This window comes from Streptomyces sp. T39, from assembly GCF_008042045.1.
Lineage (GTDB): Bacteria > Actinomycetota > Actinomycetes > Streptomycetales > Streptomycetaceae > Streptomyces.
In genome coordinates, this window is the sequence record NZ_RDBP01000012.1 from 2,479,471 (window position 1) to 2,535,676 (window position 56,206).

A 56,206-nucleotide genomic window follows, 5' to 3' on the forward strand; every position below is an offset into this window, starting at 1 on the left:
CGTTCTCCGCGGAGACGCAGATGCCGTCGCCCTGGAGCTCGATCTGGTGCAGGTGGGAGCCCTCCTCGGCGAGGAAGACCTGGCCCCGGCCGCCCCGCAGGCCCCGCAGCCCGCACCGGGGTTCGGCGCACCCGCGGCCCCGCAGGCGCCTGCGTCCCATGCGCCCGCGCCCGCTCCTGCGCCGGGTCCGCAGATCCATGCCGCGCCCACGATGGCCGCCCCGCTGGCGCCGCCCGCGCCGTCCCCCTACGGACAGCCGCCGCAGCCGCCGCAGTTCGGTCAGGTCCCGGGCCAGCCGCCCGGCCAGATCCCGGGTCAGACCCCGCCGCACGGCGCGCCGTACGGCCAGCCGCCGCAGGCCCCCTACGGTCAGCAGCCCCCGGCGCCCTACGGCCAGCAGCCCTCCGGCATGCCTCCGGGCGGGATGCCGCAGGGCGTCCCCCAGGGCGCACCGCAGGCCGGCGCCGGACTCCAGGCGGCCCTCCAGGCGTACCGCGAGACGCCCACCGGCCAGCGGTGGACGCCGCAGAACCAGCAGCTCATGCGGGTCGACCTGACCATGGGCGGTTCGGGCGTGCTGGCCCGTCAGGGCAGCATGGTGATGTACCAGGGCAAGGTCGAATTCGGCTACAAGGGCGCCGGCTTCGCGGGCCGTATCGTCGGCAACGCCACGGGCCAGGAGATGCAGCTGATGCGCTGCACCGGCCGGGGCCAGGTCTTCCTCGCCGAGGAGGGCTCCCACCTGCACCAGATCGAGCTCCAGGGCGACGGCATCTGCGTCTCCGCGGAGAACGTCCTGGCCTTCGACGAGTCGCTCCAGTACGAGGTCCGGCGCATCGAGGGCCACGGCATCCCCGGCGGCGCGCTGTTCACGATGCTGTTCCACGGCACCGGCACCGTCGTCGTCAAGACCCACGGTGTGCCCGTGGTCCTGCCCGTCACGCCCACCACCTTCGCCGACTGCAACGCTGTCGTCGCCTGGTCGGCTGCCTCGCAGGTCATCCTCTCCAGCCAGGTCAGGCTGCGCCGCAACGCGTACCCCGGCCACAGCGGCGAGACCGTGAACCTCCAGTTCCGGGGCGCTCCCGGCAACTTCATCGTCGTCCAGCCCTACGAGGTCTGAGGGAGCCCGAAGAATGAACCAGCAACTCGCGGGCTACGCCCCGACCCCCGTGGCCGCCCGTATGGAGAACCACGGCCGCACCATGCTGAAGGTCGCCATGGCCACCGGCCAGGACCTCTACGCGCGCACCGGTTCGATGGTCGCCTACGAGGGCTTCGTGCAGTACGAGCCCAACCCGCCGGCCGTCCGCCAGGTCGCCTCCCAGTGGGTCACCGGCGAGGGCGCGCCCATCATGAAGTGCTCCGGCGACGGTCTGCTCTACCTCGCCGACTACGGCGCCGACGTCGTCGTCATCAACCTCGACAACGACTCCCTCTCGGTGAACGGCACCAACCTCCTCGCCTTCGACGCCCATCTCCAGTGGGGCGTCGAGAAGGTCAAGGGTCTGGCCAAGTTCGCCGGCCAGGGCCTGTGGAACGTCGAGATCGCCGGTACCGGCTGGGTCGCCCTGACCTCGCGCGGCACCCCGATCGTCGTCGACTGCGGCCGCGGCGAGGACGAGACCTACGTCGACCCGGACGCCCTCGTGGCCTGGTCCCCGAACCTCAAGGTGAAGGGCAAGCGCAGCTTCAAGGCCTCCTCCCTGATCGGGCGGGGCAGCGGAGAGGCGTACCAGATGGCCTTCTCCGGCCAGGGCATCGTCGTCGTACAGCCGAGCGAGGACAGCACCGACCGCCTGCGCGTCCGGGGCTGAGGGGGAGCGGGAACAGATCATGCAGAGTTCGCTTTTCAGCCACGGGGAACAGCAGTCCCAGGAGCGGTACGTCGTCCAGAACCCGCAGCTGCTGCGGGTGGCGCTCACCGGCCATGACGACGTCCTCGCCCGCAAGGGCGCGATGGTGGCGTACCAGGGGCTGATCGACTTCGACGGCGAGTACCGGACGAGCAGCCAGCGCCGGGCCCGCGCCAACACCGGCGAGGGCCTCGACCTGATGCGCTGCTCGGGCCAGGGCACCGTCTACTTCGCCAACCTCGCGCAGTACGTCCATGTCGTCGACGTGGACCAGGAGGGCATGACGGTCGACAGCGCCTACGTCCTGGCGCTCGACTCCGCGCTGCACACCGAGGTCATCGCGGTGGACAGCCAGTACGGCATCTCGGGCTCCGGCAAGTACCAGCTCAACATCTCCGGCCGGGGCAAGGTCGCGCTGATGACCTCGGGCCAGCCGCTGATGATGCACGTCACCCCGGACAAATACGTCAACGTCGACTCGGACGCGATCGTCGCCTGGTCCTCGGGCCTGCGGGTGCAGATGCAGGCGCAGACCCATTCCTCGAACGTGCGCCGCCGCCGCGGCAGCACCGGAGAGGGCTGGGAGCTGAGCTTCCTCGGACAGGGCTTCGCACTGGTGCAGCCCAGCGAGGTCATGCCGCCGCAGCACGCCGACCTCGGCCAGGGCGCCCGCGCCCAGTTCGGTGTCGGCCAGCACGGCGCCCACGCCCAGAACCAGAACAACGCCTGGAACTGACGGCCCGACCAACGGTCCGGCAGCATGCACAGGGGCGGTCGCCCGGCGACCGCCCCTGCCGCATGTTCCCGGGGCGGACCACGTCCGCCCCCCGGGTCACAGCGCTGCCCGTGTCCGTTCCAGCAGCCGCACGACGGACGCGTCGGCCACGCCCGGCACCTCGTCCCAGGCGAACCAGCGCAGGTCGAGGGACTCCTCGCTGATGGCCTCCACGGCACCGGCGGGCGCCAGCGCCGCGTACTGCACGTCCAGGTGCCGGTGGCAGGGCGGCGGAATGGGGTGGCGGTCCAGGGTGACGGGACCGCCCGGCAGCAGCGTCAGGCCCGCGATGCCCGACTCCTCCGTCGCCTCGCGCAGCGCGGCGGCGGCGAGCGAGCGGTCCCCCGGTTCGCAGTGGCCGCCCATCTGGAGCCACATGCCGAGCTTCCTGTGCAGCGTCAGCAGCACCTTCCCGCGCTCCGGGTCGACGACCAGCGCGCTGGCCGTCAGGTGCCCCGCGCCACAGGACTTCCACATGCCGTCCGGGTGCGCGGCGAGGTGGTCGAGATAGGCGTCCCGCAGCGTGCTCTGCTCGTCATCGCGGCCCCGGTACTCCTTCAGCACCAGGACCGCGTCGTCGTGGAGACTCACCGGCCTGCGTCGCCCTTGCCCTCGTCCTCGCCGCCGGGGCGGTCCTTCCCTTCGCCGCCGCCGCCGTCCGCGGTGTCCTCGGCGGACGCGCCGCCGTCCGCGGCCGGAGCGTCCTTGGGCGCCGCCGCCTCGCCGAGCATCTTGTCGAGCTCCGAGAAGTCGAGCTGCTCGCGGTGCACGAAACCGTCGGGGTCGTCGAGATCGGTCGCCGTCGGCAGCATGTCGGGGTGCTCCCACAGGGCGTCCCGGCCGTCGACACCGCGCGCGTCCGTGAGCGAGGCCCACAGCCGCGAGGCGTCCCGGAGCCGGCGCGGGCGCAGCTGCAGACCGATCAGGGTCGCGAACGTCTGCTCCGCGGGGCCGCCGGACGCCCGGCGCCTGCGCAGGGTCTCCCGCAGCGCGCCCGCCGAGGTGAGGCGGTTCGACGCGGCGGCGTGGACCACGGCGTCGACCCAGCCCTCGACCAGCGCGAGAGCCGTCTCCAGACGGGCCAGGGCAGCCTTCTGCTCCGGCGTGTCCTCCGGCTGGAACATGCCCTGCTGAAGGGCTTCCTGCAGCTGCTCGGGGTGGGTCGGGTCGAACTGGCCGACCACGTCCTCCAGCTTGGAGGTGTCGACCTTGATGCCCCGCGCGTATCCCTCGACGGCGCCGAAGAGGTGGGAGCGCAGCCACGGCACATGGGCGAAGAGCCGCTGGTGGGCTGCCTCGCGCAGGGCGAGGTAGAGACGAACCTCCTCCTTGGGCACCCCCAGGTCCTTGCCGAGCGCCTCGACGTTCAGCGGGAGGAGGGCCGCCTTGCCGGCCGGGCCGAGCGGCAGGCCGATGTCGGTCGAGCCGACCACCTCGCCCGCCAGCACGCCCACGGCCTGGCCGATCTGCTGGCCGAACATCGCGCCGCCCATGGAGCGCATCATCCCGAGCAGCGGGCCCGCCATGGCCTGCATCTCCTCGGGCAGCACGTCGCCCATGGCGACGCCGACCCGCTCGGCGACCGGGTCGACCAACTGCTGCCACGCGGGCAGGGTCGCCTCGACCCACTCCGCGCGGCTCCAGGCCARGGCGGTGCTCGCGCCCGACGGGAGCGAGGTCACCCCGTCCAGCCACAGGTCGGCCAGGCGCACGGCCTCCTCGACCGCGGTGCGGTCGACGGGGGAGACGCTGCTGTCCTTGGTGCCGTCGGCCGTGCCCTGGGCCACGGTCTGGCGGGCGATCTGCTTGGCCATGTCCCAGTTCACCGGGCCGCCCTCGTAGCTCAGCATCTGGCCGAGCTGCTGGAAGGCGGCGCCCAGGTCGTTCGGGTTCAGCGACCCGAACATGGCGGCGAAGGGGTTGTCCCCGCCCTCGCCGCCGAAACCGAAGCCGAACGGGTTGGCCGGGGACCCGCCGGAGCCCTGGCCACCTCCGCCGGGATTCCTCTTCTTGCCCTCGTCGCCGTTCTCCGGCTCCTCCGGCGGAAGGCCGAATCCGAATGGGGTGTCACTCACGGGTTTCCTCGGCTCGTAGGGCCGTCGGCTGACTGCCGACGGCGACTGCCCGACAACACCACCCAGCCTAAGCGGCCGGGCGGCCGTCGGCTGAGGACATCGAGGCGGCTTGCGGCCTCGGTGCCCCGCCCGCAGGCGGCCTGCGGCAGGATGGGCGTCACCTGGTGCGTATGCGTCATGCGCTTGCGTACTGAAGACAACCGCTGGAGACGCCTGGTGAGTTCCCCAGATCCGCAGGTTCGCGCAGCGCGAAACCACTCGACCCCGCCCGGGGGCCGCGGCCCCGTGGTCGCCGTCACAGGCGCCGCCACGGGCGTCGGCGACCTGCTCACACGCCGGCTCGCCGCGTCGGACGAGGTCAGGCAGGTGCTCGCGATCGACGAGCGCAGGGGCGAGGTTCCCGAGGCGCACTGGCACGTCCTGGACGTGCGCGACCCGGCCATCGCCGAGAAGCTGCGCGGCGCCGACGTCGTCGTCCATCTCGCGCTCGACCTGGACCTGGAGTCGGACGCCGCGGCGCGCACCGCCTACAACGTCCGCGGCACGCAGACGGTCCTGACCGCGGCCGCCGCGGCCGGTGTGCACCGGGTCGTCCTGTGCACGTCGGCCATGGTCTACGGGGCGCTGGCCGACAACGACGTCCCGCTGTCCGAGGACGCCGAGCTCAAGGCCACCGCCGAGGCGACCGGGGTCGGCGACCTGCTGGAGATCGAGCGCCTGGCGCGCCGGGCGCCCCGCGCCCACCCGGGCCTGAACGTCACGGTGGTCCGGCCCGCCGTACTGGTCGGCGGCACGGACACCGCGCTGACCAGGTACTTCGAGTCGCCCCGGCTGCTGGTGGTCGCCGGCTCCCGGCCCACCTGGCAGTTCTGCCACGTCGACGACCTGGTGACGGCGCTGGAGTACGCGGCGCTGGAGAAGGTCGAGGGCGAGTTGGCGGTCGGCTGCGACGGCTGGCTGGAGCAGGAGGAGGTCGAGGAGCTCAGCGGGATCCGGCGGATGGAGCTGCCCTCAGCCGTCGCCCTCGGAGCCGCGGCCCGGCTGCACCGGATCGGCCTCACCCCGTCACCGGCCGGGGACCTCGCGTACACGATGCACCCCTGGGTGGTGAGCGTGAGCCGGCTGCACGACGCGGGCTGGCGCCCGCAGTGGACGAACGAGGAGGTGCTCGCCGCGCTGCTGGAGGAGGTCGAGGGCCGGCACACGGTCGCGGGCCGCCGGCTGGGCCGCAAGGACGCCACGGCCGCCGGTGCGGCGGGCGCGACCGTCGCCCTGCTGGGCACGGCCGCGCTGGTCCGGCGTGCCCGCAAAGCGCGCCGCAGGATCTGAGGGACGGGCGCGGCCCCGCGCGGGGCCGCGCCGCTGTAGGAGAGTCCAAGGCGTCGGACGGCGAACCGTCGGACGGTCCATTGGGCGACGCCCCCGGCGTACGGCACGATGGGGCCATGGCACGCACGTACGACCACCCCGGTGAGCAGGCGGCGCAGGACCCGGTGCGGCTGATCGCGATCCGCGACACGCCGCTCTCCGTCGACGAGGTCTTCGCCGCGGTCGGCGACGACGCGGCGGGCGGCACCGCGCTCTTCGTCGGCACCGTCCGCGACCACGACGGCGGCGCGGACGTCGCCGACCTCGGCTACTCCTGTCATCCGAGCGCGGAAGCCGTCATGCGCGCCATCGCCGAGAAGGTGGCGGCGGAGTACCCCGTCCGGGCGCTCGCCGCCGTCCACCGTGTGGGTGACCTCGCGGTCGGGGACCTGGCCGTGGTGGTCGCCGTGTCGTGCCCCCACCGGGGCGAGGCGTTCGAGGCGTGCCGGAAGCTGATCGACGACCTCAAGCACGAGGCCCCCATCTGGAAGCACCAGCGCTTCTCCGACGGTTCCGAGGAGTGGGTCGGCGCGTAGCGCCCCCGGGCCGCCGGCCCGCCGCTGACGGCGCGTCCGCCCGTTCGGGCGGATCGTCGCCGCCGAAACCCGCCCGGACCCCTTCCGCCCCGATTTGCGTAACCCCACCCCTGCCGTGAGCGTTGTTCTCGCAGATGACTAATCTGCTGATCACTCAGTCGCTTTCGCTCATGGGGTAGGGAGGTCGCGATGGCAGTTCTGGCCTGGTTGCTGATTCCGCTGTTCGCTGCTGTCGGTGCTGCGATATGGGCGAGCTGGGCGTCGCGCAACCGCACCAGCGGGGACGTCGCCGAGCTCGCGGGATACGCGCGTTTCCGCGACGCCATGGAGAAGGCGGCCTCCGGTACGGACGCCGTGCGGAACTGACCCGCCGGCCCCGCCGGCGGACGGCCCCGGACGGACCGGCCCCGGCAGTGCTCGCACAGGCTCGTCCCGTACTGTCGTTCCATGCCACGCCGCACCGCGACGATGCTCGCCTCCACCCTCGTCTTCATCGCGCTGCTGTGCGCGGGTGTGTTCTTCAAGGTCCCCTACGCGGAGATGTCCCCGGGTCCCACGGTGAACACCCTGGGCGCCGCCGACGGCGAGCCGGTGCTGCAGATCTCCGGCCGCAGGACGTACCCCGCCACCGGTCACCTCAACATGACGACCGTCAGGGTGACCGGCGCGGACTACCGGATGAACCTCTTCGAGGCGATGTACGGCTGGCTGGCCCACGACAACGTGGTCGTCCCGCACGACACCCTCTACCCGGACGGCAAGACCGAGGAGGAGTCCACCCAGGAGAACGCCGAGGAGTTCAGCCAGTCCCAGGAGAGCGCCAAGGTCGCCGCCCTGCGCGAGCTGGACATCCCGGTGAAGTCCCGTGTGGTCGTCGCCACCGTCGTCAAGGACTCGCCCGCCGAGGGCACCCTGCACGCGGGCGACGTGATCCGTGCCGTGGACGGCACCCCGATCGAGAAGCCGGGCGACGTGGCCGACCTGGTGGTGAAGCACAAGCCGGGGGAGAAGGTCGTCTTCACCATCGTCCCGGCCCCCGACGCCGCCGCCGCCGAGAAGGCGGGCAAGGAGCCGGAGGGCACCGAGGAGGTCACCGTCACCACGGTGAAGGCCCCGGACGACGGCCGCGCGATCGTGGGCATCGCGGCGGGCACGGACCACACCTTCCCGTTCACGATCGACATCCACCTCGCCGACGTCGGCGGCCCGAGTGCCGGTCTGATGTTCGCCCTGGGCATCGTCGACAAGCTGACCCCCGGGAACCTGACGGGCGGGAAGTTCGTCGCGGGCACCGGGACCATCGACGACGCCGGCAAGGTCGGTCCGATCGGCGGCATCGAGATGAAGCTCGTCGGCGCGCGGAACGCGGGAGCCGAGTACTTCCTCACTCCCGGCGACAACTGCGCCACGGCGGCGTCCGACATCCCCGACGGGCTGAAGCTGGTCAAGGTCGAGACGATCGACGACGCCACCGACTCGCTGGAGAAGATCCGCGCGGGCAGGACGGCGGGCCTGCCGAGCTGCTCGACGGGCTGACCCCCCGCACCCTCCGCCCGGCACCGCCCGGACACGCACGAGGCGCCCCCGGACCACCGTCCGCGGGCGCCTCGGCGCGTCACGCTCCCGGACCACCGTCCCGGAGCGTGACGCGTCCTGTCCGTCAGTCCTCGAACGTCGCCGCCAGCGCCTCGGCGAGACCGGGGACGAGCCCCGCCCCCGTGAGCACCTCCGTCGGCGAGTCCTTCTCGCGCAGGCGCAGCGCCGACTCCCGGCTGCCGTCCCGCAGCACCGCCACCGTCATCCGGACCTCCTGGCGGTCCGGGTGCGAGGCGACCCAGTCGGCCAGCGCCGCGTCGTCCAGGCCCTGGGGAACGGACTGCTCCGCGGACGAGGGGAGCATCAGGCGCTCCACGGTGAGCGCGCACCCGGCCACCGCCTCGGGCCAGGCGACCGTGCCGAGGAACTCGTCCAGGGCGGTGCCCGCGGGGATCTCGTCCTGCTCGATCGGCGTCAGGGCCGCCGCGGAGTCGCCCTCGTCGAGGCCGAGCTGGGCGGCGAGGGAGGGCTCCTGGGTACGCAGCCGAGCGGTGTCGACCAGGGCGAAGAGACGGGCGGGCTGGTCCCAGCCGATGCCCGAGGCGTACTCGTCGATCTCGAGCACGGCGCGGGTGAGCGGGCTCGCGGCCATGGGCGCCGGGGGCGGCTGGTTGTCGGGGGTCGGTGCTGAAGCGTTGGACATGGCCAATATCCTGCCTCCTTCCTGCCCCGCTGCGGGAACTAGGTAAAGCCTCGGTAAGTTGCATGAGTGGGGCTCTACGATCGCGGGGCCCGTTCCACACGACCGCGAACTTCGAGGTGCGCACGTTGGCTTTCCAGATGCCGGACCGCGGCGGAGGCCCGACCGGGCCACGGATCAGAGTGGGCCGGCCGTCCCGGCGTGTCCGCACCCTGCTCATGACACTGGGCGTCCTGGCCGCGCTGGCCATGGTGTTCGTCATGTTCGCCGGGTTCTGGACGGACTGGCTGTGGTACCGCTCGGTCAGGTACTCCTCCGTCTTCACGACCACCCTGTGGACCAAGATCGGACTGTTCGCCGTCTTCGGCCTGCTCATGGCAGCGGCCGTCGGGCTGAACATCTGGCTGGCGCACCGGCTGCGGCCGCCGCTCAGCGCGATGTCGCTGGAGCAGCAGAGCCTCGACCGGTACCGCATGGGCATCGCCCCGTACAAGAAGTGGGTCCTCCTCGGGGTCACCGCGCTCGTCGGGCTGATCGCCGGTGCCTCCGCGACCAGCCAGTGGCGCACCTGGCTCATGTGGGTCAACGGCGTGCCCTTCGGCGAGAAGGACCCGCAGTTCGGCATGGACGTGGCGTTCTACGCCTTCGACCTGCCGTGGTACCGCTTCCTGCTCGGCTTCGGTTTCGCGGCCGTGGTGCTCTCCCTCATCGCCGCCGCGGTGACCCACTACCTGTACGGCGGGCTGCGCATCACCAGCCCCGGCGCGCGGGCCACCGGTGCCGCGACCGGCCATCTGTCGGTGCTGCTCGGCATCTTCGTGGCGCTCAAGGCCGTCGCGTACTGGCTCGACCGGTACGGGCTCGCCGTGAAGTCCAGTGACTTCAAGGCGACCAGCAACTGGACGGGTCTGCGGTACGTCGACGCCAACGCCTACCTGCCGGCGAAGACGATCCTCTTCTGCATCGCCATCATCTGCGCGGTGCTGTTCTTCGCCACGCTGTGGCGCCGCACCTGGCAGCTGCCGGTGATCGGTTTCGGCCTGATGGTCCTGTCGGCCATCCTGATCGGCGGCCTGTACCCGGCCATCGTCCAGAAGTTCCAGGTCCAGCCCAACGAGCAGGCCAAGGAAGCGCAGTACATCCAGAAGAACATCGAGGCCACCCGCAAGGCGTACGGCATCGACGGGGTCAAGCCGACCGACTACACGGGCCGGGGCGAGATCAAGGACGCCGAGTCGCAGCGTGCCCAGGCGGACGCGGCCGCGAGCTACCGGATCAACGACCCCAACATCGTCTCGCCCACGTTCCAGCAGCTGGAGCAGGAGCGGAAGTACTACCAGTTCCCCGCGACGCTGGACGTCGACCGGTACAACGGCCAGGACACCGTCATCGGTCTGCGTGAGCTGAACCTCCAGGGCGTCGACAAGCGCAACTGGATCAACGACCACTTCACCTACACCCACGGGTACGGTGCGGTCGCGGCCAAGGGCACGGAGACGGCCAAGGGCACCTCGGGCGCCCCGGAGTTCACCGAGTCCGGCCTGCCGTCGAAGGGCAGCCTCGGCGACTACGAGCAGCGGATCTACTACGGCGAGAAGACCACGCAGTACTCGATCGTCGGCGGGCCCCAGAAGGAGCTCGACTACGAGAAGGACGGCGGCGGCCAGGTCACCACGAGCTACGAGGGCAAGGGCGGCATCGACCTCTCCAGCCCGCTCAACCGCGCCGCCTACGCGGTCTCCTTCAGCGAGCCGCAGATCCTCTACTCGGGAGCCATCGGCGAGGGCTCGCAGATCCTCTACAACCGCACGCCCAAGGAGCGCGTCGAGGCGGTGGCCCCCTGGCTGACGATCGACGGCGACGCCTATCCGGCGGTCGTGGGCAAGCGGATCCAGTGGGTCATCGACGCCTACACGACCACCAACGGCTACCCGTACGCCTCGCGGACCACGCTCGGCGACACCACCGCGGACTCGCTGACCGACCGGCAGCGCGCGGTCGTCGCCCAGCAGAACCAGGTCAACTACATCCGGAATTCGGTGAAGGCCACCGTCGACGCCTACGACGGCACCGTCACCCTCTACGAGTGGGACGAGAACGACCCGGTCCTGAAGACCTGGAAGAAGGCCTTCCCCGGCACGGTCAAGGACAAGGGCGACATCCCGGCCGAGCTGAAGGCCCATCTGCGGTACCCGCAGGACATGTTCAAGGTCCAGCGCGAGCTGTTGAGCCTCTACCACGTCACCGAGCCCGCGCCGTTCTACAACGCGAGTGACGCCTGGCAGGTCCCGAACGACCCGACCAAGTCGGACAACAACGCGGTCCCGCCGTACTACCTGTCGATGAAACTGCCCGGCCAGACCGAGCAGCAGTTCTCGCTGACGACGACGTTCACCCCCAGTGGACGGCCGAACCTGCGGGCCTTCATGGCGGTCGACGCGGACGCCAACAGCAAGGACTACGGCAAGATCAGACTGATGCGGGTCACCGACGACAAGGTCGACGGACCCGAACAGATCCAGAGCCGGCTCAACCGCCACGACCCGATCGCCAACTTCGTCCGGGACCTCAAGGGCGCCGACTCGACGATCAAGTACGGCAACCTGCTGACCGTCCCGCTGGACAGCGGTTTCCTGTACGTCGAGCCCATCTACGCCCAGGGCCGCGGCTCGGAGTACCCGCTGTTGAGCAAGGTGGCGGTGGTCTACGGCCAGAAGATCGGCTTCGCCAACGATCTCGGCGGCGCGCTCTCCCAGGTGTTCGGTGAGGCGGGCGCCGACGAGGGCACCACACCGCCCGCCGATCCCGACGAGCCGCCGGCGGATCCCGACGAGCCGCCCGTCACCGGCGACGCGGCCCTGAAGGACGCCATCGCCGACGCGCAGAAGGCCTACGCGGACGGCGAGGAGGCCATCAAGAAGGGCGACTGGACGGCCTACGGCAAGGCCCAGGACGACCTCCAGGACGCGCTGCAGCGGGCCGCCGACGCCGAGGCCGGGCTGAAGGAAGAGGCACCGCAGACCGAGTGAGCCCGCACCCGGGCCGTCTCCGGGCCGCGCACGCCGCCCCGGAGACGAACCCGGGGTGGACGGACCCCCTCCCGCACCGTGATACTGTGAGATCACAACGACGCGGGGTGGAGCAGCTCGGTAGCTCGCTGGGCTCATAACCCAGAGGTCGCAGGTTCAAATCCTGTCCCCGCTACTGAAAAGAAGAGGGCCCGGATCCTTGAAGGATCCGGGCCCTCTTCGTGCTGTGCCGGTGCGGCGGCCCGACTCCTTCGAGGGCAAGGTGTCCCGAAGTGCGTGCCGGACGACGCGAGTTGGCGCCGACCGTGTTTGACTTGTCTCTCTGTGGGCATGTCGACAAAACGCTGAAGTGACCTCACTGGCTGCGGTATACCAGGTGTACGCGGGTTGCGGGTGGTGCGACGATGGAATTTATGGGGGACAGGGCAACTCTGTTGGAGACAGGGCGGTTTGTGCAGCCGCATTCCGGCAATGCGGCGGACGCGATGCAGGGGCTCGACGGCGTCGAGCCGGGCATCGGCCGCAACGACGGCACCGCCGACGCCGAGGAGACCGCCGGCGCCGAGGCGCGCCACCGCGGTGCCGCCGACGGGGGCGACACGGCGTCGATGAGCATGCTCGGCGCCATGCTGCTGCGCCGGGGCGACCTGGACGGAGCCGAGCCGTACCTGCGCGGCGCCACCGCGGACGGCGACCGGGCCGCGGCCAACAACCTGGGCGTGCTGCTGCACCAGCGCGGCTACGCCGACGAGGCCGCGGGCTGGTGGCGTATCGCCGCCGTGGCCGGTTCGGCGGCCGCGGCGCACGCACTCGGGCGGCACTTCCGTGAGCGCGGTGACGAGCCCGCCGCCGAGTACTGGCTGCGCCAGTCCGCCGAGCAGGGCCATGCCCTGGGCGCCTACGCCCTGGCGGATCTGCTGGAGCACCGCGGCGACGCGGGGGCCGAGCGCTGGCTGCGCACCGCGGCCGAGCAGGGCCACCGGGAGGCGGCCTACCGGTTGGCGCGGGCCCTGGAGGGCCGCGCCGCCGACGAGTGCCGCCCGGCGGCCGACACCCTGGGTGAGACCTCGCGTGCCGTCCCGGAGCCCGGTGCCGGGCGGGACGCGGGCGTCGTCGCCCGCGGCCGCGCGGGTCCCGGCTCCGGCGGGCCCCGTACCGGCCGGGGCGCGGCCCCGGACGCCGGCGGCCCCCGTGCCGCCTCCCCGGGCCCCGAGCGCGGGGCCGCTGCCCGGCGCGACGGGCGGACGGCACAGGACGCCGGAACCGGCGCCGGCGGTCTTCTCGACGAGGCCGCGCAGTGGTACCGGCAGGCCGCCGCCCGCGGTCACCGGCGTGCCGCTCTGCACCTCGGGGCCATTCTGGAGAAGCGCGGGGAGCTCAAGGAGGCCGGACGCTGGTACCTCACGGCGGCCAGGGACGGTGAGCCGCGCGCCGCGTGCGCGCTGGGCTTCCTGCTGCGGGACGCCGGTGACGAGGAGAGCGCCGCCGTCTGGTGGCTGCGCGCCGCCCAGGACGGCGACGGCAACGCCGCCAACGCCCTCGGCGCCCTGCACGCCGCCCGGGGCGAGCAGCAGACCGCCGAGCGCTGGTACCGGGCCGCGATGGACGCGGGCGACGTGAACGGCGCCTACAACCTCGGGCTGCTGTGCGCGGCCCAGGACCGTACGCCCCAGGCGGAGCAGTGGTACCGGCGTGCCGCCTACGCGGGGCACCGGGAGGCCGCCAACGCTCTCGCCGTCCTGCTGCTCCAGGCCGGCGACCCCGTCGGGGCCGAGCCCTGGTTCTCCAAGGCGGCCGAGGCGGGCAGCGTGGACGCCGCGTTCAACCTCGGCATCCTCCACGTCGGCCGCGACGACGACCGCACGGCGCTGACCTGGTACGAGCGGGCGGCGGCCGCGGGGCACACCGAGGCGGCGCTCCAGGTGGGCATCGCCCGCCTCCGGGACGGCGACGAGCACGAGGCGGAGCGGTATCTGCGGTGTGCGGCCGGCGGCGGCAGCGCGGAGGCGGCGTTCCGTCTCGCCACGGTGCTCGACGCGCGGCAGCCGCCGCCCGGCCCGCCGGCCCTCGGCGAGCCGCGGGCGGAGAAGACCGAGTGCGAGGAGTGGTACGAGCGGGCCGCCGAGCAGGGGCACCGGCGTGCCCAGGTCCGGGTCGGCATGCTGGCCGCCGCACGCGGCGAAATGGACGACGCGGCCCGCTGGTACCGGGAGGCGGCCGAGTCCGGCAGCCGCAGCGGCGCCTTCAACCTCGGGCTGCTGCTCGCCCGCGAGGGCAGTGAGCGGGAGGCCTCGCTGTGGTGGACGCGCGCGGCCCGTGCCGGCCACGGCAGGGCGGCCCTGCGGCTGGCCCTGCTCGCCGCCCGCCGGGGCGAGCTGGCGGAGGGGCAGCGCTGGTGCGCGAAGGCCGTGGAACTGGGGCCCGACGAGGTGGCCGAACGCGCCGCGAAGCTGCGCGAAGCGCTGCTCCAGGAGCTGACGGCTTAGGGGCCCATCGCCCGGCCCGGGCGGCCCGCCGGGTGGGCCCGCCAGGGCCCTCGGAGGGGATTTGCGCTGGTCGACGGGGTGCCGTAAGGTTGTGTTCACCGACGCGGGGTGGAGCAGCTCGGTAGCTCGCTGGGCTCATAACCCAGAGGTCGCAGGTTCAAATCCTGTCCCCGCTACTGAAACCGAAGGCCCGGATCCTCAAAGGATCCGGGCCTTCGGCGTGTCCGGGCCGGTCCGCGCGCAGGGCGGCCGCCGGGCGTGAGGGCTCGTGCGAAGGCCCCGGGCACCGCCATGGGTGCCCGGGGCCTTCGCATGCTCTGTCCTACGCGGCCGCGCAACTGGGGCAGGTGCCCCGGTAGGTGACCTCGACGTCCGAGATGGTGAAGCCGAAGCGCTCCGAGTCGGGCAGGTCGGCCAGCGGATTGCCCGCCGGGTGGACGTCCCGGATGGCGCCGCATCCGGCGCACACCAGGTGCTGGTGCGGGCGGTGGGCATTGGGGTCGTAGCGCTTGGCGCGGCGGTCGGTCGACACCTCGAGCACCTCGCCGAGGCCGACCAGTTCGCCGAGCGTGTTGTAGACCGTGGCCCGGGAGATCTCGGGCAGCCGCTCCACGGCGCGTGCGTGGACCTCGTCGGCCGTCAGATGGACGTGCTCGCCGTCGAGGACCTCGGCCACGACGCGCCGCTGGGCGGTCATGCGCCAGCCGCGTCCGCGCAGTCGTTCCAACAGGTCGCTCATGAGGACAGCGTAACAGCGCCTCCACTCAATCCTGAACATGTGTGACTTTGGATGTCTGATTGACTTGGACAAAGTCCATTGTAGGATCGAGTTCGAGCACACGGCGTGGACAGGCGGCGGGTGCGGACGACGACGCAGTACAGGACGCAGGAGGCGCACGTGACGCAGGGACCGCTCACCACCGAGGCCGGAGCCCCGGTCGCCGACAACCAGAACAGCGAGACCGCGGGTGTCGGCGGGCCGGTCCTCGTCCAGGACCAGCTCCTGCTGGAGAAGCTCGCCCACTTCAACCGGGAGCGCATCCCGGAGCGCGTGGTCCACGCCCGCGGCGCCGGCGCCTACGGCACCTTCACGGTCACCGCCGACGTGACGCGCTACACCCGGGCGAAGTTCCTCTCCGAGGTGGGCAAGGAGACCGAGACCTTCCTGCGCTTCTCCACCGTCGCGGGCAACCTCGGCTCGGCCGACGCGGTGCGCGACCCCCGCGGCTGGGCGCTGAAGTTCTACACCGAGGAGGGCAACTACGACCTCGTCGGCAACAACACCCCGGTGTTCTTCATCAGGGACGCCATCAAGTTCCCGGACTTCATCCACACCCAGAAGCGCGACCCGTACACGGGCAGCCAGGAGGCGGACAACGTCTGGGACTTCTGGGGCCTGAGCCCCGAGTCGACCCACCAGGTCACCTGGCTCTTCGGCGACCGCGGCATCCCCGCCTCCTACCGCCACATGGACGGCTTCGGCTCGCACACGTTCCAGTGGAACAACGAGGCCGGCGAGGTCTTCTGGGTCAAGTACCACTTCAAGACCGACCAGGGCATCAAGAACCTCACGCAGGACGAGGCCGACCGGCTCGCCGGCCAGGACCCCGACTCCCACCAGCGCGACCTGCGGGAATCCATCGAGCGCGGCGACTTCCCGAGCTGGACCGTCTACGTCCAGATCATGCCCGCGGCCGACGCGGCGGCGTACCGCTTCAACCCGTTCGACCTCACCAAGGTGTGGCCGCACGCCGACTACCCGCGCATCGAGATCGGCAGGCTGGAGCTCAACCGCAACCCGGAGAACGTCTTCGCCGAGGTCGAGCAGTCGGTCTTCAGCCCGGCGCACTTCGTGCCCGGCATCGGCCCGTCCCCGGACAAGATGCTCCAGGGCCGGCTGTTCGCCTACGGCGACGCCCACCGCTACCGCGTCGGCATCAACGCCGACCACCTGCCGGTGAACCGTCCCCACGCCACCGAGGCGCGGACGCACAGCCGGGACGGCTTCCTCTACGACGGCCGCCACAAGGGCGCGAAGAACTACGAGCCCAACAGCTTCGGCGGCCCGTTCCAGACGGACCGTCCGCTGTGGGCCGGCACCGCGGTGACCGGTGTCACCGGCGATCACGCGGCCGCGGTGCACGCCGAGGACGACGACTTCGTCCAGGCCGGGAACCTCTACCGGCTGATGTCCGAGGACGAGAAGGACCGTCTGATCGGCAACCTCGCGGGCTTCATCGCCAAGGTGTCCCGCGACGACATCGCCGAGCGCGCGATCGGCAACTTCCGTCAGGCGGACGCGGACTTCGGCAAGCGGCTGGAGGCCGCGGTCCAGGCCCTGCGCGGCTGACCCGCCTGCCGTAGGGCCGAGGCCGGACCCCTGTCCACCGGGGGTCCGGCCTCGGTGTGTCCGGGTGCCTGCTCAGCCCACGACGGTCCCGGCGGGGCGCCTGGCGGGCACCCAGCAGCGGATGATGTCGCGGACGGAGACGATGCCCACCGGGCCGCCCCGGTCCGTCACGATGAGATGGCGGAAACCGCCGTGCGTCATGGCCTCGGCCGCCTCCTCCAGGGTCCAGGTCGGCGCGGCGAAGACGACGTCGGTGGTGGTGTGGGCTCCGGCGGTCTCCAGATCGGGGTTCTGGCCCGCGCCGATCGCGTTGAGGATGTCCCGTTCGGTGAGGATCCCGAGACTCGAATCGCCGTCGAGGACGACGGCTGCTCCGACGCGGCGCGCGGCCATCAGGCCGGCCGCCTGCCGGAGTGTGTGGGCGGGTCCGATGGTGAGGACCACCGTGCTCATGGCGTCACGGACGAGCATGGACTTGAGCCACCTCCTTCGTGACCGGATCTCCGCTGGAGAACCGATTCACAAGTTCACAAGTGGGGGAGCTCTCAGAGTCCCAGTCCGCGGCGAAGGCGGCAAGAGGGCGTGCGGAACCGGTCTCTGACGCATCGTGAAGCCGCTGGTGACAGGGCCGGGCGCGGTCGAAACCGCCCGTGCGGACGTCAGCGGCGCCGGTTCAGATGACCGAGGAGCTCCCGGTGGAGCAGTCCGTTGGAGGCCGCGGCGTTCCCGCTGTGCGGGCCGGGGGTGCCGTCGAGCCCGGTGTACAGGCCGCCCGCCTCCTCGACGACGATCGCGGGAGCCGCCATGTCCCACAGGGACAGCTCGGGCTCCGCGCAGATGTCGACCGAACCCTCGGCGACCATCATGTACGACCAGAAGTCGCCGTAGCCCCGGGTGCGCCAGCACGCGCGGGTCAGGTCGAGGAACCCGTCCAGCCGCCCCTGCTCCTCCCAGCCGCTCAGCGAGGAGTAGGCGAAGGAGGCGTCCTGCAGGCGCTCCACCTTCGACACTTGCAGCCGGGTCGCGGCCGACAGGCTGCGGCCGGTGTACGCGCCCGACCCCTTCGCCGCCCACCACCGGCGGCCCAGCGCCGGGGCGGACACCACGCCCATCACCGGGTGGAAGCCGCCCTCGCCCGCCTCCATGAGGGAGATCAGGGTGGCCCACACCGGTACGCCGCGCACGTAGTTCTTGGTGCCGTCGATCGGGTCGACGACCCAGCGCCGCGGGCCCGTGCCCTCGATGCCGTACTCCTCGCCCAGGATGGCGTCCCGTGGCCGTGCCCGCTGCAACTGGCCGCGGATCAGTTCCTCGGCGGCCTTGTCCGCCTCGCTCACCGGGGTCATGTCCGGCTTGGTCTCGACCTTGAGGTCGAGCGCCTTGAAGCGCTCCATGGTGACGGCGTCGGCGGCGTCCGCGAGGACATGGGCGAGGCGCAGATCATCGTGGTAGTCGGGCATGACGTCACTCTATCGGTGCCGATCACGGCCCCGGCCGGACGGCGCGGGGCGCGGGGCGCCGGATCCCTTGACAGGTGCGGTGGGCGCGCCAACTCTGGCCGCAGAGGCCGCCCTTGCGGCGGGAGCGAGCGCCCGGCGCGGCCGGGTGAGGCCCCGGGAGGCGCCCATGCCCGCAGCACGCGAGGCCCTGCTCGACGCCGCGCTCGCGGCTCTGCGGGCACGGCCCTGGTCCGGTGTGCGGATGGTGGAGGTCGCCGCGTCGGCGGGAGTCTCCCGGCAGACCCTCCACAACGAGTTCGGCGGCAAGGACGGACTCGCCCGTGCCCTGGTGCGGCGTGAGGTGGAGGACTTCCTCCGGGGCGCGGGGAGGCTGTTCGCCGAGTGCTGCGAGGGCGAGGGCGGGGGCGGCGGCGAGGGCGCGGGTGGCGGGGGCGACGGCGTCGAACGGTGCGTGCGGCTCGCGCAGTGGACCGTCGAGCGGGTGACGGATCGCCCGCTGCTGCGCGCCCTGCTCACCGGCTGCTGGGGCGAGCGCGTGCCGCTGCCGCGGGCGTCCCGGGGACCGGGTCCCGGACGGCTGCCGGTGGACGCCGGACCGCCCGCTCCGGCGGAACTGCTGGCGGCTCTGCGCACGCGGCTCGGTGCGGTGCCGGCGGCACGCGCGCCGGCGGCACCGGGCGGACTGCCGCCGCACGCCTACGAGCTGGCCGTCCGCCTGGCCGTGTCCCACGTGCTCGCGCCGGCGGACGAGGGGGTGCCCGCTCTGGTCCGCTCCGCCCTCGGGGCGGTGGGCCGTCCGGCCCGGTGAGGTCCCGCCCGGTGGGTGGGGGGCGTGGTGCGGTGCGCGGGACGCCGTTGTCCGGCCGTGGGTGTGGGGGCGGACGGGTGGGCGCGGCCCCGTACTGCGCACAGTGCCCTCGTCCGTGCGGGCCGGGTCGCCCGGGGTGCCAAGCGCCGGACAGGCCGGTCGCCCGGGGTGTCAGGCGCCGGACGGGCGCCGGGACGTCCGGGCCGGGGCGCCCGGGTCAGTGGGCCGAGCCGGAGAGCTGGAGGCCGATGACGCCGACGATGACCAGGCAGATCGAGACGATCTTCAGCGCGGAGACCAGGTCGCCGAGGAAGACCATCCCGTAGATCGCCGTTCCCGCGGCCCCGATACCGGTCCACACCGCGTACGCGGGACCGACGTCCAGCTTGCGGAGCGCGAGGGTCAGCAGACCGAAGCTGCCGAGCGCGAAGATCGAGAACGCGACCGTCGGCCAGAGCCGGGTGAACCCGTGCGAGAGCTTGAGGCAGACGGCGAAGCCCGTCTCGAGGAATCCGGCGACCACCACCAGCAGCCACGCCATTGGTCCAGGGCCTCCCGAGCTCGGTGACTGCTGCGTCTGACTCGGTGCGATTATGCCCTTACCGGGCGCTTCCGGGCGTATCCGCCCCGCGCGTCAGTCGCCTTCTCGCCGTTCCCTGGTCGCCAGCAGCCGCCGCAGCGAGTACAGCCGCGCCGGGTCCGCGTGCCCCTCGGCCACCCACGCGTCCAGCGCGCAGTCCTGCTCGTCGTGCGAACAGGCACGCGGGCAGCCCTCCGTACCGGGCACCAGGTCCGGGAAGGCGTTGATCACGCGGGAGGGGTCGACGTGGTGCAGACCGAACGAGCGCACGCCGGGGGTGTCGATCACCCAGCCGCCGTCCTCGGCCGCGAGCGGCAGCGCCAGCGCCGAGGTGGTGGTGTGCCGGCCGCGGCCGGTCACCGCGTTCACATGGCCGGTGATGCGCCGCCGCTCCTTCGGCACCAGCGCGTTGACGAGCGTCGTCTTGCCCACCCCGGAGTGCCCGACGAAGGCCGTGGTGCGGCCGACCAGGTGTTCGCGCACCCGCTCGGCGGCCAGTCCGTCGACGAACTCCTCGCGGGTGGTGACCACGTACGGCACGCCCAGCGCGCCGTACATCTCCAGCAGTTCGTCCGGGGACGCCAGGTCCGATTTGGTCAGCACCAGGAGGGGCTCCAGGCCGCCGTCGAAGGCCGCGACGAGACAGCGGTCGATCAGCCGCGGGCGGGGCTCGGGGTCGGCCAGGGCCGTGACGATCGCCAGCTGGTCGGCGTTGGCGACGACCACCCGCTCGAAGGGGTCGTCGTCGTCGGCCGTGCGCCGCAGCACCGACGCGCGCTCCCTGATCCGCACGATCCGCGCCAGGGTGTCCTTGTCGCCCGACAGATCGCCGACGATGCCGACCCGGTCGCCGACGACCGCAGCCTTGCGGCCCAGTTCGCGCGCCTTCATCGCCGTGATCACCCGGTCGCCGACCAGGCAGGTGAGCCGGCCCCGGTCCACGGTGAGGACCATGCCCTCGGTCGCGTCCTCGTGCTTGGGGCGGATGCTCGTGCGCGGCCGGTTGCCCTTCCGGTTCGGGCGCGAGCGGATGTCGTCCTCGTCGGTGTTCTTGCCGTAGCGGCGCATGACGTCAGACCCCGAGCATTTCGGCCCACATCTGCGGGAAGTCGGGCAAGGTCTTGGCGGTGGTCTCCACGTTCTCGATCCGGACGTCCGGCACCACCAGTCCGATCACCGAGCCCGCGGTGGCCATCCGGTGGTCGTCGTAGGTGCGGAAGACACCGCCGTGCAGCGGACGGGGCCTGATGTGCAGGCCGTCCGCGGTCTCGGTGACGTCGCCGCCGAGCTCGTTGATCTCCTTGGTGAGCGCGGCCAGCCGGTCCGTCTCGTGCATCCGCAGGTGCGCCACCCCGCGGAGGGTGGAGGGGGAGTCGGCGAGCGCGGCGACGGCGGCGATGCCGGGCGTCAGCTCGCCCACCTCGCTCAGGTCCACGTCGATGCCGTGGACCCGCCCGCTGCCGGTGAAGACCAGGGCGGTGCCGTCCGGGGTCGTGGTCAGCTCGCAGGAGCCACCCATCTCGGTGAAGATCCGCCGCAGCGCGTCACCGGGCTGGGTGGTCCGCTCCGGCCAGTCGGGGATGGTGACCCGGCCGCCGGTGACCAGCGCCGCGGCCAGGAACGGCTGGGCGTTGGAGAGGTCCGGCTCGATGGTCAGGTCGCGGCCGAGCAGCGCGCTGTGCGCCACCCGCCACACGTTCGGCTCGCCGCCCGTCTCCGGCTCGTCGACCTGGGCGCCGACGGCGCGCAGCATGTCGACGGTCATCCGGATGTGCGGCATCGACGGCAGCACCGATCCCACGTGCCGCACCTCGACGCCCTGGTTGAAGCGCGGGGCGGAGAGCAGCAGGGCCGACACGAACTGGGACGAGGAGGAGGCGTCGATGCGGACGCCGCCGCCGTCCAGCGCGCCGCCGCCGTGCACCGTCAGGGGGAGCGCCCCGCGGTCGTCGTCGTCGATCCGGGCGCCGAGGGTGCGCAGCGCGCCGATCACGCCGCCGAGCGGGCGCTCGTAGGACCGGGGGTCGCCGTCGAAGCGGATGGGGCCGTCGGCGAGCGCGGCGACCGGCGGCAGGAAGCGCATCACCGTGCCGGCGTTGCCGACGTCCACGGTGGCGGGTCCGTGCAGCCCGGCCGGGATGACCCGCCAGGCCTCGCCCTTGCCGCCGGTGGTGCTGGAGGAGACGGTCTCCTCGATGCCGACGCCCATCGCCTGGAGGGCCGCCGACATCAGCAGGGTGTCGCGGGAGCGCAGCGGGCGGCGCAGCCAGCCGGGTTCGGCGGCGAGGGAGGCGAGCACGAGGGCCCTGTTGGTCACCGATTTCGATCCGGGCACGGTGACCGTCGCGTCGACGGGTCCGCCCGCTCGGGGGGCGGGCCACAGGACGGGGTGCACGGAGCTTTCGGTCATGGCCATCACTTTAGTGGCTCGGCACGATCCCACCCCGGCGCCGGAACGGTCACCCGCTGCCGGAACCGGTCACCCCGGTGCCGCGACCTCTCGTCCCGCCGGCTTCCGTGCCCTCTGCCGGCCTCCGCGGCCACCCGGCCCGCCGTCCGGACCGGGGCGCGGGCCCGCCGGGCCCCGCGGGAGGTCTACAGGCCGAGCAGCCAGCGCCCGCCGCCGATCAGGCAGCAGAACGAGACCAGGTGGAAGAAGCCCAGCCAGACCGCCGCCGGCACATGGGTCAGGCGGGCGAGCTGGTCCGCGTCGGAGTCGGGCGCCCCGCCGTGGCGGCGCTTCGACTGGAGCTCGAACACCGGACGCACGCCGCCCAGCAGCATGAACCACACGGCCGTGTAGGCGAACAGGGACTGCACGTCCGGCCCCGTCAGCCAGGACACCAGCACGAACGCGGCGCCGGTCAGGGTCACCGTCAGCAGACCGTAGGCGTTGCGGACCATGACCAGCAGCGCCAGCAGCAGCGCCGTCGCCACCCAGAGCAGCAGGGTGATGTGGTGCGCCGCCAGCAGCCACGCGCCGCCGAGCCCGAGCAGCGGCGCCGCCGTGTAGCCGGCCGCGGCGGTGAGGACCATGCCGAGGCCGGTCGGCTTCCCGCGGCTGACCGTGAGGCCGCTGGTGTCCGAGTGGAGCCTGATGCCCTGGAGCGAGCGTCCCGTGAGCAGGGCCACCAGCCCGTGGCCGCCCTCGTGCGCGATGGTGACGGCGTTGCGGGTCAGCCGCCACGGCGGGCCGGGCAGCACCGCGGCGAGCGCCACCAGGCCGGTGACGGCGACGAGCCAGACCTCGGGGCCGGACTGGGTGCCGGTGAGGCGGTCCCACAGGTCGCCGAGCGGGGCCGTGGCGGTGTGTGTCGTGACCATTTCGCGGGCGGCTCCCTCGTACGGCGTATCGAAGTGGCAGTGTGGCACTTATGTGCGGACGGTATGCAGCGAGTCGGCGGCCCGAGGACCTGACGGGCCTGTTCCAGGTCGAGAAGTGGGAGCCCGAGGAGGCCCTGGCCCCCGACTGGAACGTCGCCCCGACCAAGGAGGTCTACGCGATCCTGGAACGTCCTGTGAAGGACGCGGCCGACCGCCGCCCGGTTCGCCAGATGCGGGTGCTGAAGTGGGGCCTCGTGCCGTCCTGGGCCAAGACGCCCGAGGGCGGCGCCCGGCTGATCAACGCCCGTGCGGAGACGGTGCACGAGAAGCCGTCGTTCCGCAGGCCGTTCCTCTCCCGGCGCTGCATCCTGCCGGCCGACGGCTACTACGAATGGGTCACCGGCACCGGCGAGCGCGAACTGGAGGTCGAGGGACGCAGGAAGCGGCCGCGCAAGCAGCCGTACTTCGTCACCCCCGCCGACGGGTCGGTCTTCGCCATGGCCGGTCTCTACGAGTTCTGGCGCGACCGCACCCTGCCCGACGACCACCCCCGGGCCTGGTGGGTGACCTGCTCGGTGATCACCACCGAGGCGGAGACGGGCCCGCTGGGCGTGGCCCCCGCCGAGGGACCGGGATCGCTGGCCGACATCCACCCGAGGATGCCGCTGATGCTGACGCCGGACACCTGGGACGCCTGGCTGGACCCGGCCCGCACCGACCCGGAGGAGCTGCGGCGGCTGCTCGCCCCGCCGCCGGAGGGCCTGATGCGGGCCTACCCGGTGACCACCGCGGTCAGCAATGTGCGCAACAACGGTCCGGAGCTGCTGGAGGAGCTGGCCGGTCCCGAGGAGCCGGTGCTGTTCTGACACGCCGTCCGCCCGGGGCGCCTGCCTAAGCGACGCGCCCCGGACGCGAGGATGGGGGCGTGAGTCGTACGCAGATGGTCGCAACGGACGCCGGCGAGGCCCGCGTCACCTGGTTCACGGCACGGGACGCGCGCCTGGTGCTGGCGCTCGGACACGGGGCGGGCGGCGGGATCGGCGCGCGGGACCTGGCGGCGATCGCCGCCGCGCTCCCCGCGCACGGCGTCACCGTCGCCCTCGTGGAACAGCCCTGGCGGGTGGCCGGCAAGAAGGTGGCCCCCGCGCCGAAGACCCTCGACGCCGGCTGGCACGGGGTGTGGCCGCTGCTGACGGAGGCCGGTCCGCCGGTCGTCGCGGGCGGCCGCAGCGCGGGGGCGCGCGTCGCCTGCCGCACGGCCACCGCGCTCGGCGCGGCCGGCGTGCTCGCGCTCTCCTTCCCGCTGCACCCGCCGGGCCGGCCCGAGAAGTCCCGGGCGGCGGAGCTGCTCGGGGCCGGCGTGCCGACCCTGGTGGTGCAGGGCGGCAACGATCCGTTCGGGCGGCCGGAGGAGTTCCCCGACGGGCCCTGGGAACTGGTGGAGGCCCCGCACGCGGACCACGGCTTCGCGGTGCCCGGACGGTCGGGGACCACCGAGGAGCAGACGCTGGCGACGATCACCGGCGCCGTGGTGCGGTGGACCGGCGCGCTGGGCTGACGGGCCGGGAATGCGCCGTGGTGCCCTGCTGTTGAGCCGGATGTCAGAGACGAATTCGGAGTAGGGAGCCCACCCCATGGGAACGACCTTCTGCCCGGCAGCCGGCCGCGCCTCAGGGCTGGACTGGACGGTGCTGTCACAGGGTGGGACCGGGGCCGTTCCCGCGGCGGGCGGCACGGGTGAGCAGGCCCCGAAGAGGCAAGGTCGACTATTCTCCGATGCGAGCGGGTCCGCTTTCGGCCCCGCCACAGCGTTGGAGGAGGTGGGTCCGGTCACTGGGACCGACGCGGGGACCGACGACGGCCGGGCGGAGCAGTCCGAGGAGACGGCGGCGGAGCGCAACGCCCGTTTCGAGCGCGACGCCCTCGGCTTTCTCGACCAGATGTACTCGGCGGCGCTGCGCATGACGCGCAACCCGGCCGACGCCGAGGATCTTGTGCAGGAGACGTACGCGAAGGCGTACGGCTCGTTCCATCAGTTCCGCGAGGGCACCAACCTCAAGGCGTGGATGTACCGCATCCTCACCAACACCTTCATCAACTCGTACCGCAAGAAGCAGCGCGAACCCCAGCGCAGCGCGGCGGAGGAGATCGAGGACTGGCAGCTCGCACGCGCCGAGTCGCACATGTCGACCGGCCTGCGCTCCGCCGAGTCCCAGGCTCTCGACCACCTGCCGGACTCCGACGTCAAGGCGGCCCTCCAGGCGATTCCGGAGGAGTTCCGCATCGCGGTCTATCTCGCCGACGTCGAGGGCTTTGCGTACAAGGAGATCGCGGACATCATGGGGACACCCATCGGTACGGTGATGTCCCGCCTGCACCGCGGCCGCCGCCAGCTGCGCGGCATGCTGGAGGACTACGCCCGCGAGCGCGGACTGGTCCCGGCCGGTGCGGGGGAGTCGAACGACGCGAAAGGCTCGGGCTCATGAGCTGCGGAGAGCCGCACGAGACGGACTGCTCTGAGGTCCTGGACCATCTCTACGAGTTCCTCGACCACGAGATGCCCGACAGCGACTGCACCAAGTTCGAGGTGCACTTCGAGGAGTGCTCCCCGTGCCTGGAGAAGTACGGTCTCGAGCAGGCGGTGAAGAAGCTGGTCAAGCGGTGCTGCGGCCAGGACGACGTGCCCGCCGATCTGCGCGCCAAGGTGATGGGGCGGATCGACCTGATCCGCTCCGGCCAGACGGTGCCCGACCAGGACGTGGCCACCGCACAGGAGTGACCGCCCGGCCCGCGGACGGCCGGCACGGCGAGGGCGCGGACCACACGGTCCGCGCCCTCGTCGTGCTCCCGTCACCTGCCCCCGTACGGCAGTTCACCCGTACGGGGGAAAACCACCCGTAATGCCCCGGCCCGCTCCGCGTCTCGCTAGCGTGACGCGGGAGTCGAGGAGGACGCGGGCAGTGACGGCCATACCGAAGGCGGCACACGCCGTCATCTGCGCTGCCGCCCTCGGGGCCGCCCTGTGCGCCGCGCCCTCGGTGACCGAGCCCGGCGCCCCCTGGAGCGCCGTCGCGCTGCTGGCCGCCGTGTACGCGGTGTGCGAACTGCCCGGCCGCGGCATCGGCCGCGGCGCCCCCGCCGCCGTCGGGGCGGGTTCCTTCTTCCCCGTGCTCCTCGCCGCGGCCTTCCTGCTGCCACCCGCCGCCGCGGCCCTCGTCCCCGTCCCCGGCGCGCTCCTCGGCGCGATGGACGGCACCGGCACGGCGCCGTGGGCCCGCCGTGTCTGGCACGCCGCCGAACTCGCCCTCGCCACCTGGGCGGCCGCCCACGTCCACCGGCGGCTCGGCGGCGCCACCGCCCTGGACGCACCGGACTTCCCGTACGTGCTGCTGCCCGTGCTCGCCGGGGCCCTCGCCTCCGGTCTCGTGCTCGCCGTCCTCGACACCGTGATCCGGGCGAGCGCGGAGCGCACGCCGCTCGGCCGGGGCGCGCTGCGTCCGCTCGCACCGGCTCCGCACGCCGTCCACGGACTGGCCGGGCTCATGATGGCCGTGCTGTGGCGCAGCTCCTACGGCCCGGTGTCCGCGCTCTTCGTGCTGCTGCCGATGTACATCTCCTGCTGGATCTTCGCGCAGTACCACCGCGAACGGGCGGCGCACCGGGCGACCATCCGGGCCCTGGTGCAGGCCGTCGACCTCAAGGACCGCTACACCCGCGGCCACAGCGAGCGGGTCGGCCGCGCCTCCGTGCTGATAGCCCGTGAGCTGGGCATGCCCGAAGGGCGCCTGGAGACGATCCGGTTCGCCGGGATCCTGCACGACGTGGGCAAGCTCGGCGTACCGACCAGGGTGCTCCGCAAGGACGGGCCGCTGACGCCGGAGGAGCGGCGGATCATCGAGCTGCACCCCGAGTACGGGCACGAGATGGTCCGCGGCATCGGCTTCCTCGGGGAGGCCCGGGCGGCGATCCTCCACCACCACGAGCGGCTGGACGGCAGCGGCTACCCGTACGGGCTCTCCGGCGACGGCATCCCCGAGTCCGCCCGGGTGGTGGCCGTCGCCGACGCCTTCGACGCCATGACGTCCACCCGCTCCTACCGGCGTTCGCGTCCGGTCGGGGACGCCCTCGTCGAGCTGCGGCGCTGCGCCGGCACCCAGTTCGACCCGCGGATGGTGGGTGCCCTGGTGCGCGCCCTGGAGCGGGAGGGCTGGGAGACGGCGGTCACCTCCGACGAGCCGGGGCCCCTCCGGGCAGCGCAGCGGGAGGGCGCCGCGGACGCGGGCAGGTCGAGGTCCGGATGAGGGCCGCGGCGGCGGGAGCGCACGGGGCGGTGCGGGAGGCGGCCGTGCCCCGGGGGCTCGTCGTCCCCGTCGTCCACGCCGTGGCCCTGCTCCTCGCCGCCTGGGCCGTGACGGCCACGGTCCGCACCGGACTCGCCGATCCGGCCGACGCGCTGGCCTTCGGCGTCTTCGTGGCGGTGGGCGAGCTGGCGCGCTGGAGCGCTCCGGCGGACGCGGGGCCCGCCGCGGTGCCGCGTGAGCCGTGGGGGAGGGAGCCCGCTCCGCTGGCCGCCGCCGGATCCCTCGCGTACGCCCTGCTCGGCGAGTGCGCCGGGCGCCCCACCGGCCACGGCGTCCTCCAGGTCGTCGCGGTGGTGCTGGCCGCCGCACTCGTGGGCGCGGTGCCCCGGGTCGCCCGCGGGGACGTCGCCGTGCCCGACCAGGTGGCCCGGCGGGTGCTGACCGCCGCCTTCGCCGCCGCCTGCTTCCAGCCCCTCTACAACGCGGGCACGCTGGACGAGGAGCTCGGCCACGGCCCCGCGTACGCCCTGTTCCTGCTGGTGCTGCTGGGGCTGACCGCCCTGTGCGACGCCGTGCTCGCCGCCGCCCTGCTGGGGGCCCGCACCGGGTGCCCCTTCGGGTCCGCCCTGCGCGAGGAGGTGCGGGAGCTGCGGGGCATAGGCCCCGCGGTGTGCGCGACGGGGGCCGTGATGGCCCTGGCGGTCGCGGTCGCGGGCCTGTGGGCGCTGCCGGTGTTCTGCGTCCCCCTGCTGCTGACCCAGCTGGCGCTCCGCCGGTACGCGGCCGTCCGCACCACGTATCGCCAGACCATCGTCTCGCTGGCCCGCGCCACCGAGGTGGCCGGCTACACGCCCGCGGGCCATGCCCGCAGGGTCGCCGCGCTCAGTGTCGCCGTCGGCCGCGACCTGCGGCTGTCCGGTCCGGAGCTGACCGTGCTGGAGTACGCGGCCCTGATGCACGACATCGGCCAGCTCTCCCTCGTCGACCCGGTGCCCGGCGGCGCCACCGCCCCGCTGCCGGCCGCCGAGCAGCGCCGTATCGCCCTGCTCGGCGGCGCGGTCGTCCGGACGACCGGGGTCCCGTCCGCGGTGGCGGCCGTCGTGGAGCGCCAGGCCGATCCGTACCGGGAGCAGCCGCTCGCCGCGAGAATCGTCCGGGCCGCCAACGCATACCAGGACCTGGCCGGGGGAAGCGGAGCCAGTGCGGGAGGAGCTCTCGCGGCACTGGAACAGCTGCGTCTGGGGACCGGGCACGACTACGCGCCCGCGGTCGTCGAGGCGCTGGCCCGGGTGCTCGGCAGGAGCGCGGGGCCCGGGGCGGCCCGCTGAGGGCGGGCCCGGTACCCGGTCCGCGGCAAGGGGTGGACCCTGCTCCCACCGGGGTAACCCATGGGTAATGAGCGAGCCTGCGACCGGGCATGGTTGGATGCGAAAGAAGGCACTGAAGCAGGTGCACAGGCATGTCCGGGGCCCTGGCCCGAGCGACCGGCAGGCGGGAATCGTGAAGATCTTCGGGAAGGTACGGCATCGGCCCTCCGCCTCGTGGCGGCAGGCCACCGACCGCGCGTTCACGCTGATCGGCGACGGCCGGTACGAGGACGCGGGCGCGCTGCTGACGAGGGCGGCGGACCTCGAGCCGTGGCTCTCCGAGTCCTGGTTCAACCTGGCGCTGCTGCACAAGTTCCGGCACGACTGGGAGCAGGCCCGGGCCGCCGGGCTGCGAGCGGTCGCCCTGCTCGACAAGGAGGCCGGCGCTCCCGACTGGTGGAACGTCGGCATCGCGGCCACCGCACTCCAGGACTGGCCGCTGGCCCGCCGCGCCTGGCAGGCGTACGGGCTGAAGGTCCCCGGCGCGGTCGCTGCGGGCGCCGAGCCCGTCGGCATGGACCTGGGCAGCGCCGCGGTGCGGCTGTCGCCCGAGGGCGAGGCCGAGGTGGTCTGGGGCCGACGGCTGGACCCGGCCCGGATCGAGGTGCTCTCCATCCCGCTGCCGTCCTCCGGGCGGCGCTGGGGCGAGGTCGTCCTCCACGACGGCGTGCCCAACGGCGAGCGGACCACCAGCGCGGGCCCCTCCTACCCCGTCTTCGACGAGATCGAGCTGTGGGCGCCGTCACCCGTGCCGACCTGGGTGGTGCTGCTGGAGGCTGCCACCGAGGCCGACCGGGACGCCCTGGAGAAGCTGGCGGCCGACGCGGGCTTCGCCGCCGAGGACTGGTCGTCCTCCGTGCGGCTGCTGTGCCGGGCCTGCTCCGAGGGCCGGATGCCCAGCGCCGAGGGCGAGGGCGAGCACCTCGACCCCCACGACCACAGCGAACCGGGCCACCCCGGCCCGCTCGGCCACCGCACCGCCGGGGACCTCTGGTCGCCGGAGCGCGAGTGCGGCATAGCCGCTCCCCCCGGACTGGTGCGCGGGCTGCTGGACGGCTGGGTCGCGGACAGCCCGGACTCCAGGGAGTGGCGCGATCTCGAGGAAGTCTGCTGACCGCTGCCCGTAGGCTGTACGGACACAGCGTGACCGGCAGCGGGCCGGATTTGCGGTACGGAGAAGGGCGCAGAGGCTGACATGGCGTCGCAGCAGTCGCAGCAGCAGACGGACGAGCAGGTGAACGACGGTTTCGTCGTCGACACGGAGAACTGCGAGGAGCGCGAGCTGGCGTACCGCGAGCGCGGCACCTCGCGTCCGATCACGGTGGTCGGCAACCCCGTCCTCCACACGGAGTGCAAGGACGTCACGGAGTTCGACGACAGCCTCGCCTCCCTCATCGACGACATGTTCGCCAGCCAGCGCGCCGCCGAGGGCGTCGGGCTCGCCGCCAACCAGATCGGTGTCGACCTCAAGGTCTTCGTCTACGACTGCCCCGACGACGACGGTGTCCGTCACGTGGGCGTCGTGTGCAACCCGGTGCTGGAGGAGCTCGCCCCCGAGCTGCGCAACCTCGACGACTCCAACGAGGGCTGCCTGTCGGTCCCGACCGCCTACGCCTCCCTCGCCCGGCCCGACTACGCGGTGGTGCGCGGCCAGGACGCGCAGGGGAACCCGATCAGGGTCCGGGGCACCGGCTACTTCGCCCGCTGCCTCCAGCACGAGACGGACCACCTGTACGGCTACCTCTACATCGACCGGCTCTCCAAGCGGGACCGCAAGGACGCGCTGAAGCAGATGGCCGAGGGCACCCCGCGCTACGAGGTCGTCGCCAACGACTGACGCGTACGGATCCGGCGAAGGGCCCCGCTCACCTGGAGCGGGGCCCTTCGTGCGCGGTGCCGGGCCGGGCGGTGTGAGGAGGCTGGGCGTCCGCCCGCGGGCGCCGTCGTCGCCGGAAGGCCATCGAATGGTCAAGTCCCAGTGTTTCGCGGGGTGTTGACGCGCGTAGCGTGTCACGCCAGTCTCTTGCGTACACCGCTTTCACAACAGGGAGACGCAATGCTGAGACGAACGGCACGACTTCTGTTGTCCATGGTCATGCTCGCGGTCGCCGGGCTGGCCGGCGTCGTCGCCACTGCCGGATCGGCCCAGGCCGACGACTGCTACACCTGGTCCAGGACCCTCTCCCAGGGGGCCAGCGGATCCGATGTCACCCAGCTCCAGATCAGGGTCGCCGGCTACCCCGGCTACAACGCCGTTCTCGCCATCGACGGCTCGTACGGCCCGGCCACCGCGGCCGCCGTCAAGCGCTTCCAGGCCGCGTACGGGCTGGCCGCCGACGGTGTCGCCGGTCCCGCCACCTTCAGCAAGATCTACGCCCTGCAGGACAGCGACTGCACCCCGGCGCACTTCACCTACGCCGAACTCAACACCTGCAACTCCACCTGGGCGGGCGGTGCGGTGAGTGCCGCCACCGCCAAGTCGAACGCGCTGCGCACCATGTGGAAGCTGGAGGCCCTGCGCCACGCGCTGGGCGACCAGCCGATCCGGGTGACCAGCGGTTTCCGTTCCACCGCCTGCAACAGCGCGGTGGGCGGTGCCTCCAACAGCCGCCATCTGTACGGTGACGCGGCCGACCTCGGCTCCGGCCCGCACTCGCTGTGCACGCTGGCCAAGCAGGCCCGCAACCACGGCTTCAACGGGATCCTGGGCCCGGGCTACCCGGGTCACGACGACCACGCCCATGTGGACCACCGCCCCAGCAAGTACTGGTCGGCGCCCACCTGCGGCGTCTGACCGGACACGGACGGACCGGGGCCCGCACCTCCCCCCCCGTGGGAGGTGCGGGCCCCGGCGCACACGGGCGCGGATCAGAAGTCGTCGTCGAAGGCGACCGAGCCCTCCACGGCGACCTGGTAGGCCGACGGGCGCCGCTCGAAGAAGTTCGTCAGCTCCTGCACACCCTGCAACTCCATGAAGGAGAACGGGTTCTCGGAGCCGTACACCGGCGCGAAGCCGAGGCGGGTCAGACGCTGGTCCGCCACGCACTGGAGGTACTCGCGCATCGACGCCGTGTTCATGCCCGGCAGCCCGTCGCCGCACAGGTCGCGGCCGAACTGGAGCTCCGCCTCCACGGCCTCCTTCAGCATCTCGGTGACCTGGCGGCCCAGCTCGTCGTCGAAGAGCTCCGGCTCCTCCTTGCGGACGGTGTCGACGACCTCGAAGGCGAAGTTCATGTGCATCGTCTCGTCGCGGAAGACCCAGTTGGTGCCGGTCGCCAGCCCGTGCAGCAGCCCGCGGGAGCGGAACCAGTAGACGTAGGCGAACGCTCCGTAGAAGAAGAGGCCCTCGATGCAGGCCGCGAAGCAGATCAGGTTCAGCAGGAAGCGGCGGCGGTCCGCCTTCGTCTCCAGCCGGTCGATCTTCTCCACGGAGTCCATCCAGCGGAAGCAGAACTGCGCCTTCTCCCGGATGGACGGGATGTTCTCCACCGCGGCGAACGCCGCCGTGCGGTCCGCCGGGTCGGGCAGATAGGTGTCCAGCAGCGTCAGGTAGAACTGGACGTGCACGGCCTCCTCGAACAGCTGGCGGCTCAGATACAGCCGTGCCTCCGGGGAGTTGATGTGCTTGTAGAGCGTCAGCACCAGGTTGTTCGCCACGATCGAGTCACCCGTCGCGAAGAACGCGACCAGCCGGCCGATCATGTGCTGCTCACCGGGGGTGAGCTTCGCGAGGTCGGCGACGTCGGAGTGGAGGTCGACCTCCTCCACGGTCCAGGTGTTCTTGATCGCGTCCCGGTAGCGCTCGTAGAAGTCGGGGTAGCGCATCGGACGGAGGGTCAGCTCGAACCCGGGGTCCAGCAGGTTCTTCTCGGCGGGGGTGGTCACTGGCATGCCTCGCAGGACTCGGGGTTTTCGAGGGAGCAGGCGACGGCCTCCTCGGGTGTCGCCTGCACGGGTACGGGAACGGCGGCGGACGCGGCACGGGCGATACGGGTCGCCGGGCGCGAGCGCAGGTAGTACGTCGTCTTCAGGCCCTGCTTCCAGGCGTACGCGTACATCGACGACAGCTTGCCGATCGTCGGCGTCTCCAGGAACAGGTTCAGCGACTGGCTCTGGTCCAGGTACGGGGTCCGGGCCGCGGCCATGTCGATCAGGCCGCGCTGCGGGACCTCCCATGCCGTGCGGTACAGGGCACGGACGTCCTCGGGCACCCAGGTGAAGCCCTGGACCGAGCCGTTGGCGTCGCGCAGCGCCTCGCGGGTCTGCGCGTCCCACACCCCGAGCCGCTTGAGGTCGGCCACCAGGTACGAGTTGACCTGGAGGAACTCCCCGGAGAGCGTCTCGCGCTTGAAGAGGTTGGAGACCTGCGGCTCGATGCACTCGTAGACGCCCGCGATCGAGGCGATCGTGGCGGTCGGCGCGATGGCGAGCAGCAGGGAGTTGCGCATGCCGGTGGCGGCGATCCGGGCGCGCAGCGCCTCCCACCGCTCGGGCCAGGCCCGCTCGGTGTCGTAGTGGTCGGGGTGCAGCACGCCGCGCGCGGTACGGGTCGCGGACCAGGCGGGCAGCGGGCCGTGGCGCTCTGCGAGATCGGCGGAGGCCTCGTAGGCGGCCAGCATGATCCGCTCGGCGATCCGCGTCGACAGGTCCCTTGCCGCAGGGGAGTCGAACGGCAGCCGCAGCTTGAAGAAGACGTCCTGGAGCCCCATCGCGCCGAGGCCCACCGGGCGCCAGCGGGCGTTCGAACGGCCGGCCTGCTCGGTCGGGTAGAAGTTGATGTCGACGACCCGGTCGAGGAAGGTGACCGCGGTCCGCACGGTGGCGTCCAGCCGCTCCCAGTCGATGCCGCCCGACGCGGTGTCCACGAACGCGCCCAGGTTGACCGACCCCAGGTTGCACACGGCCGTCTCGCCGTCGTCGGTGACCTCCAGGATCTCGGTGCACAGGTTGGACGAGTGCACGACGCGGCCCGCCTCCGCCGTCTGGTTGGCGGTGCGGTTGGCGGCGTCCTTGAAGGTCATCCAGCCGTTGCCGGTCTGGGCGAGGGTGCGCATCATCCGGCCGTACAGGTCCCGGGCGGGCAGCGTCCGCCTGGCCAGACCGGCCGCCTCGGCCGCGCGGTACGCGGTGTCGAAGGCGTCGCCCCACAGGTCGACCAGCTCGGGCACGTCGGCGGGCGAGAACAGCGACCACTGGCCGTCCGTGTCCACCCGCCGCATGAACTCGTCGGGGATCCAGTGCGCCAGGTTGAGGTTGTGGGTGCGCCGGGCGTCCTCGCCGGTGTTGTCCCGCAGTTCCAGGAACTCCTCGATGTCCGCGTGCCACGTCTCCAGGTAGACCGCGGCGGCCCCCTTGCGCCGGCCGCCCTGGTTCACGGCCGCCACCGAGGCGTCGAGCGTCTTGAGGAACGGCACGATGCCGTTGGAGTGCCCGTTGGTGCCGCGGATGAGCGAACCGCGGGCGCGGACCCGCGAGTAGGAGATGCCGATGCCGCCCGCGTGCTTCGACAGCCGTGCGACCTGGTGGTACCGGTCGTAGATGGAGTCGAGCTCGTCCAGTGGGGAGTCCAGCAGGTAGCAGGACGACATCTGGGGGTGGCGGGTGCCGGAGTTGAAGAGGGTGGGGGAGGACGGCAGGTACTCCAGCCTGCTCATCAGCCGGTACAGGGCGGCGACCTCGTCCAGGGCCCGCGCGGTGTCGTCCTCGGCGAGACCGGCCGCGACCCGCAGCAGGAAGTGCTGCGGGGTCTCGACGACGTTGCGGGTGAGGGGGTGGCGGAGCAGGTAGCGGCTGTAGAGGGTGCGCAGGCCGAAGTAGCCGAAGCGGTCGTCCGCCGCCGGGTCGATCAGTGCGTCCAGCCGGGCGGCGTGCAGGGCGGCGAACGCGGCCGTGCGGTCGGCGATCAGACCTTCGCGGTGGCCCACCGCCACGGACGCGGAGAACGAGACGGCCCCTTCGCCCGCGGCCTCCTCGGCGATGGCACGGGCCAGCAGCCGGGCGGCGAGCCGGGAGTAGGCCGGGTCCTCGGAGATCAGACCGGCGGCCGCGTCGATGGCCAGGGAGCGCAGCTCGGCCTCGTCGGAACCGCTGTGCCGGCCGCGCAGCGCGGCGGCGGCGACCCTGCCGGGGTCGGTGTCGGGCAGGTCGGCGGTGAGGTCGGTCAGCATCCGCAGCAGTGCGGTGCCGGGGCCGTCGTGCTGCGTGGCTGAGACCGGATCGGCGGGCGCGATGGTCACGGTGGTGCTCTCCCTCGCTCGGCTCCGGTCCGGCGGGAGGAGGGAGGGGCCGTGAACGGACATGCCGGGACGGCACCGCGCACGGCGTCCACCGGCCCAACCGCGAGGCCCGGACGTCTGGGCGCCCGGATCGGTCGAACCGGGCGCACCGTCGGCAGGTCGTCGGACTCGCGGGTGCGACAAAGCGCACCACAGCACACCGTTGCGGGACAGTTCCGGATTCGCACCGGATTCCCCTGCGGCGACAGCGAGATGAGCATACATGTGGGGGCGGGGTGCTGAGTGTGCCCCCACATGTTGTGTCCTCGCTGTGCCGCCGGGGCGTTCAGAGCTCCAGGGCGTACGTCAGCAGCGGGACCGAGGGGATGGGCGACCAGTCCCGTTCGGGGGTGCGCACGAAGCCCAGCCGGCCGTATATCCGGTGGGCGGCGTGCATGGACGACTGCGTCGACAGCACCAGCCGCACGCGCCCCAGCGCCCGTGCGCGGTCCACGCAGACCCGCACCAGTGCCTCGCCCACCCCCCGCCCGCGGGCCTCCTCGGCCACGGCCAGCGTGCGGAACTCGGCCTCACCGGGGCCGGCGACGTCGGCGTAGGGACCGCCCGCCGGGACGAACGCCACACCGCCCAGCAGCGCGCCGCCCCCGTCCACGGCGACGTGGACCTCGGTGTGCGCCGCGCGCCCCGCGACGTCCCGCAGCACCTCCAGATAGGGGTCCTCCTCGCCGAAGTCGAGGAGCCCGCCCCGCAGATAGGCCCGTGCCGTCAGTTCCCCCAGTGGCCCGTACTCGCCCGGCTCGATCCGCCTGATGGTGATGTCCATGACGGGCAGTGTGCATCAGGGGACGACGGAGGGCCGCCGCATTTCCCCGCGCGGACGCGGGGTGCGACGGCCCTCCCATGGCCGGTGGCGCGGTGGTTCAGTGACCGCCGGGCGCGCCCGCGGTGGCGGGCGGGAGCTCGGTCTTCACACCCGGGTCACCCGCGTCCGCCGTGTAGTCGGACGGGCTGGTCTCGTCCACGCCGTCGGGGGCGCCGGCGGCCCGCAGCACGAAGGTGAGGACCACGGTGACCACGAGATTGAGCACGAAGGCCGTGAGGCCGATGTAGCCGATCTCGCCGATCCCGGGGATCTCGGCCGAGGAGCCGCCGAAGTGCTTCTGGGTCGGGCTGGCGACGCCGTAGGCGGCGGCCGTGCCGTAGACCATGCCGACGGCCCAGCCGCCGATCAGCGCCCAGCGGTGGAACCAGCGGGTGAAGAGGCCGCCCACCAGGGCCGGGAAGGTCTGGAGGATCCAGATGCCGCCCAGCAGCTGGAAGTTGATCGCCACCGTCTTGTCCATGGTGAGGACGAAGGCGAGGGCGCCGACCTTGACCAGCAGCGAGACCAGCTTGGAGACCTTGGTCTCCTGGGCCGGGGTCGCGTCGGGCTTGAGGAAGTCCTTGTAGATGTTGCGGGTGAAGAGGTTCGCCGCGGCGATGGACATGATCGCGGCGGGCACCAGCGCGCCGATGCCGATCGCGGCGAAGGCGACGCCCGCGAACCAGTCCGGGAACATGTTCTCGAACAGCTGCGGGATGGCCAGCTGCCCGTTGGCCACGTTGACGCCGGCCGCGATGGCCATGAAGCCGAGGAGCGCGAGCAGTCCCAGCATCAGGGAGTACAGCGGCAGGATCGTGGTGTTGCGGCGGATGACCTCACGGCTGCGCGAGGAGAGCGTCGCCGTGATCGAGTGCGGGTACATGAAGAGGGCCAGGGCGGAGCCCAGGGCGAGCGTCGCATAGCCCCAGTGACCGGCGTCGCCCGGCACAAGGGCGCCGACGGGCTTGCCGGTTGCCTCGTTGACCTGGGAGAACTTCTCGTTCGCCGCGGAGAAGATGGCGTCGAAGCCGCCGAGCTTGATCGGGATGTAGATGATCGCCACGGCGATCACCAGGTAGATCAGGGTGTCCTTGACGAAGGCGATGAGCGCCGGCGCCCGCAGTCCCGAGGAGTAGGTGTACGCCGCGAGGACACCGAAGGCGATCAGGATCGGCAGGTCCTTGATGAACCAGTGGGTGTTCTCGCCGCCGCCCACGCCCATGACGTCCAGCACGGCCTGGATGCCGACCAGTTGGAGGGCGATGTACGGCATGGTCGCGAGGATGCCGGTGACGGCGACCGCCAGCGACAGGCCCTTGGAGCCGAAGCGGCCGCGGACGAAGTCCGAGGTGGTGACGTAGCCGTGCTTGTGGGAGACCGACCACAGGCGCGGCAGGAAGGTGAAGATCAGCGGGTAGACCAGGATGGTGTACGGCACGGCGAAGAAGCCGGCCGCGCCCGCCGCGTAGATGGCCGCGGGGACGGCGACGAAGGTGTACGCCGTGTAGAGGTCGCCGCCGAGCAGGAACCAGGTGACCCAGGTGCCGAACGACCGGCCGCCGAGGCCCCATTCGTCGAGGCTGTTCTCGTTCTCCGCCTTGCGCCAGCGCGCGGCGAGGAAGCCCATGACCGTGACGGCCAGGAAGAAGAAGATGAAGACGGCGAGTGCGACGCCGTTCACGCCGTCCTTCACTGCGACGCACCTCCCTTGCGGGCGCGCTGGTCACGCTGCCACAGCTTGTAGGCGACCATGGTGAGGGCGGTCGAGACCACGACCCAGACCATCTGGTACCAGTAGAAGAACGGGATGCCGATGAGGACCGGGTCGGTCTTCGCGTACGAACCGACCCAGAGCATCGCCACGAACGGCGCGATCAGGCACAGGGCGATGACCACGCGCACGGGGGTGACGACGGGTGGTTCTGTGTGCGGCGCAGGTGGCGCCTCGGGCTCTGCGGACATGTGGCTCCGTCCCCTCACTGGTTCCACGGATCACCTTGCGTAACGGGCAGGAAATCTAAGGGACGTGTGCCCTCCACGGAACCCCCGCCCGGATAACGGACGGATGACGACCACTGGGCGCTCCAGGGGGACCGCTGGGCGCTCGGGAGTGACCGTTCGTCCCGGCCGTTCCCCCTGTCGGCGCAGGGTGCGGCCAAGGGGCGAGGCCGTGGAACGGCGACAGCCACGCCGGTCGGGCGTGGCTGTCGGGGCGCCCGCAGGACGGGCGGAGGGGGAGCGGCCGGGTCAGTCGGTGGGCCGCTTGAGGCGGGCGACGAACTTGTAGCGGTCGCCGCGGTAGACCGAGCGGACCCACTCCACCGGCTCGCCCCGGGCGTCCAGCGAGTGGCGCGAGAGCATCAGCATCGGCAGGCCGACGTCGGTGCCGAGCAGTCCTGCCTCGCGGGGCGTCGCGAGCGAGGTCTCGATGGTCTCCTCGGCCTCCGCGAGATGGACGTCGTACACCTCGGCGAGGGCCGTGTAGAGGGACGTGTACTTGACCAGGCTGCGGCGCAGCGCCGGGAAGCGCTTGGCGGACAGGTGGGTGGTCTCGATCGCCATCGGCTCGCCGCTCGCCAGCCTCAGGCGCTCGATGCGCAGCACGCGGCCGCCGGCGGAGATGTCGAGGAGGCCCGCGAGGGTGTCGTCGGCTGTGACGTATCCGATGTCCAGCAGCTGAGACGTGGGCTCCAGACCCTGGGCGCGCATGTCCTCGGTGTACGAGGTCAGTTGCAGCGCCTGCGACACCTTGGGCTTGGCGACGAAGGTGCCCTTGCCCTGGATGCGCTCCAGCCGGCCCTCGACGACCAGCTCCTGGAGGGCCTGGCGCACGGTGGTGCGGGAGGTGTCGAACTCCGCCGCGAGCGTGCGTTCCGGCGGCACGGGGGTGCCGGGGGGAAGGGTCTCCGTCATGTCCAGCAAGTGCCGCTTGAGCCGGTAGTACTTGGGCACGCGCGCGATGCGGGTGCCTGGTCCGCCCTCGGGCTCCGTGCCGTTCCCGTCCGAGGCCATGGCCTGCCTTTCCGACTGCTGCGCTCGTGCCGTCACCGGCTCCTCCGTCTGTCGCGGCTCACATGGTGGCACGGACCGGTCACGGGTCGTCGCCCTCCCTCAGGTGTCGGTCCTATAACGGACACGACAGCCCTTCTTATACACCCTTGACACCCCTAAAGGTCTAGGCCAAGCTCCCGGTACTGGTCTAAACCATTAGGGACCAGGTCCCAGCCCCAGGGCAGAATCTGGCGCAAGTCCGTCAAGTGCTGCGCGACTCCCGGGTGGTGGGGGGTGGAACTCTTGCATCCCTTTGAGGAGGGTGGCGTGAAGCGCAAGCTCGCAGCAGCGGTGGGTGTGGCGGCCATGATGGCGTCGGTCGCGGCGTGTGGTTCGGACGGCGGCAGTGACTCGGCGAAGAGCCCGAAGGACCGCAAGGAGACACTGACCGTCTGGCTGATGGTCGACGCCCAGTCCACCTGGCCGGAGCTGGTCAAGGACGTCAACGCGCAGTTCAACAAGAAGTACCCCGGCGTGAAGGTCGATGTCCAGTACCAGCAGTGGGCGGACAAGGCCAAGAAGCTCGACACCGCGCTCGGCGGCGACAAGTTCCCGGACGTCGTGGAGCTCGGCAACACCGAGACCATGCAGTACATCCTCAACGGGGCCCTCGCGGAGATCGACCCGAAGAAGTACGACAACTCGGACACCTGGATCCAGGGCCTCAAGGACACCTGTGCGTACGAGGGCAAGCAGTACTGCGTGCCCTACTACGCCGGCGCCCGCGTCGCGATCTACAACACCGAGATGCTCAAGAAGGGCGCGGGCATCGACACGCTGCCCACGACCGAGGCCGAGCTGCTGTCCGCCATGGACAAGGTCTCCGCCGAGTACGGCAAGAAGGACAAGCGCTTCTCTTCCCTCTACCTGCCGGGCCGCTACTGGTACGCCGCGATGTCCTACGTCGCCGCGTACGGCGGCAAGATCGCCGAGTACGACGAGGCCGGCAAGGAGTGGAAGGCGTCGCTGTCCTCGCCGGAGGCGCAGAAGGGCATCGAGCACTTCATCAACCTGGTCAAGAAGTACAACAAGGCCGACCAGACCAAGGACGAGCAGGACCACGCCAACGTCATGGCCAACGAGAAGGCCGCCCTTCTCTACGGCAACGGCTGGGAGTCCGGCTCCGTCGTCGACGGCAAGAACAACGGCAACCCGAAGCTCGAGGGCAAGATCCTCACCGCCGGTATGCCCGGCCCGAACGGCAAGGCCCTGCCGTCCTTCATCGGTGGTTCCGACCTCGCCGTGACCGGCAAGTCGAAGGTCGCGGACCTCGGCGAGGAGTGGATCGCGATGTTCACCAGCGAGAAGTCGCAGGAGGTGCTCGCCTCCAAGAACATCCTCCCGAACAACACCAAGCAGCTCGAGCCGCTGAAGGCCAAGCCGGAGACCGCCCCGATCGCCAACGCGGTGCCGGACGCCTGGTTCACCCCGATCGCGCCGGGCTGGACCTCCATCGAGAAGGAGGAGGTCCTGGAGAACATGCTCCTCGCCATCCTCAAGGGTGACTCGGTCGCCGACGCGACCAAGGCCGCCGACGCGAAGATCAACGAGCTGATCAACCAGGAGTCCTGAGCCGGCCGCCGTCCGGTGGTCCGCCGACCGCCGGACGGCCCGCGAGCCTCCCCGTGTCCACCGGAGGCCCACCAGGATTCACCGGTGGGGTGGGTCCGCACACGCGGTCCCGCCCCACCCTTTCGGTGCAGAGAACAAACGGAAGGTCAGCCACGTGACTGCCGCCGACACCAAGGCCGCCGGTCCGCCGGTACCCGTACCACGTGCCCCCGAGTCGGACCGCCCCCGGACGGGCCCCGGCAGAGGGAGCCCCGATTCCGGTCCACGGCAGCGGAAGAAGGGCGCGCTCCTTCCCTACCTGCTGATCCTCCCGGCCATCGTCGCCATCGCAGCGGTCTATGCCTTTCCGCTGACCAAGACGGTGATCATGTCCTTCCAGGACATGGGCCGCAAGGAACTGTGGTCCGGCGACGCGCCGCCGTGGGTCGGCCTCGACCAGTTCACCAACATCCTCGGGGACGCCGAGTTCTGGTCGGTGACCGGGCGGACCGTGGTGTTCATGGCCGTCTGCGTCGGGTTCACGATGGCGCTGGGGCTGCTGATCGCCCTGCTGATGATGCGGCTGACGACCTGGGTGCGGCTGGTCCTGACCGCGGCGCTGGTCGCCGCCTGGTCCATGCCCCTGATGGTGGCGGCGTCCATCTTCCGCTGGCTGTCGGACTCCGACTACGGCCTCATCAACACCCTGATCGCCAAGGTCGTGGGCGACGACTTCCTCGGGCACAACTGGTTCCTCGATCCGAAGCAGGGCTTCGCGATCATCTCCCTGCTGGTCATCTGGGGCGCCATCCCGTTCGTGGTCATCACGCTCTACGCGGCCCTCACCCAGGTCCCCAAGGAGCTGGAGGAGGCGGCCGCCCTCGACGGCGCGAACGTCGCCAAGGTGTTCCGCTTCGTCACCTGGCCGGTCATCCGCCCCGTCTTCACGATGGTCACCACGCTCTCCGTGATCTGGGACTTCAACGTCTTCGGTCAGATCTGGCTGCTGCGCGGCAACAAGCCCGAGCCCGAGTACGAGACCCTCGGCCTCTACTCGTTCTCCAAGGCCTTCGAGTCCACGTCGTTCAGCCAGGGCACCGCGATCGCCCTGATCACCGTCGTGCTGCTGTCCGGAGTGGCCGTGTACTACCTGCGCCAGCTGATGAAGACAGGAGAGGTCGAATGAGCACCTCCACCGCCCCCTCGCCGGCCGATTCCGAGCAGGTGGTCCGGCCGGACCGCAAGCGGACCCGCTGGCACTACGACGTCATCGGCCTGGTGACCGCCGTCGTGATGGCCTTCCCGGTCTACTGGCTGGTCATCAGCGCCCTGCGGCCCAACCACGAGATCCGTTCCTACGACCAGACCCTGTGGCCCTCCTCGCTGACGTTCGACAACTTCGCGCGGGCCGTGAAGCAGGAGAACTTCGCCACCGCCGTCCAGTCGAGCCTCATCGTCTCGGTCACCGCCGTCCTCGGCGGCATGATCATCGCCACCCTGGCCGCCCTCGCGATCGGCCGGTTCCGGTTCTTCGGCCGCAAGGCGCTGCTGATGATCCTCATCCTGGTCCAGATGCTGCCGCCGACGGCGATGCTCATCCCGATCTACGCCCAGCTCAACGCCATGGGCGGCCTCGACGAGTACTGGGGCCTGATCGTCGTCTACCTGGTCTCGACGCTGCCCTTCGCGGTCGTCATGATCCGCGGCTTCGTGGTGAACATCCCCGTGGAGCTGGAGGAGTCGGCGATGGTCGACGGCTGCACCCGGATGGGAGCGTTCCGCCGCGTCATCTTCCCGCTGCTGGCCCCGGGCCTCGCGGCCGCGTCGATCTTCGCCCTGGTCAACGCCTGGAACGAGTACCTGTTCGCGTACATCCTCATCAACGACAACTCCAAGTACACGCTCAACGTCTGGCTGATGACCTTCACCACCGAGCGCGGAACGGACTACGGCGCGCTCATGGCGGCCTCGACGCTGATCGCGCTGCCCGTCGTCGTCTTCTTCATGATCATCCAGAAGAAGATGGCCACCGGCCTGACGTCCGGCGCTGTGAAGGGATAACGGGGACCCATGACGACACTTCTGCGCGGATCGTCCGACACGCTCACCCGGGACGCGCTCACCGTCCTCCAGCCCGGCTTCGTCGGCACCTCGGCGCCCGACTGGCTGCTGCGCCAGGTCGGCGAGGGGCTCTCGGCCGTCGGGCTGTTCGGCCGCAACATCACCTCGCCCGCCCAGCTCACCGCCCTCACCGCGCAGTTGCGCGCCGAGCGCGACGACGTCCTGGTCGCCATCGACGAGGAGGGCGGCGACGTCACCCGGCTGGAGGTCCGGGGCGGATCGTCGTTCCCCGGCAACTACGCCCTCGGCCGGGTCGACGACGTCGACCTGACCCGGGCGGTGGCCCGTGAACTCGGCCGCAGGCTCGCCGATTGCGGCGTCGACCTCAACTGGGCACCCTCCGCCGATGTCAACTCGAACCCGCACAATCCGGTCATCGGTGTGCGGTCGTTCGGCGCCGACCCGCACCTGGCCGCCCGTCACACCGTCGCCTACGTCGAAGGGCTCCAGGCGGCCGGCGTCGCCGCCTGCACCAAGCACTTCCCCGGACACGGCGACACCAACGTCGACTCGCACCACGCGCTGCCCCGCATCGATGTGGACCTCGACACACTGCACGCCCGTGAGCTGGTGCCTTTCCGGGCGGCCATCGCGGCGGGTTCCAAAGCGGTCATGAGTGCGCATATTCTTCTCCCCGCGCTCGACCCGAACCGTCCCGCCACCCTGAGCCCGCAGATCCTCACCGGACTGCTGCGCGAGGAGCTGGGCTACCAGGGCCTGATCGTCACGGACGGCATGGAGATGCAGGCCATCTCGTCGACGTACGGCATCGAGCGCGGATCGGTCCTCGCGATCGCGGCCGGAGCCGACGCCATCTGCGTCGGCGGCGGCCTCGCCGACGAGGAGACCGTGCTGCGGCTGCGCGACGCCCTCGTCGCCGCGGTACGGGGCGGAGACCTGCCCGAGGAGCGGCTGGCCGACGCGGCGGCGCGCGTGCGCGCCCTCGCGGAGTGGACGCGCCGGGCCAGGGGGGCTCGTACAGAGCCGGGCGCGGCGTCACAGGAGGGGACCGCGCCCGGCTCCGGCATCGGACTGGTCGCCGCGCGGCGCGCGACGCGGGTCACGGACCGCGACGGCGCGTTCGAGCCGCTCACCGGGGCCGTCCACGTCGCCGCCCTCACCCCGGTCGCCAACATCGCCGTCGGGGACGAGACCCCGTGGGGTGTGGCCGCCGAACTGTCGGACCTGCTGCCCGGCACCACCACCGCCTCGTACACCGGCGGCGCGGAGACCGGGGCCCTGGCCGCAGAGGTGCTGGCCGCCGCGGCGGACCGTAGGATCGTCGCTGTGGTGCGCGACGTCCACCGTCACTCCTGGATGGCGGACGCCCTGGACGCCCTGCTCGCGGCCCGTCCCGACACGATCGTGGTCGAGATGGGCCTGGGACTGGCCGAGCCCAGGGGGGCACTGCACATCGCCACCCACGGCGCCGCCCGCGTCTGCGGACGCGCCGCCGCCGAGGTCGTCACCGGCAGGAGCGCCGGGGCCTGACCGACGCGGACCGTGCTGTGCCGGGGTGCGGCCGGGACCGGCCGGCCCCCGGCACCTGGACCGTCCTGGAGGCACCCGGCATGTCCGCCCCGACCCCGGCCGAGCACAGCGCGCACGACGAGCCCCCCGGCCGGATCATGGCCGGCGAGATGGCCCAGCAGCCCGCGGTCCTGCGGCGCATCCTCGACGAGGGTGCGCCGCGCATCCGTGAGGTGGCGGCCGCCGTCGCGGCCCGCCGGCCCCGCTTCGTGCTGCTCACCGCGCGCGGCACCTCCGACAACGCGGCGCTCTACGCCAAGTACCTGCTGGAGATCCGCCTCGGCCTGCCCTGCGGGCTCACCTCGATGTCCACCACCACCGCGTACGGCGCCCGCCCCGACCTGACCGACGTGCTGGTGATCACCGTCAGCCAGTCCGGCGGGTCCCCGGACCTCGTGGCCTCGACGCAGGCGGCGCGCGAGGCCGGCGCGGTCACGCTCGCGGTGACCAACAACCCGGACTCGCCGCTCGCGGCGGTCTCCGAGTTCCACGTCGACATCATGGCCGGGCAGGAGAAGGCTCTGCCGGCCACCAAGACGTACACCGCGTCGCTGCTGGCCCTCTACCTCTTCGTGGAGGGGCTGCGCGGCGGCGACACCGCCCCCGCGAAGGCGCTGCCGGGCCTGGCGGCCGAGATCCTGGGCCGCCAGGACGAGATCCGCGCGCTGGCCGCCCGCTACCGCTTCGCCGAGCGGATGGTCATCACCTCGCGCGGATACGGCTACCCCACGGCGAAGGAGGCGGCGCTCAAGCTGATGGAGACGAGCTACATCCCCGCGCTCGCCTACTCGGGCGCCGACCTGCTGCACGGGCCGCTCGCCATGGTCGACAACATCTCGCCGGTGATCGCGGTCGTCACCGGGGGCCGCGGCGGCGAGGCGCTCCAGCCCGTCCTGGACCGGCTGCGGGGCCGTGGCGCGGATCTCTTCGTGGTCGGCCCGGCCGCCCAGGTCGCGGCGGCCTCCGCGGGCTTCGTGCTGCCCGTGGAGGGGGTGCCGGAGGAGCTCCAGCCGATCCTGGAGATCCTCCCGCTCCAGCTCATGGCGTACGAGGTCACGATCGCCAGGGGGCAGGACCCGGACGCGCCGCGGGCGCTGGCGAAGGTCACCGAGACCCGCTGAACGCGGCCCTCGGGGCGGTACGGAAGGGCCGGAGGGACGCACCGATCGCGTGCGCCCCTTTTGTCCCGTGCATAAGTATGGCGCGGGAACTAAACTCGTCCCGAGCGTGGACAGTGCCAATTGGTCTAGTCCACAATGAGTGTGTTCCGGGCTGTTCCGGAACCGTCACAAGCCTCCGCCCTCCACCGCACAGGAGGGTGGAACGAGGTCCCCGGCGCTCTCTGCCCTGACTGCGCCGAGACCTCTGAAACGGCCGAGCGGGACCGCACACCCGTCGGCCGGGCAACTCCGGGCTGCGGTGCCGTACGGGTTGAGGGTCCCGTCGCGGCGCCGCGGCCCGCGGGTACCCTCGCATCTGTGCCCTCCATGAACGACCTCGTCCACCAGCACACCGCTCTGAGCGACTCCGACCTCGAGTGGCTCCATCTGCTGGTCTCGGAGTGGCAGCTGCTCTCCGACCTCTCCTTCGCCGACCTCGTGCTGTGGGTCCCCACCCGGGACGGCACGCGCTATGTGTCGGTCGCCCAGATGCGCCCCAACACCGGCCCCACCTCGTACCAGGACGACATGGTCGGCCATCTCGTCCCGCGCGGCCGGCGGCCCCTGCTGGACGCCGCCCTCGACGAGGGCCGCATCGTGCGCGAGGGCGACCCCGAGTGGCGCGAGGAGGTCCCCGTCCGGGTCGAGTCCATCCCGGTGCGCCGTGAGGGCCGGGTCCTCGGCGTCATCGCCCGCAACACCAATCTGCTGACCGTCCGCACCCCCTCGCGCCTGGAGCTCACCTACCTCCAGTCCGCGTCCGACCTGGCGCAGATGATCGCCGCGGGGTCCTTCCCGTACCCGGGGGAGCAGGTCGAGATGGACGCCTCGCCCCGGGCGGGCGACGGTCTGATCCGCCTCGACGCCGACGGCGTCGTCCAGTACGCCAGCCCCAACGGCCTCTCCGCCTACCACCGGCTCGGCCTCGCCTCCGACCTCGTCGGCCATCACCTCGGCCAGATCACGGCCGAACTCGCCCCCTCCCGGGGCCCGGTCGACGAGGCCCTCGTCAAGCTCGCCAGCGGCTACGCCCCCCGCGAGTTCGAGGTCGAGGGCAACGGGGGAGTCATCCAGCTGCGCGCCATCCCGCTCAAGCCCAAGGGCGTCCGCATCGGCTCCCTGGTCCTGCTCCGGGACGTCACCGAACTCCGCCGCCGAGAGCGGGAGTTGATCACCAAGGACGCGACCATCCGGGAAATCCACCACCGGGTGAAGAACAACCTGCAGACCGTGGCCGCCCTGTTGCGGCTCCAGGCGCGGCGGATGGACTCGGTGCGCGGCCGGGAGGCGCTCAACGAGGCCGTCCGGCGCGTCGGCTCCATCGCGATCGTGCATGAGACGCTGTCCCAGAACCTGGACGAGCGGGTCGAGTTCGACGAGATCGCCGACCGGGTCATCGCCATGGTGGCGGAGATCTCGCCCGGCAAGGTCGACTGCCGGCGGACCGGGCGCTTCGGCATCCTCGACGCCGAGATCGCCACACCGCTCTCCATGGTGCTCACGGAGGTGCTCCAGAACGCCCTGGAGCACGCCTTCGAGCCGGCGGAGCACGGCTCGGTCGAGGTGTCCGCCGTGCGCGGCGACTCCCGGGTGGAGAACGCCAGGCTGCTGATCACCGTTCAGGACGACGGCCGCGGCCTGCCCGAGGGCTTCGACGCGCAGCAGGCCGGGAACCTGGGTCTCCAGATCGTCAGGACCCTGGTGGAGGGGGAGTTGGGCGGCACCTTCGACATGGTCCCGGTGCCCGCGCCCGGCCGCGGCACCCGTGTGGTGCTCGACATCCCCGTGACCGAGAAGCGGTAGGACGTCCGTCCGGGCCGGCGTCCCCCGGGCGGGGGCGCCGGCGCCGGGCGCCGCACCCGGATCCGGGCGTCCTCCTCGGACGGCCGGGCGGGACGCGGACGGATGCGGGCGGGACGCGGACAGCGAAGAGCCCCGGACCGTGTCGGCCGTCCGGGGCTCGAAGCTCGTTGCTCGCGTGTGCGATGCGCATCGGGGGTACTGCGCGCTGCGGCTCGAAGGCGGTGAGTGCGTGCTCGCTGCACGCGCCGCCGGGGGATGCCGGTAGCTGGGGGCGTCAGGCGCTGGCGTTGCGCGCCCGGTTGCGAGCGGCACGGCGCTTCATCGCGCGGCGCTCGTCCTCGCTGAGGCCACCCCAGACGCCGGAGTCCTGGCCGGACTCGAGCGCCCACTGCAGGCACTGCTCCATGACGGGGCAGCGACGGCAGACGGCCTTGGCTTCCTCGATCTGCAGCAGCGCAGGACCGGTGTTGCCGATGGGGAAGAAGAGCTCGGGGTCTTCCTCGCGGCAAACGGCGTTGTGACGCCAGTCCATGGCTGCTACCTCTCCTTGGTATTTCATGCACGTTGCTTGTGAATGTGAACGCTTTCACGAATCCCCCCGCGAGGGAAGGGCCGACCGCCAGTTGCCCGGCGTTGGGTCCTGGATTCGTTGAGGGGTTCCGGCGGTCTGTTGGGGCCGATGTTGCGGGCCGTCCCGATCGCCATGTAGAGATTCGCAAACCTCGGCGGCGGATACAACCCCTTCCGGAAAGTTTTTTTTGATTCCTCGGTGTCGACTAGGTCACAGCCGTACTTCTATGGGGTGGAGCCGCGCCCATACGTTCGAGATAAAGGACTTTCGGTCCTTCCACTCACACAATCACACGCAGTGCACGGCGAACGCCTGTGAACGTCACGCTCGTACGCAGACCGAGGTGGTCACCGTCCATCTGGAACGGCAGCGGCACCTTGGAATGCAAGGTGAAGTCCGTCTCGTCGTGCAGCGTGACCGCGTGCTTGCCGTGCGGCCCCCGTTCGGGGCTCGACGTGAGGAGCTGGGTGCCGTAGCGGGCGACCGCCGGCGTCGAGAGCTTCTTCAGACCGAGCACGTCCAGAGCGGTGTCGAAGGACGCCTTCGGGGACGCGTATACAGGGCGATTGCCCAGGTAGGTCCAGGGGGAGGTGTTGCAGACTATGGACAGCACCAGGTCCTGCACCGGGTCGGCGCCCGGCCGCTCCAGGGTGATCGTGCCGCGTCTGCGGTGCGGATCGTCGAGGAACTGGCGCATGACCTGCCGGACGTACAGCGCGTGCGTCGACCGCCGTCCGCGCTCCCGGTGCTGCTCCACCCTGCCGACGACACCGGCGTCGAAGCCCAGCCCCGCGCAGAACGTGAACCAGCGCTGCGGCACGCCCTCGTCGTCCGTCCCCGGTGTGCCGGCCGCCAGTCCGAGGCCGACCGTGCGCTCCGTCCGCTCACGCAGCGCGTCCAGGATGGCGCCCGTCGCCTCCACGGCGTCGTTCGGCAGCCCCAGCGCGCGGGCGAACACATTGGTCGAGCCGCCGGGGACGACCGCGAGACGCGGCAGCCCCTCCGGGTCGGGTCCGTTGTGCAGCAGTCCGTTGACGACCTCGTTGACCGTGCCGTCGCCGCCCAGGGCGACCACCAGGTCGATGTCGTCCGCCTCGGCGGCCCGCCTCCCGAGGTCGCGCGCGTGACCCCGGTACTCGGTGGAGACCGCCTCCAGCTTCATCTCGCTCGCGAGCGCGTGGATCAGCACGTCGCGGGTGCGGGCACTGGTGGTGGTTGCTGCCGGATTGACCACGAGAAGTGCGCGCATGCGATGCAGGGTACCTACTGAGGGGTACCGGGCCCAGTCCGGGGTTCGCGGGCACGGCTACCCTGCTGGGGTGAGCAGTGACGACCCCACCCCCCGCCCCGCCCGCCTCACCGCAGCGGCCGCGGTCTGCGCCGCCGAAGGCCTGGCGCTGGTCGCGGGCGGCCTGTACATGCTGGTGATGGGCCTCTTCGGGGACCCCGGAGACTCGGTCTCGGCGGAGACGGGCGGGGTGACCCTGCTCGTCCTCGGCGTGATCCCGCTCGCCGCGGCCCGCGGGCTGTGGCTCCGGCGGAGCTGGAGCCGGGGGCCCGCGATCATCACCCAGCTCATCGCCCTGATCCCGGCGTGGACGCTGCTGCGCGCCTCGGGCGCGCTCATCCCGCTCGGCATCCTGCTGGCCGCGGTCGCGGTGACGGGACTGGTGCTGCTGGTGAACCCCACCACGGCGAAGGCGCTGGGCATCGGGGCGCAGGCTCGCTGACGCCCGCGGGGGCGGGGGCCGCTGCGCCGGGGCTCGTTCGCGAGGGCGTCGCGCCGGGGCCGTGTGCACGGTGCGGGCCGGTGGCCCCGGCACGGCCTTCGGCGGTGTCCTCGATCGCCGGACGGGCTGGATCCTCCGCACCCGCGACGGCCCCGCAGGGCAGAACGGCCCCGCGCAGCGGAAAGCGGCGCCCCCGGGGGAGCGGACCCCGAAAGCGCCGCCCGAGGGCTACTCCTCGACGAGGAGCTTCTCGCGGAGCTGCGCCAGGGTCCGCGCCAGCAGGCGCGACACGTGCATCTGCGAGATGCCGACCTCCTGCGCGATCTGCGACTGCGTCATGTTCCCGAAGAACCGCAGCAGCAGGATGCGCTTCTCCCGCGGCGGCAGCCCCTCCAGCAGCGGCTTGAGCGACTCGCGGTACTCGACGCCCTCCAGCGCCTCGTCCTCCGCGCCGAGCGTGTCCGCCACGGCGGGCGACTCGTCGTCCGTGTCGGGGACGTCCAGCGACAGCGTGGAGTAGGCGTTCGCCGACTCCAGGCCCTCCAGGACCTCCTCCTCCGAGATGCCGAGACGTTCGGCGAGCTCGTGGACGGTCGGGGACCGGCCGTGCTGCTGCGAGAGCTCCGCGGTCGCCGTGGTCAGGGCGAGCCGCAGCTCCTGCAGCCGGCGGGGCACCCGCACCGCCCAGCCCTTGTCGCGGAAGTGCCGCTTGATCTCGCCCACCACGGTGGGCGTCGCGTACGTCGAGAACTCGACACCGCGCTCCGGGTCGAAGCGGTCCACCGACTTGATGAGACCGATCGTCGCGACCTGCGTCAGGTCGTCCAGCGGCTCCCCGCGGTTGCGGAAGCGGCGTGCCAGGTGCTCGACGAGCGGCAGGTGCATCCGGACGAGCCGGTTGCGCAGTTCCGCACGCTGGGGCGACTGCTCGGGCAGCGAACGGAGCTCTATGAACAGGGCACGCGCCCCGCTGCGGTCGTGCGGATCCTGCCTCTGTCCGTGCTCGCTCATACGGTCCGCCCGCTCTGCCCGCGCCTGCGCCTGCTTCACCGGGGCCGCGAGGGCCTCGGGTTCGTCCACCACCGGGTGCGGGCGCGCCTGCTGCTCCGGGATGCCGGCCGACGCGCTCAGCACCCTGGGGCTACGCTCCTCGTCCTCCCGCATCGGACCATCCCCGTTTCCGTTGCTCACGCCGGCCCGGGTCCCGCGCCGCGCTGTTTGTACAGGCTGATGGAGACCGTACGGTCGTCGGCGACCGAGGAGTCGACCTTTCCGGCCAGTGCCGAGAGCACCGTCCAGGCGAAGGTGTCGCGCTCCGGCGCGCGGCCGTCGGTCGTGGGTGCCGAGACCGTCACCTCCAGCGAGTCGTCGACGAGCCGGAACACGCAGCTCAGGACGGAGCCGGGTACGGCCTGCTGGAGCAGGATCGCGCACGCCTCGTCGACCGCGATCCGCAGATCCTCGATCTCGTCGAGGGTGAAGTCCAAGCGTGCTGCGAGTCCGGCGGTGGCCGTACGCAACACGGACAGGTAGGCACCCGCAGCCGGCAGCCGGACTTCCACGAAGTCCTGGGTCCCGGGCTCGCCTGCGATCTGGGACACCCTCACCTCCAAGGTGGCACAAGCTCTTTCTGGGCCGCGGGAAGGTTCCCGCGGGAGTGCGGCACGTGGTTACGTAGCCGGTATTGGCCTGGCGACGCTATCGCGATCCGTGGTTCTCTGTCGCCGGGGACCCCCGAGCCGATGACTGTCACTCATGGTAAGCATATGAGTACGCACAGTGGCTAGAGGTCGACGCCGCCCAATTGCGCGGATCCGGCGGATGGTTGACGTACCCAGACGTCAGACGATCGAATCGTCCACGAAGCACCACCGCCACACCTGACCTGGCTCGAAACTGCGCATCACGGCGTGTGCCGTGTCCCCGTAGTGCGCCCTGGCATGGCGGAGGGGCGAGGAGTCGCAGCAGGCCACGTGTCCGCACTCGAGACAGAGCCGGAGCTGCACGGGATGGGTGCCCGCGGCCTCGCACTCGGTGCACGTCATGCTCAGCGGCACCGGTTCCGGGCGCGGAAGCTCTGCTACATGCGGACAGTCGCTCATGATTGCCAGATTACGACGCTGCAGACCGACGTGAGGTCCCCGTGATGGAAGCACTGCCCCTGGTGGGGCTGATCGCCGTGAGCGCCGCTGTCGCGGGGGCCGCACGCCGCACACCCGTGCCGGCCCCTCTGCTGCTGGTGGCCGCCGGCCTGATCGCCTCCTATGTGCCGGGAGTGCCCGAGTACCACCTCGACCCGCACATCGTGCTGCCGCTGATCCTGCCCCCGCTGCTGCACACGGCCGCCCTCGACAGCTCCTACCTCGACCTGCGGGCCAACGCCCGGCCGGTAGCCCTGCTGTCCGTGGGGTACGTCCTGTTCGCGACGGTCGTGGTCGGGTATCTCGCGTACGTCTTCGTCCCGGACCTGCCGCTGACCGCGGCCCTGGTCCTCGGCGCGGTCGTCGCGCCCCCCGACGCGGTCGCCGCCACGGCCATCGCGCGCAAGCTGGGGCTGCCGCACCGCATCACCACGATCCTGCAGGGCGAGTCCCTGGTGAACGACGCGACGGCGATCACCGCGTACAAGGTCGCGCTGGCCGCGGCCGTCGGGGCGGGCGCGAGCTGGGCGGCCGGGCTGGGCGAGTTCGTGCTCGCCTCGGTGGGCGGCATCGCCGTCGGGCTGGTGCTCATGCTGCCGATCCACTGGCTGCGCACCCGGCTGAAGGAGCCGCTGCTCCAGAACACCCTCTCGCTGCTCATCCCGTTCGTGGCCTACGCGGCGGCCGAGGAGGTGCATGCCTCCGGTGTGCTCGCGGTCGTCGTCGTCGCGCTCTACCTGGGACACCACTCCTCGCAGGTCGACTTCGCCACCCGGCTCCAGGAGGAGGCGGTCTGGAAGATGGTCGCCTTCGTCCTGGAGTCCGCGGTGTTCGCCCTGATCGGGCTCCAGCTGGCGATCGTGGTGGAGGACCTCGGGCCGTACGGGGTGGGGGAGGCGCTCTGGTACGCGGTGGCGGTCTTCGTCACCGTCGTCGTGGTGCGCTTCGTCTGGGTCTACCCGGCCACCTTCCTGCCGCGCAGACTCTCCCGGCGGGTCAGGGAACGGGAGCCGGACGTGAACTGGACCGCGCCGCTGATCGTCGGCTGGGCGGGGATGCGCGGTGTGGTCTCGCTGGCCATCGCGTTCTCGATTCCCCCCGTCATGGAGGACGGCGAGCCCTTCCCGGGCCGCAGCCTGGTGCTCTTCCTGACCTTCACCACGGTGATCGGCACGCTGGTCGTGCAGGGGCTGTCGCTGCCCCCGCTGATCCGGGTCCTGAAGCTCCCGGGGCGTGACGTGTACGCCGAGACGCTGGCCGAGGCGCAGGCCCAGAGCGAGGCGTCCGCCGCCGCCGAGCGCCGGCTGGACGAACTCCTCGCCGACGAGCGCAACAGCCTGCCGCAGCCGCTCGCGGACCGTCTCCGCACCGTGCTGGAACGGCGGCGCAACGCCGTGTGGGAACGGCTCGGCGCGGTCAACGAGATCACCGGGGAGTCCGCGGACGACATCTACCGCAGGCTCGCGCGCGAGATGATCTCCGCGGAACGGGACGTCTTCGTCTCCCTGCGCGACCAGCGGCGGATCGACGACGAGATGATGCGCACGCTGCTGCGCCGGCTGGACCTGGAGGAGGCGGCCGCCTACCGCGAGGAGGGGTAGCCGCCCTGGCGGGCGGATGTCTCGGCGTGCGCCGGGCAGGGCGGGGCTCGGCGCCCCGCGCGGGTCTCGGCGGGTGGGGGCGCCGGGTGATCAGCGGGGCTGTGGCGGGTCGTCGGGCCGGCCCGTGATCACGGCCGCCAGGACGGTGCCGGACGGGAAGGCGCCCTCGGCCGCCAGCACGCTCAGGGCGTACAGCAGCTTGGCCACGTAGACGCGTTCGACGGGCAGCCCGTGGCGGTCCTCGAAGTCTGCGGCGAACGCGTCGAGCGCCGCGGTGCCGCGCGCGTAGCCGCCGAAGTGGAACCGGTCCTCCACCGACCAGTCGCCGGCCGGGCCGCCGAACGCCGCGCGCTGGAGGTCCCGGACCTCCCCGCCGAGGAACCCGCCCCGCAGCACGGCGACGCCGAGCGCGCGCCGCCCGGGCCCGAGGCCCGCGGCGAGCCCGGCGAGCGTACCGCCGGTGCCGCAGGCGACGGCGGCGACGGAGACCTCCGCAAGGTCGTCGCGCAGCTCGGCGCCGAGCTGCGCGCAGCCGCGGGCGGCCAGGGCGTTGGAGCCGCCCTCGGGCACCACGTACACGTCGTCCGCGTCCGCCCCGGCGACGGCGCCCGCCTCGGCGGCGAATCGGGCCAGCACGGCGGGCTCGTGCTTGGCGCGGTACGACCGCCGGTCGGCGAAGATCAGCCGCATCCCGTCGGCGACGCAGCGGCTCAGCGAGGGGTTCAGGGGCCGGGACGCCAGTTCGTCGCCGCGTACGACGCCGACGGTCGGGAAGCCGAGCAGCCGGCCCGCGGCGGCCGTGGCCCGCAGATGGTTGGAGTACGCGCCGCCGAAGGTGAGCACCGTCCGCCCCCGTGCGGCGCGCAGGTTCGGCGCCAGCTTGCGCCACTTGTTGCCAGGCAGGTCCGGATGGATCAGATCGTCCCGCTTGAGCAGCAGACGTACGCCGTGGCGCTCGAACCGCTCGTCGGCGACGGGCTGCAGCGGCGACGGCAGACGGGGCCGCAGCGCGGCGGCGAGGTCGGGCGTCCGGCTGGTCACCCCCACATTGTCGCGGGTGCGGGCGGTCGTTCCCTGCCCGCTTCCCGGCGATCCAGTCCCACCCGTTTGTGTAATGGTGCGACCACGTTCCGTGCTGAAAGGCTTTTCCTCGCAGGTCGGAGAAATCGACGAGAGGCAGGCGCAGGCCCGCCGGGGGCGTGTGCCTGCCCGCACCCCGGCCCGCGACCGGTCCCCGTCTCCGCGGAACCCGCGACCGATCCCCGTCTTTCCAGAAAAGGACCGCCCGTTGACCATTCCGGACACCGTCGAGGCCCGTGAGGCCGTCGACCTGCTGGACCGCACCCGCGCCGCGGTCCAGCCCGAGATCCGTGCCGCGTGCGGCACCCTGCCGGGGCCGATGCGCCGTGTGGCGATGTACCACTTCGGCTGGGAGCAGACGGACGGCACCCCGGCGCCGGGCGCGGGCGGAAAGGCCATCCGCCCCGCGCTCGTGCTCGCCTCCTGCCGCGCTCTGGGCGGTGACCCGGACCGCGCGGTACGGGCCGCGGCCGCCGTGGAGCTCGCGCACAACTTCACGCTCCTGCACGACGACGTCATCGACGAGGACGCCACCCGCAGGCACCGCCCCACGGCCTGGACGGTCTTCGGCACCGCCGACGCCGTCCTCGCGGGCGACGCGATGCTGGCGCTCGCCCTGCGGCTGCTCGCCGAGGACCCCTGGCCGCGCTCGGCCGAGGCGTCCGCCCGCCTCGCCTCCTGCGTGATCGAACTGTGCGCGGGCCAGCAGATCGACTGCGCCTTCGAGGAGCGTCCGCCGGAGGAGGTCACCCCGGAGGAGTGCCTCGGGATGGCGACCGCCAAGACCGGCGCGCTGCTGGGCGCCTCCTGCGCCATCGGCGCGCTGTACGCGGGGGCGGCCGAGGAGGAGGTGCGCGCGATGGACGCCTTCGGCAGGGAGGCGGGCCTGGCCTTCCAGTTCATCGACGACCTGATCGGCATCTGGGGGGACCCGGAGCGCACGGGGAAGCCGGCCGGGGCCGACCTCGCGGCGCGCAAGAAGTCGCTGCCGGTGGTCGCGGCGCTCGCCTCGGGCACCCCGGCGGGGGCCGAGCTGGCCGAGCTGTACCGCGGTCCGATGGGCGCCTCGGCGGTGGCGCGGGCGGCGGATGCGGTGGAGCGGGCGGGAGGCCGGGACTGGGCGCAGGCGCAGGCCGCCGAGCGGATGTCCCTGGCCGTCGGGGAGCTCTCCCGTGCGGTGCCGGACCTGGGGGCCGCCGGTGACCTGTTGTCGCTGGCCGAGTTCGTCACCCGGCGGAACCGCTGAGCGGGGCGCCCGGGGCCGGGCCGCCCGCTGTCCGGGGCGGAACGACGGGCCTATTCTGGTCATATGGGTACGAAGAGTCAGAAAGCCCGGGATTCGCAGGCCGGCTCGGTCTGCCCCGGCTGCGGCCGGCCCGTTCCGACCGTGGTCACCCGGCACAAGACGCTCGGCGCGTTCGTCCCGTCCTGGGGGCCGGGACCCTGCACCCACCCCGACTGCTCCCGCAACCCCGGTCAGGAGCCGCGAAGGGGCGGGTAGCCCCGGCCGACGGGCGTCCCCTGCGCGGGGATCCGCACGGGCAGGCCGTGTCCCCCGACGGGCACGGGCCGCTCGCCGGGCGTCGCACAGTGTCTGCCGACGGGCCCGTACGCTCTGCCCCTTGGCTCCCGCCGTCCGCGGTGGGTTCCGGTGCCACCGACGGGCTCCGTCCGCCCGCAGGCGCGGCGGGAAACGCCGGCGGGAGGCCGCCGCTCGCCCCGGTGGGCCGGCTCCGGTCGACCGAAAGGGCACCTGGTCAGCGCCGGAGGCCCGCCTACCGCTACAGTCCGCGCATGTCATCGGAGTCGACTGAAGCCTGGGCGGGCTGGTACCGCGACCGGGCCGGCGCGGAAGCCGTCGCGATAACCGCGACCGGCGGCCAAGTGAGCACCCGCATCAGAGGTGTTGAGTACACCGGCGCGACCTTCGCCGCGCTGCGGTCCGAGGGCGGGGCCCTGCTCTCGTCCTGTGTCCTGGAATGGGACATGCCGCTGCCCGTCGTCCTGGACGGTGCCGTGCAGCACGCCACGCTCGGCTGTCTGCTGACGCTGGGCGAGCCGGCCGGCGGCGGCGCGGGGCTCGACCGCTCGGATCTGAGCCTCACACTGCACCACGGGGGTGCGGCGTACGAAGTCGCCGTCGCCGACGGCGACTTCGACGACGCCCTCGGGCGCATCGACCGTCAGCTGCCGCCCGGCGCCGGGCTGGTGCGCCGGG

The 56,206-nt window shown here is 72.1% G+C and carries 51 protein-coding genes, 2 tRNA genes, 1 pseudogene and 1 riboswitch (1 of these 55 cut by a window edge); of the genes and pseudogenes, 32 read left to right on the forward strand and 22 right to left on the reverse strand.

Going from position 1 to position 56,206, the window contains the following annotated elements:
• Window positions 1-82 precede the first annotated feature (82 nt).
• The 3 genes and pseudogenes from EAO77_RS12340 to EAO77_RS12350 form a co-directional block, all read left to right on the forward strand.
• Window positions 83-1,123 (forward strand): annotated as a pseudogene (locus EAO77_RS12340) (AIM24 family protein); the annotation flags it as partial.
• Window positions 1,124-1,136: 13 nt separating this feature from the next.
• A complete protein-coding gene (locus EAO77_RS12345) occupies window positions 1,137-1,817 on the forward strand; it encodes an AIM24 family protein (protein WP_147988043.1) in 681 nt (226 codons plus the stop codon).
• A gap of 19 nt (window positions 1,818-1,836) precedes the next feature.
• Window positions 1,837-2,592 (forward strand): AIM24 family protein, encoded by a 756-nt coding sequence (locus EAO77_RS12350; protein WP_147988044.1) that lies wholly within the window; start codon window positions 1,837-1,839, stop codon window positions 2,590-2,592.
• A 96-nt stretch (window positions 2,593-2,688) separates the two neighbouring features.
• On the opposite strand, the gene EAO77_RS12355 is transcribed toward EAO77_RS12350, so the two are convergent.
• Both EAO77_RS12355 and EAO77_RS12360 read right to left on the reverse strand, forming a co-directional pair.
• Window positions 2,689-3,222 carry an NUDIX hydrolase gene (locus EAO77_RS12355; protein ID WP_147988045.1) on the reverse strand — a complete coding sequence of 178 codons (534 nt, stop codon included), beginning with the start codon at window positions 3,220-3,222 and terminating at the stop codon, window positions 2,689-2,691.
• Complete coding sequence (locus EAO77_RS12360) at window positions 3,219-4,706, reverse strand: zinc-dependent metalloprotease (RefSeq protein ID WP_147988046.1); 1,488 nt, start codon at window positions 4,704-4,706, stop codon at window positions 3,219-3,221. The genes EAO77_RS12355 and EAO77_RS12360 overlap by 4 nt, the downstream gene beginning before the upstream one ends.
• A gap of 216 nt (window positions 4,707-4,922) precedes the next feature.
• On the opposite strand from EAO77_RS12360, the gene EAO77_RS12365 reads away from it, so the two are divergent.
• The 4 genes from EAO77_RS12365 to EAO77_RS12375 all read left to right on the forward strand — a co-directional run bounded on the left by EAO77_RS12365 (window position 4,923) and on the right by EAO77_RS12375 (window position 8,146).
• A complete protein-coding gene (locus EAO77_RS12365) occupies window positions 4,923-6,035 on the forward strand; it encodes an SDR family oxidoreductase (protein ID WP_147988047.1) in 1,113 nt (370 codons plus the stop codon).
• 116 nt (window positions 6,036-6,151) lie between these two features.
• A complete protein-coding gene (locus EAO77_RS12370) occupies window positions 6,152-6,610 on the forward strand; it encodes a molybdenum cofactor biosynthesis protein MoaE (protein WP_147988048.1) in 459 nt (152 codons plus the stop codon).
• 189 nt (window positions 6,611-6,799) lie between these two features.
• Window positions 6,800-6,976, forward strand: a complete 177-nt coding sequence (locus EAO77_RS38585) for a hypothetical protein (protein WP_187283196.1) — start codon at window positions 6,800-6,802, stop codon at window positions 6,974-6,976.
• A gap of 81 nt (window positions 6,977-7,057) precedes the next feature.
• Entirely contained in the window at window positions 7,058-8,146 is a 1,089-nt protein-coding gene (locus tag EAO77_RS12375) for a PDZ domain-containing protein (protein ID WP_147988049.1), read from the forward strand.
• 124 nt (window positions 8,147-8,270) lie between these two features.
• Here EAO77_RS12375 and EAO77_RS12380 read toward each other — a convergent pair whose 3' ends face one another.
• A complete protein-coding gene (locus EAO77_RS12380) occupies window positions 8,271-8,849 on the reverse strand; it encodes a PPA1309 family protein (RefSeq protein ID WP_147988050.1) in 579 nt (192 codons plus the stop codon).
• 137 nt (window positions 8,850-8,986) lie between these two features.
• On the opposite strand from EAO77_RS12380, the gene EAO77_RS12385 reads away from it, so the two are divergent.
• The 4 genes from EAO77_RS12385 to EAO77_RS12400 all read left to right on the forward strand — a co-directional run bounded on the left by EAO77_RS12385 (window position 8,987) and on the right by EAO77_RS12400 (window position 14,537).
• Window positions 8,987-11,875 (forward strand): UPF0182 family protein, encoded by a 2,889-nt coding sequence (locus tag EAO77_RS12385; protein ID WP_187283264.1) that lies wholly within the window; start codon window positions 8,987-8,989, stop codon window positions 11,873-11,875.
• Between the two features lie 101 nt (window positions 11,876-11,976).
• A tRNA-Met gene (locus EAO77_RS12390) sits at window positions 11,977-12,050 on the forward strand.
• A 229-nt stretch (window positions 12,051-12,279) separates the two neighbouring features.
• Complete coding sequence (locus tag EAO77_RS12395) at window positions 12,280-14,361, forward strand: tetratricopeptide repeat protein (protein ID WP_147988051.1); 2,082 nt, start codon at window positions 12,280-12,282, stop codon at window positions 14,359-14,361.
• 102 nt (window positions 14,362-14,463) lie between these two features.
• Window positions 14,464-14,537 (forward strand) — tRNA-Met (locus EAO77_RS12400).
• A gap of 146 nt (window positions 14,538-14,683) precedes the next feature.
• Here EAO77_RS12400 and EAO77_RS12405 read toward each other — a convergent pair.
• A complete protein-coding gene (locus tag EAO77_RS12405) occupies window positions 14,684-15,100 on the reverse strand; it encodes a Fur family transcriptional regulator (protein ID WP_147988052.1) in 417 nt (138 codons plus the stop codon).
• A gap of 159 nt (window positions 15,101-15,259) precedes the next feature.
• On the opposite strand from EAO77_RS12405, the gene EAO77_RS12410 reads away from it, so the two are divergent.
• Complete coding sequence (locus EAO77_RS12410; protein ID WP_147988053.1) at window positions 15,260-16,711, forward strand: catalase; 1,452 nt, start codon at window positions 15,260-15,262, stop codon at window positions 16,709-16,711.
• Window positions 16,712-16,783: 72 nt separating this feature from the next.
• On the opposite strand, the gene EAO77_RS12415 is transcribed toward EAO77_RS12410, so the two are convergent.
• A complete protein-coding gene (locus tag EAO77_RS12415; RefSeq protein ID WP_147988054.1) occupies window positions 16,784-17,182 on the reverse strand; it encodes a cyclic nucleotide-binding/CBS domain-containing protein in 399 nt (132 codons plus the stop codon).
• A 188-nt stretch (window positions 17,183-17,370) separates the two neighbouring features.
• Entirely contained in the window at window positions 17,371-18,171 is an 801-nt protein-coding gene (gene hisN, locus EAO77_RS12420) for a histidinol-phosphatase (RefSeq protein WP_147988055.1), read from the reverse strand.
• Window positions 18,172-18,337: 166 nt separating this feature from the next.
• Between hisN and EAO77_RS12425 the strand changes: the two genes are divergently transcribed.
• A complete protein-coding gene (locus EAO77_RS12425) occupies window positions 18,338-18,979 on the forward strand; it encodes a TetR/AcrR family transcriptional regulator (RefSeq protein ID WP_147988056.1) in 642 nt (213 codons plus the stop codon).
• A 217-nt stretch (window positions 18,980-19,196) separates the two neighbouring features.
• On the opposite strand, the gene EAO77_RS12430 is transcribed toward EAO77_RS12425, so the two are convergent.
• The 4 genes from EAO77_RS12430 to EAO77_RS12445 all read right to left on the reverse strand — a co-directional run bounded on the left by EAO77_RS12430 (window position 19,197) and on the right by EAO77_RS12445 (window position 22,883).
• Window positions 19,197-19,520 carry a DMT family transporter gene (locus tag EAO77_RS12430; protein ID WP_147988057.1) on the reverse strand — a complete coding sequence of 108 codons (324 nt, stop codon included), beginning with the start codon at window positions 19,518-19,520 and terminating at the stop codon, window positions 19,197-19,199.
• A 93-nt stretch (window positions 19,521-19,613) separates the two neighbouring features.
• A complete protein-coding gene (gene rsgA, locus EAO77_RS12435) occupies window positions 19,614-20,627 on the reverse strand; it encodes a ribosome small subunit-dependent GTPase A (protein WP_147988058.1) in 1,014 nt (337 codons plus the stop codon).
• Window positions 20,628-20,631: 4 nt separating this feature from the next.
• Entirely contained in the window at window positions 20,632-21,969 is a 1,338-nt protein-coding gene (aroA, locus tag EAO77_RS12440; RefSeq protein ID WP_147988059.1) for a 3-phosphoshikimate 1-carboxyvinyltransferase, read from the reverse strand.
• Between the two features lie 185 nt (window positions 21,970-22,154).
• A complete protein-coding gene (locus EAO77_RS12445; RefSeq protein ID WP_147988060.1) occupies window positions 22,155-22,883 on the reverse strand; it encodes a M50 family metallopeptidase in 729 nt (242 codons plus the stop codon).
• A 50-nt stretch (window positions 22,884-22,933) separates the two neighbouring features.
• Here EAO77_RS12445 and EAO77_RS12450 point away from each other — a divergent pair, with 50 nt between their 5' ends.
• The 9 genes from EAO77_RS12450 to EAO77_RS12490 all read left to right on the forward strand — a co-directional run bounded on the left by EAO77_RS12450 (window position 22,934) and on the right by EAO77_RS12490 (window position 31,345).
• Window positions 22,934-23,749 carry an SOS response-associated peptidase gene (locus tag EAO77_RS12450; RefSeq protein ID WP_147988061.1) on the forward strand — a complete coding sequence of 272 codons (816 nt, stop codon included), beginning with the start codon at window positions 22,934-22,936 and terminating at the stop codon, window positions 23,747-23,749.
• A gap of 74 nt (window positions 23,750-23,823) precedes the next feature.
• Entirely contained in the window at window positions 23,824-24,441 is a 618-nt protein-coding gene (locus EAO77_RS12455) for an alpha/beta family hydrolase (RefSeq protein ID WP_147989096.1), read from the forward strand.
• A 262-nt stretch (window positions 24,442-24,703) separates the two neighbouring features.
• Window positions 24,704-25,369, forward strand: a complete 666-nt coding sequence (locus EAO77_RS12460; RefSeq protein ID WP_187283197.1) for a sigma-70 family RNA polymerase sigma factor — start codon at window positions 24,704-24,706, stop codon at window positions 25,367-25,369.
• Window positions 25,366-25,662, forward strand: coding sequence for a mycothiol system anti-sigma-R factor (rsrA, locus tag EAO77_RS12465; RefSeq protein ID WP_147988063.1), 297 nt, complete (start codon window positions 25,366-25,368; stop codon window positions 25,660-25,662). Before EAO77_RS12460 ends, rsrA begins: the two co-directional genes overlap by 4 nt.
• 181 nt (window positions 25,663-25,843) lie before the next feature.
• A complete protein-coding gene (locus EAO77_RS12470) occupies window positions 25,844-27,184 on the forward strand; it encodes an HD-GYP domain-containing protein (RefSeq protein WP_261993876.1) in 1,341 nt (446 codons plus the stop codon).
• Window positions 27,181-28,512 carry an HD domain-containing protein gene (locus EAO77_RS12475; protein WP_261993877.1) on the forward strand — a complete coding sequence of 444 codons (1,332 nt, stop codon included), beginning with the start codon at window positions 27,181-27,183 and terminating at the stop codon, window positions 28,510-28,512. The genes EAO77_RS12470 and EAO77_RS12475 overlap by 4 nt, the downstream gene beginning before the upstream one ends.
• A gap of 172 nt (window positions 28,513-28,684) precedes the next feature.
• On the forward strand, window positions 28,685-29,665 hold the full coding sequence (locus EAO77_RS12480; RefSeq protein WP_147988065.1) for a tetratricopeptide repeat protein: 981 nt from the start codon (window positions 28,685-28,687) through the stop codon (window positions 29,663-29,665).
• A gap of 81 nt (window positions 29,666-29,746) precedes the next feature.
• Complete coding sequence (gene def, locus EAO77_RS12485; RefSeq protein WP_147988066.1) at window positions 29,747-30,388, forward strand: peptide deformylase; 642 nt, start codon at window positions 29,747-29,749, stop codon at window positions 30,386-30,388.
• Between the two features lie 219 nt (window positions 30,389-30,607).
• On the forward strand, window positions 30,608-31,345 hold the full coding sequence (locus EAO77_RS12490) for a D-Ala-D-Ala carboxypeptidase family metallohydrolase (RefSeq protein ID WP_147988067.1): 738 nt from the start codon (window positions 30,608-30,610) through the stop codon (window positions 31,343-31,345).
• Window positions 31,346-31,419: 74 nt separating this feature from the next.
• Here the strand turns inward: EAO77_RS12490 and EAO77_RS12495 are convergent, their stop codons facing one another.
• From EAO77_RS12495 to EAO77_RS12520, 6 genes are all read right to left on the reverse strand, one after another.
• Window positions 31,420-32,442: a ribonucleotide-diphosphate reductase subunit beta gene (locus EAO77_RS12495; protein WP_147988068.1), complete on the reverse strand. Its 1,023-nt coding sequence runs from the start codon at window positions 32,440-32,442 to the stop codon at window positions 31,420-31,422.
• Window positions 32,433-34,787: a ribonucleoside-diphosphate reductase subunit alpha gene (locus EAO77_RS12500; RefSeq protein ID WP_147988069.1), complete on the reverse strand. Its 2,355-nt coding sequence runs from the start codon at window positions 34,785-34,787 to the stop codon at window positions 32,433-32,435. The genes EAO77_RS12495 and EAO77_RS12500 overlap by 10 nt, the downstream gene beginning before the upstream one ends.
• Window positions 34,788-34,944: 157 nt before the next feature.
• Window positions 34,945-35,023: riboswitch (cobalamin riboswitch) on the reverse strand.
• Between the two features lie 89 nt (window positions 35,024-35,112).
• A complete protein-coding gene (locus EAO77_RS12505) occupies window positions 35,113-35,610 on the reverse strand; it encodes a GNAT family N-acetyltransferase (protein ID WP_147988070.1) in 498 nt (165 codons plus the stop codon).
• 97 nt (window positions 35,611-35,707) lie between these two features.
• Window positions 35,708-37,342 (reverse strand): monocarboxylate uptake permease MctP, encoded by a 1,635-nt coding sequence (gene mctP, locus EAO77_RS12510; protein WP_147988071.1) that lies wholly within the window; start codon window positions 37,340-37,342, stop codon window positions 35,708-35,710.
• Complete coding sequence (locus tag EAO77_RS12515) at window positions 37,339-37,611, reverse strand: DUF3311 domain-containing protein (RefSeq protein WP_147988072.1); 273 nt, start codon at window positions 37,609-37,611, stop codon at window positions 37,339-37,341. The genes mctP and EAO77_RS12515 overlap by 4 nt, the downstream gene beginning before the upstream one ends.
• A gap of 285 nt (window positions 37,612-37,896) precedes the next feature.
• Window positions 37,897-38,661, reverse strand: a complete 765-nt coding sequence (locus tag EAO77_RS12520) for a GntR family transcriptional regulator (RefSeq protein WP_147989098.1) — start codon at window positions 38,659-38,661, stop codon at window positions 37,897-37,899.
• 306 nt (window positions 38,662-38,967) lie between these two features.
• On the opposite strand from EAO77_RS12520, the gene EAO77_RS12525 reads away from it, so the two are divergent.
• The 6 genes from EAO77_RS12525 (at window position 38,968) to EAO77_RS12550 (ending at window position 46,865) form a co-directional block, all read left to right on the forward strand.
• Window positions 38,968-40,272 (forward strand): sugar ABC transporter substrate-binding protein, encoded by a 1,305-nt coding sequence (locus EAO77_RS12525; RefSeq protein ID WP_147988073.1) that lies wholly within the window; start codon window positions 38,968-38,970, stop codon window positions 40,270-40,272.
• A gap of 154 nt (window positions 40,273-40,426) precedes the next feature.
• Window positions 40,427-41,437, forward strand: a complete 1,011-nt coding sequence (locus EAO77_RS12530) for a carbohydrate ABC transporter permease (protein WP_147988074.1) — start codon at window positions 40,427-40,429, stop codon at window positions 41,435-41,437.
• Window positions 41,434-42,312, forward strand: a complete 879-nt coding sequence (locus EAO77_RS12535) for a carbohydrate ABC transporter permease (protein ID WP_147988075.1) — start codon at window positions 41,434-41,436, stop codon at window positions 42,310-42,312. The genes EAO77_RS12530 and EAO77_RS12535 overlap by 4 nt, the downstream gene beginning before the upstream one ends.
• A gap of 9 nt (window positions 42,313-42,321) precedes the next feature.
• Window positions 42,322-43,863 carry a glycoside hydrolase family 3 protein gene (locus tag EAO77_RS12540; RefSeq protein ID WP_147988076.1) on the forward strand — a complete coding sequence of 514 codons (1,542 nt, stop codon included), beginning with the start codon at window positions 42,322-42,324 and terminating at the stop codon, window positions 43,861-43,863.
• An 80-nt stretch (window positions 43,864-43,943) separates the two neighbouring features.
• Window positions 43,944-45,023, forward strand: a complete 1,080-nt coding sequence (locus tag EAO77_RS12545) for an SIS domain-containing protein (protein ID WP_147988077.1) — start codon at window positions 43,944-43,946, stop codon at window positions 45,021-45,023.
• A gap of 366 nt (window positions 45,024-45,389) precedes the next feature.
• Complete coding sequence (locus EAO77_RS12550) at window positions 45,390-46,865, forward strand: sensor histidine kinase (RefSeq protein ID WP_147989099.1); 1,476 nt, start codon at window positions 45,390-45,392, stop codon at window positions 46,863-46,865.
• 274 nt (window positions 46,866-47,139) lie between these two features.
• On the opposite strand, the gene EAO77_RS12555 is transcribed toward EAO77_RS12550, so the two are convergent.
• Entirely contained in the window at window positions 47,140-47,397 is a 258-nt protein-coding gene (locus EAO77_RS12555; protein WP_003953983.1) for a WhiB family transcriptional regulator, read from the reverse strand.
• Between the two features lie 319 nt (window positions 47,398-47,716).
• Complete coding sequence (locus EAO77_RS12560; protein ID WP_147988078.1) at window positions 47,717-48,685, reverse strand: diacylglycerol/lipid kinase family protein; 969 nt, start codon at window positions 48,683-48,685, stop codon at window positions 47,717-47,719.
• Window positions 48,686-48,755: 70 nt separating this feature from the next.
• Between EAO77_RS12560 and EAO77_RS12565 the strand changes: the two genes are divergently transcribed.
• The gene (locus EAO77_RS12565) at window positions 48,756-49,166 is read left to right on the forward strand and encodes a hypothetical protein (protein WP_147988079.1); all 411 of its coding nucleotides are present in this window, start codon (window positions 48,756-48,758) and stop codon (window positions 49,164-49,166) included.
• Between the two features lie 228 nt (window positions 49,167-49,394).
• On the opposite strand, the gene EAO77_RS12570 is transcribed toward EAO77_RS12565, so the two are convergent.
• The 3 genes from EAO77_RS12570 to EAO77_RS12580 form a co-directional block, all read right to left on the reverse strand.
• Window positions 49,395-50,465 (reverse strand): RNA polymerase sigma factor SigF, encoded by a 1,071-nt coding sequence (locus EAO77_RS12570; RefSeq protein ID WP_410088537.1) that lies wholly within the window; start codon window positions 50,463-50,465, stop codon window positions 49,395-49,397.
• Window positions 50,354-50,767, reverse strand: coding sequence for an anti-sigma regulatory factor (locus EAO77_RS12575; RefSeq protein WP_018845530.1), 414 nt, complete (start codon window positions 50,765-50,767; stop codon window positions 50,354-50,356). The genes EAO77_RS12570 and EAO77_RS12575 overlap by 112 nt, the downstream gene beginning before the upstream one ends.
• 240 nt (window positions 50,768-51,007) lie before the next feature.
• Window positions 51,008-51,268 carry a UBP-type zinc finger domain-containing protein gene (locus tag EAO77_RS12580; protein ID WP_147988081.1) on the reverse strand — a complete coding sequence of 87 codons (261 nt, stop codon included), beginning with the start codon at window positions 51,266-51,268 and terminating at the stop codon, window positions 51,008-51,010.
• Window positions 51,269-51,312: 44 nt separating this feature from the next.
• Here EAO77_RS12580 and EAO77_RS12585 point away from each other — a divergent pair, with 44 nt between their 5' ends.
• Window positions 51,313-52,908, forward strand: coding sequence for a Na+/H+ antiporter (locus EAO77_RS12585; protein WP_147988082.1), 1,596 nt, complete (start codon window positions 51,313-51,315; stop codon window positions 52,906-52,908).
• A 90-nt stretch (window positions 52,909-52,998) separates the two neighbouring features.
• Here EAO77_RS12585 and EAO77_RS12590 read toward each other — a convergent pair whose 3' ends face one another.
• Window positions 52,999-53,949, reverse strand: coding sequence for a 1-aminocyclopropane-1-carboxylate deaminase/D-cysteine desulfhydrase (locus EAO77_RS12590; RefSeq protein WP_147988083.1), 951 nt, complete (start codon window positions 53,947-53,949; stop codon window positions 52,999-53,001).
• 247 nt (window positions 53,950-54,196) lie between these two features.
• Here EAO77_RS12590 and EAO77_RS12595 point away from each other — a divergent pair, with 247 nt between their 5' ends.
• Window positions 54,197-55,234, forward strand: coding sequence for a family 2 encapsulin nanocompartment cargo protein polyprenyl transferase (locus EAO77_RS12595; protein ID WP_147988084.1), 1,038 nt, complete (start codon window positions 54,197-54,199; stop codon window positions 55,232-55,234).
• A 548-nt stretch (window positions 55,235-55,782) separates the two neighbouring features.
• A protein-coding gene (locus EAO77_RS12605; protein WP_147988086.1) for a DUF6304 family protein crosses the window boundary here: on the forward strand, window positions 55,783-56,206 show its 5' portion. It continues 17 nt past the right edge of the window; only the first 424 of its 441 coding nucleotides appear in the window; the start codon lies at window positions 55,783-55,785; its stop codon lies off the right edge, out of view.

What these genes read in the sequence shown, in the direction of transcription:
- EAO77_RS12345 (WP_147988043.1), top strand. Translation starts at nt 1,137, where the DNA reads ATGAACCAGCAACTCGCGGGCTACGCCCCGACCCCCGTGGCCGCCCGT.
- EAO77_RS12350 (WP_147988044.1), top strand. Translation starts at nt 1,837, where the DNA reads ATGCAGAGTTCGCTTTTCAGCCACGGGGAACAGCAGTCCCAGGAGCGG.
- EAO77_RS12370 (WP_147988048.1), top strand. Translation starts at nt 6,152, where the DNA reads ATGGCACGCACGTACGACCACCCCGGTGAGCAGGCGGCGCAGGACCCG.
- EAO77_RS38585 (WP_187283196.1), top strand. Translation starts at nt 6,800, where the DNA reads ATGGCAGTTCTGGCCTGGTTGCTGATTCCGCTGTTCGCTGCTGTCGGT.
- EAO77_RS12375 (WP_147988049.1), top strand. Translation starts at nt 7,058, where the DNA reads ATGCCACGCCGCACCGCGACGATGCTCGCCTCCACCCTCGTCTTCATC.
- EAO77_RS12380 (WP_147988050.1), bottom strand. Translation starts at nt 8,849, where the DNA reads ATGTCCAACGCTTCAGCACCGACCCCCGACAACCAGCCGCCCCCGGCG.
- EAO77_RS12385 (WP_187283264.1), top strand. Translation starts at nt 8,987, where the DNA reads ATGCCGGACCGCGGCGGAGGCCCGACCGGGCCACGGATCAGAGTGGGC.
- EAO77_RS12395 (WP_147988051.1), top strand. Translation starts at nt 12,280, where the DNA reads ATGGAATTTATGGGGGACAGGGCAACTCTGTTGGAGACAGGGCGGTTT.
- EAO77_RS12405 (WP_147988052.1), bottom strand. Translation starts at nt 15,100, where the DNA reads ATGAGCGACCTGTTGGAACGACTGCGCGGACGCGGCTGGCGCATGACC.
- EAO77_RS12415 (WP_147988054.1), bottom strand. Translation starts at nt 17,182, where the DNA reads ATGCTCGTCCGTGACGCCATGAGCACGGTGGTCCTCACCATCGGACCC.
- hisN (WP_147988055.1), bottom strand. Translation starts at nt 18,171, where the DNA reads ATGCCCGACTACCACGATGATCTGCGCCTCGCCCATGTCCTCGCGGAC.
- EAO77_RS12425 (WP_147988056.1), top strand. Translation starts at nt 18,338, where the DNA reads ATGCCCGCAGCACGCGAGGCCCTGCTCGACGCCGCGCTCGCGGCTCTG.
- EAO77_RS12430 (WP_147988057.1), bottom strand. Translation starts at nt 19,520, where the DNA reads ATGGCGTGGCTGCTGGTGGTGGTCGCCGGATTCCTCGAGACGGGCTTC.
- rsgA (WP_147988058.1), bottom strand. Translation starts at nt 20,627, where the DNA reads ATGCGCCGCTACGGCAAGAACACCGACGAGGACGACATCCGCTCGCGC.
- aroA (WP_147988059.1), bottom strand. Translation starts at nt 21,969, where the DNA reads ATGACCGAAAGCTCCGTGCACCCCGTCCTGTGGCCCGCCCCCCGAGCG.
- EAO77_RS12445 (WP_147988060.1), bottom strand. Translation starts at nt 22,883, where the DNA reads ATGGTCACGACACACACCGCCACGGCCCCGCTCGGCGACCTGTGGGAC.
- EAO77_RS12450 (WP_147988061.1), top strand. Translation starts at nt 22,934, where the DNA reads ATGTGCGGACGGTATGCAGCGAGTCGGCGGCCCGAGGACCTGACGGGC.
- EAO77_RS12455 (WP_147989096.1), top strand. Translation starts at nt 23,824, where the DNA reads ATGGTCGCAACGGACGCCGGCGAGGCCCGCGTCACCTGGTTCACGGCA.
- rsrA (WP_147988063.1), top strand. Translation starts at nt 25,366, where the DNA reads ATGAGCTGCGGAGAGCCGCACGAGACGGACTGCTCTGAGGTCCTGGAC.
- EAO77_RS12475 (WP_261993877.1), top strand. Translation starts at nt 27,181, where the DNA reads ATGAGGGCCGCGGCGGCGGGAGCGCACGGGGCGGTGCGGGAGGCGGCC.
- def (WP_147988066.1), top strand. Translation starts at nt 29,747, where the DNA reads ATGGCGTCGCAGCAGTCGCAGCAGCAGACGGACGAGCAGGTGAACGAC.
- EAO77_RS12490 (WP_147988067.1), top strand. Translation starts at nt 30,608, where the DNA reads ATGCTGAGACGAACGGCACGACTTCTGTTGTCCATGGTCATGCTCGCG.
- EAO77_RS12495 (WP_147988068.1), bottom strand. Translation starts at nt 32,442, where the DNA reads ATGCCAGTGACCACCCCCGCCGAGAAGAACCTGCTGGACCCCGGGTTC.
- EAO77_RS12505 (WP_147988070.1), bottom strand. Translation starts at nt 35,610, where the DNA reads ATGGACATCACCATCAGGCGGATCGAGCCGGGCGAGTACGGGCCACTG.
- EAO77_RS12515 (WP_147988072.1), bottom strand. Translation starts at nt 37,611, where the DNA reads ATGTCCGCAGAGCCCGAGGCGCCACCTGCGCCGCACACAGAACCACCC.
- EAO77_RS12520 (WP_147989098.1), bottom strand. Translation starts at nt 38,661, where the DNA reads ATGGCCTCGGACGGGAACGGCACGGAGCCCGAGGGCGGACCAGGCACC.
- EAO77_RS12535 (WP_147988075.1), top strand. Translation starts at nt 41,434, where the DNA reads ATGAGCACCTCCACCGCCCCCTCGCCGGCCGATTCCGAGCAGGTGGTC.
- EAO77_RS12540 (WP_147988076.1), top strand. Translation starts at nt 42,322, where the DNA reads ATGACGACACTTCTGCGCGGATCGTCCGACACGCTCACCCGGGACGCG.
- EAO77_RS12545 (WP_147988077.1), top strand. Translation starts at nt 43,944, where the DNA reads ATGTCCGCCCCGACCCCGGCCGAGCACAGCGCGCACGACGAGCCCCCC.
- EAO77_RS12550 (WP_147989099.1), top strand. Translation starts at nt 45,390, where the DNA reads ATGAACGACCTCGTCCACCAGCACACCGCTCTGAGCGACTCCGACCTC.
- EAO77_RS12555 (WP_003953983.1), bottom strand. Translation starts at nt 47,397, where the DNA reads ATGGACTGGCGTCACAACGCCGTTTGCCGCGAGGAAGACCCCGAGCTC.
- EAO77_RS12560 (WP_147988078.1), bottom strand. Translation starts at nt 48,685, where the DNA reads ATGCGCGCACTTCTCGTGGTCAATCCGGCAGCAACCACCACCAGTGCC.
- EAO77_RS12580 (WP_147988081.1), bottom strand. Translation starts at nt 51,268, where the DNA reads ATGAGCGACTGTCCGCATGTAGCAGAGCTTCCGCGCCCGGAACCGGTG.
- EAO77_RS12585 (WP_147988082.1), top strand. Translation starts at nt 51,313, where the DNA reads ATGGAAGCACTGCCCCTGGTGGGGCTGATCGCCGTGAGCGCCGCTGTC.